We start from the raw sequence: 57,671 nt of genomic DNA, 5'->3' as shown, positions 1-57,671 counted from the left end.
CAATGAGTGTTGCCATAGTACTTGCGTAGAAGAGGACATAATTAGCCAGCTTCCGTCTTCTACCTCCACACTGTGTTTAACCTTATGATTTTCCTTTAAACGAAACACGAAGGGTCTCTTCACGCCAAAACTCAACATAGCCACAACGGGCGCTGGGCCTAGCTGTTTCTCATCATCTGAATGCCACCCCATATACTCTTCACCATGTTGATACCAGTTCAGCAGTACAGAATTAAAAGATTGGTTAGCCAGTTTCTCGGCCTCTTTTTTTGCAAGCAATAGCCAATCAGGCCAACCCTCACCATGATGGTCCTTACCTGTATAGCGATAACATATGCCCTCGTCGGCAATAAACGCGACTTGCCTTGGCACCAATACGTCACGTCCAAACATCTTTAGACTTTCTCTTTCCCATAGCAAATTCAACTTAAGTAATGGCACACTAAGTTGTAGGCTTGAGCTAGAAAATGAGTATCGGTATGATGGCCGAACTTCCATTACATTATTCACCTTGGACTTCAATGCAAACCTCTTCTATTAATAAGCCAGCAAAACGTAGTGTGTTTTTAGATGTTTACCGCGGTTCAGCCGTTTTATTAATGATCATTTTTCATTTTTGCTGGGACTTACGTCATTTTGGTTTCACCGAGTTTTCAGTTTATGATCCTTTTTGGATTCATTTTCGCAGCCTGATACTCACATTATTTCTTACCGCGATTGGTTGGTCTACTTACATCTCACTAACCAATACCAAGCGTCCATCATTTTGGAAACGAGATCTCAAACTGCTTATTTCTGCTGGAACCATTTCGCTGGCAACCTATCTTGCCATGCCAAACCAATGGATCTACTTCGGTATTCTGCATTTTATCTTTGTGGCTTCATTACTAATCAGACCTATTGCTAGGTGGCCACTGGGTTGTGCCCTACTAGGGGCAGCCATTATGTTTATGTATCATTCTACAGACTGGCTCTTTTTCCCAAATGCCTTCTCTACAATAACGGACTATATCGCCCTACCAAAAAGAACTCTCGATATTGTGTTTCCCTTCCCATGGATAGGTGTAGTTTTAATTGGACCTCTACTAGGCTATTTAAATTTACATAAGTGCCCCACTCCAGACCATTTCCTGACGACTTTTTTGACGTTTATGGGACGCTATGCTTTGCCTATCTATCTAATTCATCAGGTGTTTTTATTTGCCTTAGTCGCTTCGGTAAAAATGGTGCTGACGTTTTAAAATTGATCACTTTTCGTGCGTTCGATTAGGTGAGTTTTTCTCATGAAAAAATAGATGAAAATAGTGTTTATAATCTTGCCAATCGCCAACTTTACGCTTCTTCTGGCAAGCAAAGTAAGTGACCACTTAGGCATTCTTTGTTTATTATTTTAGCGCATTTTTCAAGCCTTGATTTTACATTAAATGAGCACTATTGTTCGTTACAGATTATCAATGAAGTACTACATATAGTGTTTTATTCGAAACACACACACTATATAGAGTAAATCACCTCTTTTTGTAATGCACTAATGGGAAGTTAAGGCATGAGCACTCTCACAGTTACTAAGCGTAACGGGACGACCGAAAAAATCAATCTAGAAAAGATTCATAAAGTCATAACGTGGGCCGCCGAAGGATTAGACAACGTCTCTGTTTCCCAAGTGGAATTAAAAGCACAAATTCAGTTTTTTGAAGGCATTCGAACAACAGATATTCACGAAACATTAATCAAGTCTGCTGCAGATTTAATTTCTGAAAACACGCCTGACTATCAGTATCTAGCGGCGCGCTTAGCCATCTTCCATTTACGTAAAAAGGCCTTTGGTGACTTTGAGCCACCACACCTTTATGCACACGTAAAAAATCTAGTGCAGCAAAAACGTTATGATTCGCATTTATTAGAAGATTACACCGAAGAAGATTTCGACCAACTGAACACATTCATTGATCACTCACGTGATATGGACTTTTCTTATGCGGCCGTTAAACAGCTCGAAGGCAAGTATTTAGTACAAAACCGCGTCACAGGTAAAATATACGAGAGCCCTCAGTTCATATACATCCTTGTTGGCGCTTGTCTCTTTGCCGGTTACGCTAAAGATGAGCGTTTGAACTTGATCCGTCGTTTTTACGATGCAGTTTCTAAGTTCAAAATTTCGTTGCCAACACCTATTATGTCTGGTATCCGTACACCAACTCGTCAATTCAGCAGCTGTGTATTGATTGAATGTGGCGACTCTCTAGATTCAATCAATGCAACCTCAAGCGCCATCGTAAAATACGTTAGCCAACGCGCAGGAATCGGCGTAAACGCCGGTGCCATTCGAGCGCTCGGTAGCCCTATTCGTGGCGGCGAAGCTTTCCATACGGGTTGCATCCCATTTTACAAACACTTCCAAACAGCGGTAAAAAGCTGCTCTCAAGGGGGGGTTCGTGGTGGTGCAGCGACTGTTTTCTATCCAATTTGGCACTTAGAAGTTGAAAGCCTATTGGTACTAAAAAACAACCGCGGTGTTGAAGAAAACCGTGTGCGCCACCTAGACTACGGTGTACAGTTTAACCGCCTGATGTACCAACGCTTGATTAAAGGCGGCAACATCACGTTATTCAGTCCATCCGATGTACCTGGTTTATACGATGCGTTCTTCGCAGACCAAGAAGAGTTTGATCGCCTATACACTCTGTATGAGCAAGATCCATCGATTCGCAAGCAAACCATCAAGGCGACAGAATTGTTCACCTTGTTTGCTTCTGAGCGTGCGAGCACCGGCCGTATTTACCTTCAAAACGTAGATCACTGTAATACTCACAGTCCATTTGATCCTGCGGTTGCACCCGTTAAGCAAAGTAACTTGTGTTTGGAAATTGCTCTACCAACCAAGCCATTAAACAGCATTGACGATCCAGAAGGCGAAATTGCTCTTTGTACCTTATCAGCTTTCAACCTAGGAACACTTGAAAGCCTAGATGAATTAGAAGAGCTAGCCGAGCTTATTGTACGAGCTCTAGACAGCTTATTGGATTACCAAAATTACCCCATTCCAGCAGCGCAGCGTGCCACTGAGCTACGCCGTACCTTAGGCGTAGGCGTGATCAACTACGCTTACTATTTAGCGAAGAACGGTGTGAAATACTCTGATGGCTCTGCTAATGATTTGACACACAAAACGTTTGAAGCCATTCAATACTTCTTATTAAAAGCATCAAATAAGCTATCAAAAGAGTTTGGCCCATGCTTGGCTTTTAACGAAACGACCTACTCGAAAGGTATTTTACCAATCGATAGCTACAAAAAAGAAATCGATAATATTTGTTCTTCTGAGCTTGTTTACGACTGGGAAAGCTTGCGTAGTGAAATCGTTGAACATGGTTTACGTAACTCTACGCTCACAGCATTAATGCCCTCTGAAACATCCTCTCAGATTAGCAATGCAACCAATGGCATCGAGCCACCACGTGGCTTTGTCTCCGTGAAGGCCAGCAAAGATGGTATTTTGAAGCAGGTCGTTCCTGAGTTTGAACGTCTAAAAGAGAACTATGAGTTATTGTGGACCATTCCATCAAACGATGGCTATCTTCAATTGGTTGGTATCATGCAGAAGTTTGTCGACCAAGCTATCTCAGCAAATACCAACTATGACCCACAAAAATTCGAGTCACAAAAAGTCCCTATGAAGGTGATTTTGAAAGACTTATTAACAGCTTATAAACTTGGCGTGAAAACACTCTACTATCACAATACCCGTGATGGTGCGGACGATAAACAAGAAGACATGGACGATTGCGCTGGCGGCGCTTGTAAAATTTAGGTAGCCAACAGCCAGACACAGCAAAGCCTCATCCCAATGAGGCTTTGCTACGTTTACCGCGTTAATAAAATATCAAAATCTATTAATCTATTAATCTATTAATAACTAAGACATCTTCGACACAGAAAATGCCTTACGCTTTTGAGGAATACCCTGAGACATGAGTTACTCGACGTTCAACCGTAAACACTTCGATAGTACAAAAGAACCTATGTTCTTTGGTGAAAATGTCAACGTTGCTCGCTATGATCAGCAAAAGCACCCTATTTTTGAAAAGCTAATAGAAAAACAACTGTCTTTCTTTTGGCGCCCTGAGGAAGTCGATCTTTCAACAGATCGCAAAGACTTTCAAAGGCTAGAAGAACACGAACAGCACATTTTTTTAAGTAACTTAAAATATCAAACTTTACTAGACAGTGTACAAGGCCGCTCACCAAACGTTGCATTATTGCCCATCGTTTCTCTGCCTGAACTGGAAACATGGATCGAAACCTGGTCGTTTAGTGAGACGATTCACAGCCGCTCTTACACTCATATTATTCGTAACATCGTCAACGATCCGACCAAAATCTTTGATGACATTGTCACCAATGAAGAAATTACCAAACGCGCTGACAGTGTGTCTAAATACTACGACCGCCTTATTGAAATGGTGAGTATCTACAACACCATGGGGATGGGCACATTCAATATCCCAGGCAAAGGCGATATTGAAATTTCGATGCCTAAGCTAAAAAAGGCGCTTTATCTCACCGTTGCCTCTGTGAACGTTTTAGAAGCGGTGCGTTTTTATGTGAGTTTCGCTTGTAGTTTTGGTTTTGCTGAACGCACGTTGATGGAAGGTAACGCTAAGATCATCAAGCTGATTGCTCGTGATGAAGCCCTTCACCTTACTGGCACACAGCATATGCTAAATCTTATGGCATCAGGTAAAGATGATCCAGAAATGGCCATCATTGCCGCTGAGTGCAAAGAAGAGATGCGAGATATCTTTGTCGAGGCCGCTGAGCAGGAAAAAGAATGGGCTACCTACCTATTCAAGGATGGCTCAATGATCGGTCTTAACGCTCAAATACTAGGTCAATACGTTGAATATATCACCAATGTGCGTATGCAAGCCGTTGGCCTCGATACGTATTTCTCTACGAAGCACAACCCTATACCTTGGATCAATGCTTGGCTAGTAAGCGATAACGTACAAGTTGCACCACAAGAAGCCGAAATCAGCTCTTACCTAGTAGGGCAAACTGACAATAGTTTAGATGACTCAGACTTCGATGACTTCGACCTATAACTCCACAATACAAGCCAAAGACACCGTGGTTCATCGAGTACTTTTAGGGAAAAAGCAGATTCTTGTTACAGAAGAGGAATCACTATTAGTACAACTAGAACGGGCAGGCATTCATATTGAGTATCAGTGTCGCGAGGGCTATTGCTCGTCCTGTTCGATCAAGCTCTTATGGGGTAATGTCAGTTATCCTTTTGAGCCACTGGCTTGGGTACAAAGTGGATATTTATTAGCATGTTGCGCCATCGTGAAAAGCGATATTGAAATCGCTTTTTTCGACTAATCTGTCCAATTAAATGCTTTCAAGTTAGGCGCCTCTTAGTTCAACGTACGGTAGCCTGCGTAAATTCGGGTTGCCGTTGTTATCCAACAAATCCCACCAAAAATATAAGCCAGCAGTACAAAGTGCGCAGGCATCAAACAAATCAACACAAGAAAAGCGATAGTCTCAGCGCCCTCTGCTAAGCCACCAATAAAGTGTAACGACTTACCACCGTAATCCAAGTTTTTGATATTGCGCTTTTCCGCCATAATGGCAAAGGCCAAAAAGCTACTGCCGGTCCCCATAAAGGAAAAAATCACAAAACTTGCCGCCAGCGCATTTTCCATTGGGTTCATAAGAGCGAAGCCAAAAATCACCGCCGAATAAAAAATAAAATCCAATGTGATATCTAAATACCCCCCTAAATCGGTCGCCCCCTGTACTCTTGCTACGGCACCATCCAGCCCATCCATCACCCGATTGATCACAACAAAAACCAATGCCAATGCTGTGTCACCAAAGTACAACGCGGGTATCACCATCATGCCAATAGCAAAACCCAGCAAGGTAATCCAATTGGCTTTCACACCCATTTTATCCACTGCTATCGCGGTCAGATGCAGTGGTTTTTTCAAATACTTAATAAAAAATGTGTCTAACATACAGAAAACAACCTTAATTTGAGAGGGACGAAACTTTCAAAGACTTGATACAATATAAGGAATGTGGCGTCCACATACGCCGACCGTTTTACTCATTTACAGCATAATAAGGTGACTATGATACACGCAAAGCAATATGGTTCCTCAGGACCAAATCTTATTGTCATTCACGGCTTATTTGGTAACGCAGACAACTGGCACTCTATCGCACAAGCGTTAGCCGATTATTTCACCGTCTATTGTATCGACCTACCTAATCATGGCAAATCAGACAGCATGCAGGACGCAACTTACCCTAAAATGGCCAACGCTGTGCTTGATTGGGCCAAGCTAAAGAATATAGACACATTCTATCTGTTGGGGCATTCAATGGGGGGGAAAGTAGCAATGCAGATGGCCGCGATAGCCGCCCCAGCACAAATAGAAAAGCTTATCGTGGTGGATATTGCACCTGTTGATTACCAACCCAGCCATACCCGTATATTAGAAGGCTTAAAAGCCATTACTGGAACTGAAATAACATCAAGAAAAGAAGCCGACACACTATTAAGTCAATACGAGCCAAACCTTGCTGTCAGACAGTTCTTATTAAAAAGCCTCAATAGAAATGAGCAAAGTCACACACTTTCGTTGTCTGTCGATAATATTGCCGACAGTTACACAGCGATTCTTAAAAAGCCCATTATTGAAACCGCAATAGAGACCCCCACTCTGTTCATAAAAGGCGAAAAATCAGATTATATTGTGGCGGATTATCAAGCGGAAATAATGGCAAGCTTTCCAAACGCAAGTTTCAAAATTATATCCGGCGCAGGCCATTGGCTACACGCTGAAAAGCCACTCCCCTTCACTAGTCTAGTGAAACGTTTTTTACAATAACTACTCACACTGTGTTTCAGAGCAAAGACCGTACTTATCTTTTAAATAAGACGACGAAGGTAATACAATACCGTGTGATTTAATAAGATAAGAATTGAAGCTAACTCTCAACCGATCAGGGTAGGCCGCGTCCAGCAGAACGCCCTTTGTATCCCACATAATGAGGCGCTCCGCCAGAGCTTTTAGCTTGGCCTCATTGTCCGAATAAACAGCAAATAATGAGCCCGCACGTACAAAGGCAAAAGAAGGCCCAATCATCACCTTTTGCTTATGGAATAGTAATCTTAGTATGTCCTGAGCGATGCCATTTTTATACAGCTGCGTATCCACTAAAGAAAAAATAAGTTCGGAGTCCTCTAGAACAAAATTGACCGATTTTAAAACAGATAATCGATCTGTCTCTGTCTTTAGAAACCGAAATATAAAGCCATGTTGATCCGCTAAGTTCATCATTTCTTGCTCGTCGACGAAAAGGTGATCACTATAGATCACCGCCAGCGGCTTTCTATCAAACCAGATAGCTTCCAGTATATTCAACCGCTTATCCAAGGGCGCGCCAGAAAAAACACCACTGACAGGAATTGAACATTGTGGCTGAATATTAAGATATTCCTCTTTGCCAATAAAAGCTGCGATAACAGCGCCCTCAGACACAACAGAGCACGCAAGACGAAAACTATCTGCTCCGACAGTGACTATGACATCATCGTCTTTAAGAGAAGAAACATTTTGTACAAATAAGGCACGACGAACTGGCATTAATCGGGCATTAGCAGGTAATAACTTAGAAAGTTGAAACGTCAAAGAACGAACTGAACTCTCTTCAGTATCGTGTATCACATATATCGTCGCCGCCAGTACATTTACTGAAGTCAGCAACAAAAATATAAAAAGAAAAAGCCTTTTCACGTTCCTATTAATCCAAATTAGAAAGTGACATTGGTAAAGACATAAGCAAATGTATCTTTAGTGAAATTATTATGTCTTGAGACAAATGCGTTATCATCTAAGCGAGTTTCCATTCCAACGCCCATTGTTGCTTTCGAATACCCACCTAATGACAACTTATAAGAAAGCCAAGTATTCAAAAATTCATAATCGTTTCCACCCAGTGCCTTTCCATACCAATAATAGCCTTGAGCAGACCATTTATCCGTTAATGGCACACTGCCAAAAAAAGACACCATTACTGGAGTGGTTGCCCTTATAAGATCAGTGTTATCTGTTTGAGTGTCTTGATAAGCATAGGTGAAACGAGTAATTGCGCCAGAGCGAAAACGCCAATCTAACTCCACTTCAACGCCATTAATGTCCACATCTTCTATAACGCCCTCCTCAATGGGTTTATCAGAAGGGCCCAACGCAGTAAAAAGCTTTTTGCTTAAAACCATATCCTTTACTACATCATGATAAAGTTTTACATCCAGAGACAGGCCACGGCCAGGCCAATAGTGATAATACCCCATCTCATAAGAGGTAATTTTTTCTTCTTTTTCGCCATTATCAGCGTAAACTGTTGAAGATTCTTCACCGTTAGATAGAACATAGTGCCACTTAAAATGTTGATCTGACAAATCGGGGGTACGTACGGCTTTTGACGTATTAAATCGAATAGACTCTTGTTCAGACAGCTTATAAGTCACACCCAATTTAGGCGATAGAAATGCGCCACTCATTTGACTATCTTCAAGCATTGCGCCGCCATTAAAAATCCAGCTATCAGTAGCTCTATATTCCATATTAGAAGAAAGACGAAACACTTCATCACTCGCTTTACCTGATAAAAAGTGTTCGGAGTCAGCTTCATCTAAACGGTAACCAATCGCTGAAATTAACCGTAGCTTATTAGACGCTTCCCACGTGCTTTGAACTTCAATATCTTGACGTGTCTCCAGCAAATCAATCTCATAAGAATCATAGACATCCACAGATGGGGTTGGAGTATTAAATAAAGCACCGTAAAAAGATCGTTTTAAATAGACGTCATGATGCTCATTTAAATCAGATTGGTCATAGTAATACTGTATTTTTACTTCATGACTAGATGAAACCTGCTGGCTATAACTTAGCTTAATATGCTCACGATCAATTAAGCGCATTGGGTTATTCGTATCATAGCCCCCTAACAAAGAGCCCACTTCATATTCAGATGGGTCAATCTTATCTTTCAAACTGCTGGCGCCAATATCCAGATCAAAAAAGCTCGTTGCCGTCTCTTTTTGAATGAACACATTGCCCATCGTAGAGCCATGTCCGTCATGACGCTTATCACCATCAAGATCTTCATCAAAGCCATTTACATCACTTGTAGAGGCTGACGCTCGATAGCTCCAATCTTCATTTAAGCCACTATGCTGTCCATACAACCGATAATCACCGCGGGACCCAGAATAAGCTGAAACACTATCGCCTAAGGTTTCTAACGGAGATCGAGTGATAATATTGACCACAGCAAAGAAAGAATTAACACCATAACTGGCAGCGTTTGGCCCTCGATTAATCTCTACACGGGCCACGTCTTCAATACTTAGCGGTAAGGTCGCCCATTCCACCCTCGCGACACCAACACTGTAAACCGAGCGACCATTCACCAGAACCTGAATACGCCGATATTTATCCAGCTGGGTTCCATGATAAGAAGCAACTTTTTGACTAGAGGAATGATATGGAGCAACCGAAAAGCCTGGTACAAACTGCAGAAGATCTTCCACATATTGCATATTAATGCGGCGAATGAACTCACCATCTAACACAGATAAAGAAGAAGAAACATCGACTCTGGGCTGAGCCATTTTAGATGGCGTTACCACCACAGGAATGCTATCAAGGAAGCCATCATATGAATCTAAATCCGAAAAGCCTCCCATTGAGAAAGACAAATCATCTATATCAGCCCAAGCATTAACACCAAAGCATAGATAAAAAACACATAACCAACGCATCATCATGACTATTTCAACCTATAATCATTCGCAAGATAGGTTCCTAATATGCGCACATCTTCAGAAAAGAATTGTAACTCTTCAAGCGCTGCCTGCATGGCAGAAGATTGAAAATGCGCCTCAACATCCACATAAAACTGAGTCGCAGTAAAATTACCGTTCACCATATAGCTTTCTAGTTTCAGCATATTAATGCCTTGAGTCGCAAAACCACCCATTGCCTTATAAAGCGCGGCCGGAATATTTCGAACCCGAAACATAAAAGAAGTAATGTAAATGCGATCGTCTTCATAAACGGGCATTTTTTGCTGGCGAGCAAAGACCAAAAAGCGTGTGGTATTACCCATCGAATCATTAAAATAGGTTTTCAGTACATTTAAACCATAAAGCTCAGCCGCCAACTCAGAGGAGATAACCGCCAAACCAGGCTCTTCAAACTCTGCGATGTGTTTAGCTGCTCCAGCGGTATCGTACATAGCCTGGCTTTTCGCCCCTAACGCCTTGATGTTCGTATCGCATTGCGCTAAAGCTTGAGGGTGACTACCCACCCGTGTAATTTGATCCAACGTCATCGAGTGACGAGCAATCAAACAATGATTAACTGGCTCAAAATGTTCCTTCACCACATAAAGCTGAGTTCGCTTTAATTCTCGATAAATTTCTTCGACTCGTCCAGCAGTGGAGTTTTCAACAGGGATCATGGCGTAATAGGCCTCCCCTTGTTCTACCATTTTCAAGGCATCGACAAAGGTTGCACAGTGAATGCTCGTCCAATCAGGAAAGGTGTGTTTACAAGCAAGATGCGAATACGCACCAGGCTCACCTTGGTAAGCAACGACCTGCATTGCATCAAGAGTAAGGTGTTGTTCTGGCATAATAAAATGGGTTCTGTGATATATTTCTTTTACAGTAACAAATAGCGTTTATTACATACACAAAAATGACAACAATCTTATGGTAAAAAAAACATTCATTTTCCTAGTAAAAGGCTACCAATTTTTAATCAGCCCTCTATTGGGGAATAACTGTCGTTTCTACCCCAGCTGTTCACAATATATGATTCAAGCCATTGAGCGATTTGGGGTTATAAAAGGTATTTATCTTGGGGTGAAAAGATTGTCTAAATGTCATCCGTGGCATGAAGGAGGCATGGATCCGGTTCCTCCATGCCATTGTGAAAAAGACAATCCTAAAAAAGAAAATTAATTTGTTACAGCCATCATTTGCAACTTCAAATCACTGGCAATCAATACAGCTTGAGTCCTATTATTAATCTCCAGTTTCCGAAAAATTGCAGTGATGTGTGCTTTAACTGTGGCTTCAGATATTGATAATTCATAAGCAATCTGCTTATTTAATAAACCTTCATGCAAATAACATAATACCTTGTACTGCTGAGGCGTGAGCTCTGCAACTCTATTTTGCATCGATAAGTCAGGTTTAGGTTGATTAGCCACTTTTAATTTAAGATCGTCTGGAAGCCAAATATCGCCGGCCAAAATAGCATGAATAGCTTGCACGTAAGTCGAAGGTTCACTGGTTTTAGGAATAAACCCCAACGCACCTGCATCAATAACCTTCGCGACCATAATACTGTCTTCACTGCCTGAGATCACCGCGACGGGGACCGTCGGAAAATCCTTACGAATCCGAATCAGTCCATACAACTCGCCACTGCCCGGCATATTTAAATCAAGCAATAGCAAATCAAGCTCATTTGTACTATCTAGGCACTGTAACGTCGAATCCAAATCATGGGATTCGACGATGACAATACCTTGCATTTCTGCTCGCAATGCACCGCTTAGTGCACTGCGAAACAGAGGATGATCATCTGCGATAACAAGTGTAATCACTGTCTATCCTTTTAAAATGTGTAAACACTTACACATTTAAACGGTTTTCGATCAAATCATCAACCACACTTGGATCAGCCAATGTACTTGTATCGCCAAGTTGATCATGTTCATTGGCAGCAATTTTTCTTAGAATACGGCGCATAATCTTGCCAGAGCGCGTTTTCGGTAACCCTTTACTTGCCCACTGAATCAAATCTGGTGTGGCAATTGGGCCAATCTCCTGACGAACAAACTGTTTCAAAGATTTCGTCAGCTCTTCATCTGGTGTTACTCCAGCAATTGCACTAACGTAAACGTAAATGCCTTGTCCTTTGATGTCATGAGGGTAACCAACGATGGCCGCTTCTGCGACAGAAGGGTGAGCCACTAAAGCACTTTCAATTTCCGCCGTACCCAAACGGTGACCGGATACATTTAGCACATCGTCCATGCGACCGGTGATCCAATAATGGCCATCAGCGTCTCTTGATGCACCGTCTCCCGTAAAGTACATGCCATCAAAGGTACTAAAATAGGTTTGTTCAAAACGTTCATGGTCGCCGTATACAGTACGAGCCTGCCCAGGCCAAGAATCAGTGATCACTAAGCCGCCATCAACCTGCACACCTTGTTCATCCTGTAACACGCCTTGTGCATCCACCAGCGCAGGTTGAACACCAAACAAAGGACCAGTACAAGAACCCGGTTTGATATCGCCTTGCACAATACGTGGCGTCATCATCATGCCACCGGTTTCTGTTTGCCACCATGTATCCACAACTGGACAAGATGCGTTTCCGATTTCAGCATAATACCAAGACCATGCTTCTGGATTAATTGGCTCGCCGACACTGCCCAGTATGCGTAAAGAATTACGCTTACTTGAACGCGTCGCTTCATCCCCTTTCGCCATCAACGCTCGGATTGCTGTTGGTGCGGTATAAAGAATGGTCACACCAAACTTATCCACCACTCGACCAATTCGACCTGAATCCGGATAGGTCGGCACACCTTCAAATAAAATGCTTGTCGCGCCATTTGCTAAAGGACCATATACCATGTAACTGTGGCCGGTAATCCAACCGACATCGGCCGCGCACCAGAACACATCATCTGGTTTCAAATCAAACACTAACTCATGAGTCATGGCCGCATACACCAAGTAGCCACCGGTAGTATGAACCACACCTTTTGGCTTACCTGTTGACCCAGAGGTATAAAGAATAAAAAGAGGGTCTTCCGCGTTCATCGGTTCTGCTAGACATTCTGTGCTTTCAGTTTTAACCGCCATCGCCCAATCCAAATCACGACCGTCAAACCAAGGCACATCTTTTTGGGTATAACGGTACACAATGACCGTTTCAACGGAGGGACACGCGTTGTTTTCTAATGCCATATCGACATTGTGCTTAAGCGGAATAGTATTACCCGCTCGACGCCCTTCATCCGCAGTAATAACCAACTTAACACCACAGTTAGTCAGGCGATCGGCAATAGCATGAGCAGAAAAGCCACCAAAAATAACGGAATGAATCGCACCAATTCGAGCACAGGCCAGCATGGCGTAAACGGCTTGAGGTATCATAGGCATATAAATGGCGACTCTATCGCCTTTTTTCACACCCTGACGTTTTAAAAGGTTGGCTAAACGACCAACTTCATCGTGTAGCACTTGATAAGTAATCGCGATTTTATCACTGCTCTCTGTATCACCTTCACAGTAATAGGCGACTTTGTCAGCTGAAGTTGCTAAATGGCGATCAATGCAATTATAAGCCACATTAAGCTCACCATCTTCAAACCATTTAATACTGACATCGCCACGCTGAAAAGACGTGTTTTTCACTTTGGTATAAGGTTTAAACCAATCTAAACGTTTGCCTTCTTTTCCCCAAAACACGTCTGGGTTTTCAATCGATTCTTGATAGCGTTTTTCAAATTCTGCTTGACTCACATTGGCATTTTTTGCCGCCTCATTTGAGGTTGCGCTATATAATGATTTCATAACCCGCTCCATTGTTAAATTTGTTATTCGGATGCTGAACTACTATAACCTGCCAGACAGACCAATCTATTCCACTTTAGTCTTATGAAAAAATACACTTACAACACTCGTCCAGCCTTCACAAAAAATGGTAAGTGTATTTCTTGTTTCTGATTGGGCTCTGACCACACTTCTCGAAGGATCGGTGAGGCGTCCAATAAAAAATCGTCACCCCTGTCTTGAATACGCAGTTGAGACGCTGACCAGCTTCGAATAAATTCCAGCGTTTGTGTCACAGACCAATAACAATTTAACTCAAACGCTGGCACATCCATCAGCTCAAACGGAAATTCAATATCATTATATTGATTCCACAATAATCGGCTTTGGGGCGGCCAATAAGGAGCAAGGAGTGGTAATACAGACTCCGCAATCGCTTTATCTTCCGCCTCGCCCACTTGTAGCCAATTGTAGCCCCAGCATACAAATACACCGCCCGGTTTTAATACTCGACGAAGCTCTTCCCAAAATGCCTTCAAATCAAACCAATGTAACGCATGAGCCACACAAACCACATCAAAATAATTATCAGGGTAATGTGTTTTTTCAGCAGGACACACTTGATAATTAACCTTGCGATGTGGTGTAGCAGCCGTTACCTGAGACTCGCTAATATCCGACGCTTCTACTTGTTCAAAATAGGCAGCAAGATCAACGGAAGCTTGGCCTGTACCACAGGCACAATCCCACACGACACCAGGGGAATTTACTTGCTGAGATAACCAATAATAAAGCTCTGCCGGATACATCGGTCGAGTTCTAGAATAGTTTGTAGAAGATTGCCCATCAAAAGTACGCATAGAAGCCTCTGAACTAAATGACATTAATACCTGAACAACGCCATTAAGGCTTCAAGCAATTCCAATGCTGCCAACTCACTAAAACGAATTAATGAGATAACACTCCATATAGATGAAGCACTCGACGTGCTTCATCTATTCCCTTCACTCTAAATGCCTTCATTCCTAGCGCATTAGCCGTGTCGATATTCACTTGATTATCATCAATAAATAAAATGCTCTGTGGCGCAACTTGTAAGCTATGAATCACATGCTGGTAAATAGCATCATCAGGCTTAACAAAACCCACCATATGGGAAGCATAATAACTGTGAAATTTGCCCGCAAGCCCCATTTCGTCCATTAGTCTTGGCCAATGGGCAGCATTTGTATTAGACAATATTGCACGATGATATTCCGGTTTAACGGCATCAACCAAGGCCAGAGCCCCAGAAAACAAACCTTTTGGCCACGCTTTAAAAGACGCTTTAAATACCTCTTTGTCCACGCTGCTGCCAACCTCGTCTAAAAGTTCTTCAGCGAAACGGTCAAACGTAATTTTTCCTGAATCAAATGCAGCAACCGTTGGTGATTGCAGCCACTTCAACCACACTTCCGATTCTTCACCTTGCGTATTCAACATAGCATGCATTTCGGAAATATCGCCTAAATCGACCAAGACATTCCCTAAATCAAACAATACAACACGAATATTATGATCTTGCTCCATGACTTACTCACTTTATGCCGTCGGCCATTTATTGCTCATGTAATAAGCACTGTTGTGCAAAATTCATTGTTAACCGCTGTATTTACTTACTTACATCGTAAGCGATTTTTTGCTCATACAGAAAGGTCAACAATAAGCAATAAACCGCCCATATGTGTACAAAAAAAGAAAGGAAATTTATAGCACGAAATAAAACCTATATATATCAATAAGATATATTTTTGGCACGATAATCGCTATAAGCTATAGCACTAACCCCACTAACGGAGAAAAATAATATGAAATTGGGATTTGTTACTAAAACTATTCTTTCCAGCGCAACAGCTGCGGCTATAGCGATCTCTGCAACTGGTGCGTCAGCTGCCGATGATCGCAGCTATATCTTAGCGACCGCATCAACAGGAGGTACTTATTACCCTGTCGGTGTTGCCATTGCCACTTTGAGTAAAGTAAAACTAGAGCCAAAGTTCGGTCTATCTGTGTCTGCTATTAGCTCAGCAGGCTCTGGTGAAAACATCAAACTTCTACGTGAAGATCAAGCACAATTCGCTATTTTACAAGGTCTTTACGGTGCTTGGGCATGGGACGGTGAAGGTCCATTTAAAAGTTCAGGTAAACAAACAGAATTGCGCTCTGTTTCTATGCTTTGGCAGAACGTAGAGCATTTTGTTCTTAAATCTGATTTAGCAAAAACAGGAACGGTTGCTGATTTAAAAGCCCTTGAAGGCAGCAATAATAAGTTCTCCATCGGTAAGAAAAACTCAGGAACAGAAGGTTCTGGTCGTCAGCAGCTCAAGGGCTTAAATATTGACCCTGATAAATTCAGCCTTGCTTACATGGGTTACGGCGCCAGCGCAGATGCTATGCAAAATGGCAACATTGAAGGCATGAATACTCCAGCCGGTGTTCCAGTCAGTGCAGTTACTCGTCTTTATGCTTCTATGGGTGACAAAGTTAAAGTATTGGATTTCACCGATGAGCAAATCAAAGAAGCCAACGGTAATTACGATTTGTGGACGCGATATGTCATTCCAGCTAATACATATCCAGGCCAAACAAAAGACATTAACACCGTCGCACAACCTAACTTCTTAGCAACACGTGCTAATTTGTCAGAAGAAGATGTGTATCAATTGACTAAATCACTGTATGAAAACTTACCTTATTTAAGTGCAATTCATAAGGCAACGTCAGTAATGTCCATTGAAAAAGCCATCGCAGGACTTCCTGTGCCACTGCATCCAGGTGCAGCACGCTACTACCGTGAGCGCGGTATTGCTATCCCTGCTCGCCTAATCGCGCAGTAGTACTTTTCTACTCGTTATAGCGCCGTACTTTCGTACGGCGCATCTTTGCTCAACTCGTTTTCTGTACATACAAAGGTAGCTTGTCCATGACTGCTTCATCACCTTCCACCGCACCTCAAGAGATTAATCTTGAAGAGTTCGAAACAAAACATCGCTCTGGACCTTGGATAAATCGTTTTGTATTTACTCTTTCAATTTTCTTAGCGGTTGCTCATATTTACATCAACACCATAGCAACCCTACCAGAACTGTGGGTTTCGGCGTTTCATTTCGCCGGTTTTGGTATCTTATGTGCGCTCCTTATTCCTGCCAACCCTAAATGGCGGGAAAGCAAAATTGCCATGCTATGCGATAGCGCCATTGTGCTCGCTTTAGTCAGTATGGTGTTTTACATTATTTTTTTTGAAGACGCGCTCTATGCCAGAGGCGTAACCTTTAGTAATGCCGATTGGATTGTGTCTAGCGTAACCGTCCTACTGTCTCTTGAACTAATTCGCCGTACCAGCGGTTGGTTTATCCCTTTACTTATTCTCATCGCATTAACTTACGTAGTGCTATGGGGAAGATGGCTTGGTGGCATGTTTGCTTTCCCCGGCCTCAGCCTTGAAACCTTGCTGTATCGTAGCTTTTTTAGTACCGACGGCATGTTTGGTTCTATCTCCCGAATCTCATGGAGCTTTGTCTTCATGTTTATTTTATTCGGTGCCTTTTTAGTTAAATCGGGGGCTGGTGACTTTATTATCGACCTGTCTCGCTCTCTTGCTAGCAAGATGATTGGCGGGCCCGGTTTTGTTGCTGTATTAGGCTCTGGCTTGATGGGCTCAGTTTCTGGCTCTTCTGTTGCTAATACCGTGTCTACTGGTGTTATTACTATTCCCTTGATGCGAAAAGCTGGGTTCCCAGCTCGATTTGCCGCTGGCGTAGAGGCCGCTGCCTCCACCGGTGGGCAATTAATGCCGCCTGTGATGGGTGCCGGTGCTTTTATTATGGCCTCCTACACACAAGTATCGTATGTCACTATTATCAGCGTTGCGGCCATCCCTGCACTGCTGTATTTTCTCTCCGTCGGCTTTTTTGTTCGCGTAGAAGCTAAACGCAGTAAAGTCATTGCCACAGAAAGTGATGATGCCGTGAATATTTCACAAGTGCTTAAAAGTGGTTGGCATCACATTGTCCCATTGGCGGTTCTTGTTACTCTATTGATTCAAGGCTTTACGCCAACCTACGCAGCAGGGATCAGTATTCTTGCCGTTATTGCCGCGTCATTTTTATCAAGCAAGCACAGAATGGGCCCCGCGGCCGTTCTTGACGCCATGGCGCAAGGCGCTAAAAATATGTCTACCACGGCGGTTTTGCTGGTCGGTATTGGTTTAGTCGTTAACGTAATTAGTACAACCGGCGTTGGTAACACCTTTTCGCTATTGATCACCAATTGGGCAGGCGGCAGTCTTTTCTTCACCATTATCCTTGTTGCAGTTGCGTCTTTGATTCTAGGAATGGGCTTACCTGTCACCGCGTCTTATATTGTACTTGGGACATTGTCTGCCCCTGCACTTTTCAACTTGATCGCGGAAAGCCAGCTGTTGGATATGATGGCTTCTGGCAGCTTACCCGACGCCGCTAATGCCATTTTTATGCTGGTTGACCCTTCTGCCATTGCAGCTTTAGCGCAAGGAATGCCAATGGAACAAGCTGAGGCTTTGTTAGCGCAAGTTCCAGCGGACTTCAAAGGCATGTTAATGGATCAGGCATTAGGCGCACAAAGCGTGGCTATGATCCTAGTAACGGCTCACATGATCATCTTTTGGCTCTCTCAAGACAGTAACGTGACACCACCTGTTTGTTTGACTGCGTTTGCGGCAGCGGCTATTGCCAAAACACCACCTATGCTAACGGGGATGACCGCTTGGAAGCTGGCAAAAGGGCTTTATATTATTCCACTTCTCATGGCCTACACGCCGTTAATTGGTGGCGATACGGAAACCTTATTACATCTAACTTTCTTTGGTATCTTTGGGATGTACGCGCTGGTCGCTGCGATGGAAGGTTACTTAGAAGATAAACTGTCTATCGTGTCACGACTCGTCGCCTTGATTGCAGCCGCTATGATGCTGTGGCCAAACCTAGATATTTGGATTCAATGCATAGGCCTCGCTGCTTTCTTAGTACTCTTCGTCATCGGCAACAAGTCTTATAAAAAGAACATGTAAGTAAGAGTAAGCACTCTTACATTCTGGGCTTAAAAAAGGGGACCTCTTCACAAGAAGAGATCCCCTTTTTATTGTCAGCACTTAAACACTAATGACTACCGTTACTCAACGTTTGTTCTACCTCAGACGACTCTATTTCAGACGACTCTACTTGAGCGTCCTTTACGGTCTCATCATCTGATCTCTGCTCACTCGCCATCATACTCACCCAGTATTTAACATTAGTGTCGTATTCTGCTCGCTTACTCGCCGGAATAGACTGAGTCGTCGGGATATCGGTGGTCATAGGGTTAACAGGACGACCTCTTACGTGCAACTCATAGTGCAAATGCGCTCCGGTTGTTCGTCCAGTGTTACCTGATAACGCAACCACTTGGCCACGCTTAACTTGCTGTCCCTTCTTCACTAATATCTTACTCAAATGAAGAAACCGTGAACTATAAGGCCCAGTATAATCAACCACGACGTATTTGCCTGCGTATTTATGTGTCGCTACGCGAGTCACCACGCCATCCCCCGTTGCCAGCACTTCAGTCCCTGAAGGCGTCGCCAAATCAACGCCGTTATGAGGCGCCGGATGCCCCGTAATCGGATGCAGACGATTCGCATTAAATGACGAGCTGATTCGATATTGCTTACGAGTCGGCCAGCGTAATAAAGAAGGTGTTAAACTGTTGCCATCCAGATCATAAAACCGACCATCCGAATGCAAAAAAGCACTGTACGTTTTCCCTTTCACTGTAATTTCCAACGCTTCTAGTTGGTTTTCGCCTACTTTTACACCATCGATACTGCCGCTTTTAATGACGACGTTAAAGACGTCGTTGGCGCGAAGATCTTTGCGAAAATTTACTCGCCCTTTGAGTACGTCATGAATAATTAAAATATTCGTATCCGATAAGCCTACCTTTTTTGCAGACAGGTAGAAATTTCCGGTGATCTTGCTGTGTATAGCGTTATGTTTATAAGTGATAGGCTTAATATTTTCTTCGTAACCAAAACCGCCATTACCGTGTCGAACATACGACACACTTTTGCTGATATCAATAATACGAGTAAGCTCAATAAGCTGTCCTTCTTCATCCAACTTAAAGGAAAACTTATCCTTGGGCATTAAGGGTTCAAGCACCAAGTACTCTTGGTCTGCTTCAAGTACCGAGTATAAAGACTCTCTTGGTAACCCTAAACTTGCAAAAATACCCGCTAAAGTATCTCCAGATTTGATGACGTATTCTATTGAAGGGATAGGCGCTATGATTTTTTCGATATTTTGCAGAGGATCTGTCGTAATAAGCGAGTCGTAATTATTATCTTCATCCGTATTCAAATTGGGTTTATTTTTATTTACGGCTGTTTCGCTTTTACTACTATTGGCCTTATTTTTAACATTAGGTAATACGTAGTCTTCAGGGTTTTCTGTTGATGTCACAAGGGTATTATAAACAAACAGTAAAACGATAAAAACGGCAAAAATGATGGATATCCAAGCCCGCGGACCCGACAAAGCCCAACGCGAGAGGCGTGTAATAAACTGCATAAATAAAAAACTCATTAAACAAAAAGTGGATCACAGAGAACCTGACTATGCGCTAATACTTTGCTCGCATACATTCTCGATATATGACAAAAACAGAACCACACTTTGTAGCATGTGCTTTTTCCTTGCCACTGTTGGAGTGCAAAAAATCACAGTCCATACCCTTTTCACCTAGTGTTTTACAAAACCAATACGAAAAAGGCATTTGAAGCTTAAATTTTCGGGCTAGGATACGGTATTTTTTTGCCTAAAGAAATACTCCCCCCCTTGTAACCTTCCTAAAAACGACTTTTAAATGAACAAACACCCCCTCGAAAAATCCATGTCGTTTCTAGGCTTTAAACGAGGACAAAATAATTGGACGCTTACGACCACTCTACGTACTATAAAGATCGTCTTTTAAATACGTTGAATTCAACATTATGCAACAGTCGCCTCTTTCTTTTATCAGCCATCGACGCCATGAATATGAGCGCTGCGACAGCTTGCCTAAAGACATACTGCAGCCTTCTGGATCAGCCGAACTTGTCGAAGAAATCCCACTGGCCATTAGCATTAATGAGATTGCGTACGCCGTCATGATGGTCACACCTGTTCATTTAGATGCGTTTGTTATTGGCTTTGCTCGAAGTGAAGGAATCATTGAACAACTCAGTGAAATCAGGGATATCGACATACAGCTCACCAAAACATCACCTGACCTTGAGAGCGTTGCCATTAATGTGGATATTAGCCCACGCCGATTCGCTCAATTTAAACAAAAAAAACAAACACACCTTGGTGCGACGGGTTGTGGGTTATGCGGTGTAGAATCCCTAGCACAAGCCATTCCAATACTTTCTATACTGCCTCCAAGTCAGCCGATAGAAGAAGCAACTTTAGTGTCATTAAGACAGCACCTAGGAAAATACCAAATACTAGGAAACAAAACCGGCGCAGTTCATGCCGCACAACTTATTTCGCCACAAGGTAAACCTATTTTTTGCATGGAAGACATAGGTCGACATAATGCGCTTGATAAGGTGATTGGCTATGCCCTGCAACAGGGTATAAATTTGCACAACCATAGCGTTTTAATGACAAGTCGATGCAGCACAGAACTGGTTCAGAAAGCCGTACGTGTAGGCCTTTCCAGACTGGTGCATTTAGCCTCACCCAGTACACTCGCCGTCAAACTCGCTAAACATTACGGGCTGACACTGATACATTTACCAAAGCAAGATGCGCCTAGAGTATTTGCATCTTCAACCCAATTGGAGGGAGCGGACGACGAGTGAAAACCTGACTTTTACACAACATATAAACAATACGCTTGTGCGAAAATAGTGCTAAAGCCATCAACTGGGAAGCCACATCACGTAAAGTAAGTAGACGCCGCATTCATAGTAGAGCACAGCGTACACCGTTTATTAACTCTGACTAAGCAAGCTTAATGACGCCAAAAAAACAAAAATACACTCTCTTCTTTCGGTATAAATGGACTTATTATAGCTAGAGCCTGGCTTTTTCTAACCGATAAATATCATAAGCCAACAGCCCTATTTCCTCTGTCTTCCAAACTTTTCACCACTGCAAAAACAACGCCTAAAAAATATTGAAAAGAGTAAATAGTGTGGACGAAGTAAGCGCACTGTGCTTTTATTAAACAAAATAATAATTATAATATTTACTATAGGAATCAATATGGAAAGCTTTTTAATCGATGATTTTTTTCACCTTACCGCGCTAGCCATTACTGTTTGCAGCTTTTTGATCATCAGCGGGAAGCGCATTATTGAGCAATGCTCTCAAACCAAATAAAGCAAGCTATGACTCAAAAAGGCGCTCAAATGACCAATAATCTTGATTCAGCATACAAAGCTATCTTAGCGTGTGAATAAAAACCTATTGTTTGAGGTGAGTGCCGAATATATGAAAAAGTATGGCGACACGTTTGAAGGGTGAAAATGAATTAGAGTGGTTACTAGAAACATTAGACACTCTATCTCAACGTTAAACACAAACATTGGCCGACGACAAAAAGGTCAGCCAATGCTCTCATGATTAGTTCGTGAATTTGTTAGCAAACTGTCCAACGGCATCAACCACTCGCTGAGCGCCGTCTTGAATCTCTATAATCACATCCCCCGCTTCATTCGACAAAGCCAGACCTTGCTCTGCCTGCTCTTTACCTTTATTAATCAAAGCCACTGCTTTTTCAGCCAGTATTTGGTTCTTTCCAACAACCCCTACAATTTCTTCTGTCGCCGCACTGGTTCGCGATGCTAACTGTCTGACTTCATCAGCAACAACGGCAAAACCTCGACCTTGTTCTCCCGCTCGCGCCGCCTCAATGGCCGCATTCAATGCAAGTAGGTTAGTTTGATCCGCAATGCCTCGAATACTTTGAATAATAGATCCCACCAACTGAGACTGCTTATCCAACTCTGAGATACCCTCAGCCGCTTCTGCCATTTGATCTGATAATTGGCGCATCACAGCGACGGTATCGCTGACTACCTGACTGCCTTTTTTCGCACTATTATCTGTCTGTTTAGAGGTGCTAAAAGCAATATCAGCCGCCTCAGACACCGCCAATTCACGATTAACCTGATCCGTGATAATGGTCGCAAACTTAACGACTTTATACAGACGACCATGTACGTCAGAAATTGGGTTATAAGATGCCTCTAACCAAACAATATTGCCTCGACTATCAACGCGCTTAAAACGTTCAGCAACAAACTGCCCTTCGCTTAAACGTTTCCAAAATGCAGCGTAGTCCGCTGAACTGGACTCTTCTTCAGTACAAAATATTCTATGGTGTTTGCCTTTAATTTGCTCAAGCTTATACCCCATACCACCGAGAAAAAGATCATTTGCTTTCAAAATATGACCGCTCATATCAAATTCAATAACAGCGGTTGACCGCTGTAGCGCAGAAATAATATTTTGATCTTCACGAGAGCTGGTAATCGTCCGTGTTAAATCATTACAGTGTAAGGAAAACTGTTTGAGCTTACCGTTTTCACCATCTAATACTGGCTGTAAGATAATTCTTAACCACGCTTCCTCACCGTTTTCTTTTTCAATTTCTAACGCGCCAACCCAATGATTAGCGCTTTTAATCGCGTTTAAAAGAGCCTTATAATGTTCTGTTTTCCGAGCGTTAACAGGCGCCAATTCCGATATTTTTCTGCCTATAATAGCTTCTTTCGAAAAAACCAACGCATCTGTGAACTTTTTATTGACCGATGTTATCACGCCCTCAGGGCTCAAAATGATGACTAACATTTCTTGGTCTAAACTTTCTTTTACTTGATTAAGAGAGTACAGCTCTTCCTTTAATATCTTAAATTCATTCTTCAAACTCTTGTTAAACATCCCACTCTCCTCAAGCGCCTAATCTACAGGCTGTCTATAACATAAAATCAACACACAACAATTCAAACACTCGTAATAATATGCTTTCGCATAATACCTTTCTGCTTGATCCATTTATCATTCAAATCATAGCAATATAGCTTAGCCAAAATTATCGATAATTCACGTCAAATCATTAATTTCAGCAATAATAGTAGCCAATTCATCATGTAACTGAGTATGGAGTTCAGCAACATTAATAGATGAGAAGCACGTTTCCAGCGTTTCTTTATCCTCGCTCGTTTTTAGAACCTGCTCAAAACCGGATAGCTGATTAGAAAGGTGCAACAAGCCCATCGTCAAAGACGCACCTTTTAAAGTATGAAGCGCCTCTCGTGTCTTAATTTGATCTCTGTCTATAACATTTTTATCAATGCTCTCTAGCAAACTCTGGGACTCTGCCTCAAAACCATCAACCACACTTTTAAAGAGATCAACACTGCCACCAAACCGTCCCAATATAGATTGAATATCTTCACGTTCATACGAATGACTGTCTTCAACGCCTATAGCTGTCTTAGCGGCCTGATCAAGAGTAACGTCTAACTCAGACTTTTTACCTACATATTTCAAGATACAAGCGATCATCAAATCGATATCTAAAGGCTTGCCAAGGTGATCATTCATGCCTGCATTAAGACACGCCTGACGATCCTCCTCTGACACATTGGCCGTCATAGCCACAATGGGAAGTGAAGTAAACTGTACATTTTTTCGAATTTGCCTTGTGGCTTCCAAACCATCTATGTCCGGCATTTGCATGTCCATCAACACCAAGTCAAATGCACTTTCACTGTTATTCAACACAATGGCAACCCCTTCCAAACCACCTTCAGCAACGGTAACAATAGCGCCTTCGGCGGCTAATAATTCTGTCGCAACTTGACGATTAAAGGCGTTATCTTCCACTAGTAATAATTTTATTCCCGTCAAACTTTGTCCAATTCGATCATTAGACTTCTCATCACCTTCATTTACGAGAGTATCACCATTAGATAAAGACTCATAAACCGTTTCAGATAACTGACTTAATGTCGTCGGTTTTAATAAATAGCCCGTGGCTAACTCAAGAGAGCCTTCCAGTTTTTCATTAGGAGCGTTGGCCAATAAAATAATTTTAGGAGGCTGTGTTGGCGTGTAAAAACTCGAGATCATATTCTCCATGCTGTCACGTCCGACAAAATCTGATGTTTTAATATCCAACAAGACAACATCAAATAGATCACCGTCTTCTGCTGTTTTATTAATCCGTGTAATAACCTCTTTAATCGTCTCAGCCTTTTCATAACCCCAGCCCAGATTCATTGCCATGCGCGTCAATATAGTTTGCGAAGCTGGGTTATTGTCTACAATAAGAATACGGATGGGTTTTCGCGCTTGTACATTCAACATTTTTTCGACTGGGGCTTCAGCAACGGGCAAATCAATCGTGAAATAGAAACGACTGCCTATCCCCAAAGTACTTTCAACATTTAACTCCCCGCCCATTAGAGCGACAAAACGGCGGCAAATAACCAACCCTAATCCTGAACCACCAAAACGTCGAGTCGTCGAAGACTCTGCTTGAGAAAACACGTCAAAAACAGACTCTATTTGGTCTTCTGAAATACCAATGCCAGTGTCTGTAATAGCAACCGTTAAACGGGATACGCCGGGCTCCAGCGCTGTTTGTTTAATCTCTAAAATCACGCTGCCTTCTAGCGTGAATTTAATCGCATTGCTCACCAAATTAATAAGAACCTGTAATAGACGCAGTTTATCGCCTACAAGATAGGGGGGAATGTCTTTCTCAATATCAAAAATGAGCTCAACGTTGTTTCCTAGTGGACTTCCAGATAGCACAGTAGAAAGCTCATAGAGTAGACTTTCTATTTCGAAAGGTACTTTTTCCAACGTTAACTTACCGGCATCAACTTTGGAGAAATCCAAAATATCATTAATTAAACCAAGCAAAGATTTGGCTGAAATATGGGCTTTTGAAACATAATCCTCTTGCTGATGCGTTAAGGACGTTCGTTTAACCAACTCCAACATGCCTAAAATAGCGTTCATAGGGGTACGGATTTCGTGGCTCATGTTTGCAAGAAAGCTTGATTTGGCCGCACTGGCGGCATCGGCTTCGTCTTTTGCCTTACGCAACCAAGTTTCCAAATTTCTCTCAGTCGTAATGTCTCGGTTCATGCCCGCGACATAAACGGCTTTTCCATTGTGGTCTCTCTCAACCGATGCACCCGCCTGAACATAACGAATACTGCCATCAGGCAATAAGAGTCGCAGTACAAGATTGTATTCCCCAATCCCTTCTACGAGATTTTGCAATGCCAATGCGGAAACATCTCTGTCCTCAGGGTGTACCCTGTTGTACCAGTGTTCATAGGTAACGCCTTCAGTATTTAACGACTGTGGATACTGGTATATATCGAACATAATACTGTTCCAATCCAGAAGGTTGCTTTCTAGATCCCAAGTCCAAACGCCCAGTTGTGCTAGATCTGTCGCCATCATCAACTGGTCTCGAGTATAAACCAGCGCATGTTGATTGGCTTTTTGATCAGTAATGTCCACCGCCATGCCTAAAAAGCCAATCACGTCATCGTCACTGTTCTTCATAGGAGTAACAACTAAAGACACCGGTCTGGTCTCCCCCTGTTTATCAATATAAGTCCATTCTTTGCTATCGTAGTTCTCTCGAACCGCTTTAAAGATCAAAACTTCCATTAGGTCTGAGACATAGGTGCCCATCGTTTCAAAAATTTCATCACGCTCTTGTTCAACTTCTGCTTTAACATGGAAACTAAGAGGCGTCATTTGACCAACAACCTCCTCGGCAGAATACCCCAGCATTCTTTGTGCGCCACTGTTAAAAAGATTGATCTTACCGTTCATGTCGGTAGCAATAATCGCAATTTCAGAAGAAGCGTCTAGTACATCGTTCAAAAGTAAATTGATTTCGTGAAGCTCTAGAGTCCGCTCTTTTACTTGACTTTCTAAACTGGAATTTAAGTCACGGATTTTTGCTTCGGCTTTTTTCCTTTCAGAAATATCACGCACACTGTTCGAAACACCAACCACTAAGCGATTAGAGTCAAAGATAGGAGACACAGTCAGTGCAACCGGAACATCAGACCCTGATTTAGTTTTCCTACGTGTCTCAGTAATAATGGATTTTTTGTTATCGATTACAGAAGACAGAATCGTCTTATCTTCATCTTGAAGATCTGCTGGGACCAGGAGTTCAAAAGAAGACTGACCAATCGCTTCCTCCAGCGTGTAACCAAATATGCTTTCAGCCCCCTTATTCCAACTGACAATAACCCCATCTAGACTTTTACTGATAATGCCATCCGCCGAGCTTTCCACTACCGCAGTAATTCTAGATTGATGAGCGATCACCTCACGATGCCTAGAAATATTAACTTTAACAACAGCAACGAGAACAGCCCCAAGAATACTAATGAAGAAGCCAATGATTAAAAAACTGAACGGATTAGGAAGATGTAAGTCCGTTATATAGGCAGGAGAAACACTAAGATGACTTTCCCAACTCCGCCCATAAATATGCTTAGATTGGCTTATTTCGTATTGACGGTTTTTTAATTCTCCGCTGTCATAAAACCGAACTTTATCGTCCAAATCGGTGACATCAAACAATTCATAATGGATTTTTTCCAAGTCTATATCTAAATGGTTTAACACCTCTTCCATTAATAAAGGCGCATAACTCCAGCCAAAGCCTGCTTCAATGCGTTCATCCAATGTTTCTGGTACTTCCCCTCCTCGATAAATAGGCATCAAGATCAATACGGACTGCTGCGCTTTACCCGATGCTTGCACCAAGGTGATGGGGCCAGTTAAGCGAACTTCCCCTGTGTATAAAGATGACGTAGCGGCTTCTCGGCGGTTTTTTTCTGATGCGATGTCCAAACCAACGGCCTGCCGGTTTCGCTCTACAGGTTCAATATACTGAATGACATAATGTTCATTAAAATTAGGAAACAGCGTTTTAATAGCAAAATCTGGCCAGCCGTCTTGGCTAGCCGACAAAGTAAAAGCGGCGGCATCGGCCTGTGGAACGCGTCGAATAAAACCAAAGCCACGTGCACCTGGAAATTCCACATCCACATCACGAGTTAAACTGTATAAAGAAAAAATATCTCGAGTAATGTCATTTTCACCTGTTGTTAACACAACCCCTCGAGCACCCCGTAATCCATACTGGTAAAGCTTAATCCGAGTCAACACTTCCTCCATCACTTTATTGGAAGACTGGTAAACGGCGTTAGCTATCCTCTTCTCATTGGCGACTTGCGTCTGGTAAGCCACAACACAGGTAACCAAAATGCCAAAAAACAGGGTCAATATCACCCAACGGCTATCAATATACTTAGATGACATTTTTTTCACGTTTGCCTCCTGGCAAATATTATTTCCAATTCTAAATTCGAGGTTGAGTTAGAATCTTGTTCTCAGACCAATTTCATATAAGTTTAGACGAATTAACCACTTAAAATTAGGTAAGGCATGATAAAAATAAATATAAATTACAAAATATTACCTACTAAACTCATTTTATTGATATCTAAAATAAACCAATAACAACCCAGACATAAAGTGCTTTTGTGACGATGTTATGTATTAATATTCTCCACCAATGCGATCATTTTCTTATTTCACTGATTCACATCAAGTCTACTGACCACAAATTGAGCATATAGCATTTTGATGGGTTATAACTGTACTCCCATTTTGACAAAACGACAGGACCACCTTTTATGAAAATTGCCGTTTTTTCCTGTAAGCCCTACGATAAAAGAACCCTCGCCTCTTACGCTGATAATACCGCCTTATCCATGACGTACTTCGAAAGTCGATTAAGCATGGAAACAATCAGCTTAGTAAAAAATTTTGATGCCGTTTCTTGTTTCGTCAACGACGATGTCAATGCAGAGGTAATTCATCTTCTAAAACAACAAGGTGTCCATACCATCGCCCTTCGTTGCGCAGGGTTTAACAATGTTGACTTAGACGCGGCAAAATCGGCAGGCATAAAAGTCTTTCATGTGCCAGATTACAGCCCAACATCCGTTGCAGAACATGCCGTCGCGCTGATCATGACGCTAAACCGAAAAACACACCGTGCTTACCACAGAGTAAAAGAAGGCAACTTTGCCTTGGAAGGGCTACTTGGCTTTAACTTGGAAGGCAAAACAGTAGGATGCATTGGGACTGGACGCATTGGCGCGGCATTTTGCCGAATAATGAAAGGCTTCGGCTGTCATGTTTTATGTTACGACTTATATCCATCACAAGCACTGATCGACCAAGGCTGCCAATACATACCACTGGATGAGCTCTATCAAAAGAGCGACATCATCAGCTTGCATTGCCCTTTAAACACCTCGACTCATCACCTAATCAATAAAGACAGCCTGAACAAAATGAAAGACGGCGTGATGATCATCAACACCAGTCGTGGCGCACTTGTCCATGCGCAAGAAGCCATAGACTCACTTTACAATGGGAAAATTGGCTATTTAGGGTTGGATGTCTACGAGCAAGAAAACAAGATTTTCTTTGAAGACATGTCCTCGCATATTATCCAAGACAGCGTCTTTCAGCTCATGCTCACCTTCCCCAATGTCGTCGTAACCGGTCACCAAGGCTATTTCACCATCGAAGCACTGAACCATATCGCGGCAACAACAGTCGATAACTTATTGCACCATCAACATGAAGACAGCGGCTCAAGACAATTGGCTTAAGCTAAGCAGTAACAAAAACGTCATAGAATAATCAACATTCAATAAACCATTCGTCACTCTGATCACGTATAATTTGTGAACTTTGGAAAGTACAAAAGGAGTGACGAAAGATGAACCTCGACAAACTATCTCAAGATCGGCTTATCGACATTGTCCGACGAGCAGGGCAAGAGATCGTCATGCCAAGCTTTCGACAGCTTAATGCAAGCGATGTAGAAACCAAAAGTAGCTTAACCGACCTTGTCACCATTGCCGACAAAGCCAGCGAAGCCTTTATCACAACTGAAATTCAGCACGCTTTTCCCGACTGGGAAATTGTTGGCGAAGAAGCGGTCGCAGAAAACCCATCGACCACCGACAAAATCGCCACCGCAGACACTTGTGTGATCATCGACCCCATCGATGGTACTTGGAACTACGCTCATGGCTTATCAGATTTCGGCATCATACTCGCCGTTGTCGTGAAAGGCGTGACACGGTTTGGCCTGCTTTATGATCCCGTAAACGACGATTGGATCTACGCGAATCTAGGCGAAGGTGCCTTTTTCCAGCGCACCGCCATGAATGAAAAAGGCAAGAATCAAACACCTAACCAAGCACCACTTGCCTTGCACATCACCGCAGAACCAGAGCTAGACAAACTTGCTGGCATCATGTCGGTCAACTCATATACCGGCCAGAAAAAACAAGACTTCGCACTGAAAGCCTCGCGCTTTGTCCGCATCAACAACTTACCATCTTGCCCTGCTTACCGACAAATCGCCCAAGGTCACTTCCACTTCAGCCTCACCTACAAAATGCTCCCATGGGATCATGCCGCAGGCGTCCTAGTGCACACCGAAGCAGGCGGAGTTTGTCGAACCTTAGAAGGTAAAGAGTATTCCCCTGCCATGCTAGAAGGCGAAATGCTCGCGGCTCAATCAGAAGAGCAATGGCAGGAATTGGCAGAGTATTTTAGGAAATAAACAACAAGCCTTCTAACCCCACCAGCGGGAACTAGGTCGGGATTCTCCCCTAGCGCCCCTAAAATACATTGATTAAAATTATTCATTTTGCAACCACTAAAGCTTGCTCACCAAGGATTATCTTTGAAGTAGATTTCTAGATGATCAATTAAAGCGCGTACGGTCGGTGGTAGATGTTTTCTAGAAGAGTACAACGCGTAGATGCTAAGGTCTTTGGGTTTCCAATCGGGTAATACGTGACACAAACGACCCTCTTTTATGTAACGATTAACAAGATACGTCGGTTGGAGGGAAATTCCTCCGTCGTTTAAAGCCGCGTGCAATAACGCCGTTGCTTCGTTGGCCGTTAAACGGCAATTGACCGAAATGGATTCAAATTGATCACCTTGAGACAGGTGCCATATGTGTCGTTCGAAATTTTTATAACCTAAACACTGGTGATTCACTAGGTCTTTTGGATGCTGAATGCCCCCTATTGTTTCGCGAACTTTTTCGAGGTAAGCCGTAGAAGCAACCAGTGCAGACTCACACACGGCAATAGGTTTGCCTATTAAAGAAGGGTCTGGATTCGAGGCAATTCGTATCGCAAGGTCAATGCTTTTTTCAGTAAGGTCTGCCGCGCTGTCTTCTAGGTCAATATCGATGCGTACTTTCGGGTACAAACGCATAAAATTCTGAATCGCCGGCATCAGTTGTGAAAAGCCAAATGACACACTGGTTGTCACTTTAATGCCGCCTGCCAATTCATTGTCTGTATTAGCCAGTGCGGTGATATTGTCCGCGTCTTCCAGCCAACGCTCAATGTCTTTTAGGCAATTTTCACCCGCGCTTGTAAGGGATATTTTCCGTGTCGTACGATGCAGCAAACGTGTTTTCAGCCAATCTTCCATTGCTTCAATATAGCGTGTCACCATAGGGCGCGACATATTCAAACGATCTGCTGTACGAGAAAAGCTGCGTGATTGCGCAACATCAATAAATACTTTGGCAGCGGTCACTCTGTCCATACCCTTGCTATCTCTTCTCATTTGCACGATATAAGAAACAATCATAATCGTTTTTGTGTGTTTTTCCGAGCACGTCAATCTTTTAATATTCATTTCACGCACTACATTCAATACTCACTGGAGAAAGAAATGAAAAAAATTATTCTATTAGCAGCATCCGCACTTATCGCTCACTCAGCTTTGGCCGCAGACAAAGCACCATTAACACTGGACGTCTACAATGCGAATAGTGGCAGTTTTGGCGTTACATCAACTTTGGTTTACGGTGAAACAGAAGCCATGGTGATAGACACTGGATTTACGAAAGCCGATGCATTACGTATTGCGGCTAAAGTTTTGGATTCAAACAAAGAGTTGAAAACCATTTTTATTAGCCAAGCTGATCCTGACTACTATTTCGGTGCAGAAACGCTACACGCACTTTTTCCTAACGCTGACATCATAACCACACCCGCAGTCAAAACCGTCATTGAGAAAAAGCTGGCGGGGAAATTGGCATTTTGGGGGCCAAAAATGGGTGTCAATGCTCCTGTAAACCCTATCGTTCCTACGGCTTATACCAAGTCAACGTTGACTGTTGACGGGCACACTATAGAAATTCGTGGTACAGAGGGTGTTTTGGCGCATCGTCCTTACTTATGGATCCCTGAAAACAAAGCAATTTTAGGCAACGTTGCAGTGTTCGGAAACATCCATTTATGGATGGCAGATGCGCAATCTGATGAATCTCAGGCGGCATGGAAAGCACAATTAAAAGAAATGCTAGCGCTTAAACCAACGGTGGTTATTCCTGGTCATATGACAAAAGACACCGAAATGAATGCGGATGCTATTCACTTCTCACTTAACTACATCACGGATTTCCAACAAGCAAAACAAGAAACGACTAACAGTAATGACATGATTCGGTTCATGTCGAAAAAATACCCAGCAGCCCAAGGTATGTTAAACCTAAACATTGCGGCTAAAGTTCATCAAGGTGAAATGACATGGTAAACGTTCATTATTTCTTCGACCCTATGTGTGGTTGGTGTTACGGCGCGTCATCGTTAATCGAAGTATTAGCAAACATGCCTGAGTTTGACATCACTTATCACCCCGGGGGGATGATTCCAAAGCGAGCAATTGATCCGTCTTTTAGACAGCATATTTTGCAAGCAGACGAACAAATCGCCAACATGACAAAAGCTCACTTTGGTGACGCTTATAAAGCAAGAGTGACGAGTGCTGATGAGTTTATCGTGGACTCTTACATAACCACTCGGGCATTTCTTGTCGGTCAAGAAATGGGGATTGCCGCACATAAAATGCTGGAAGCGATTCAAAAGAGTCATTACCAAGAAGGTCAACATCTCGATCAATTAGACGCATTAGAGAAACTTGCCGTGTCGATGGGATTGGATGCTTCTACATGGAACGAGAAAATAGCCGGTTCAGAAACCAAAATGATGGGGCAAATACAAGAAAGCCATGAGCTGATGAGTCAAATGAAAGTGAGTGGCTATCCGACGTTAATCATCGAAAAAGATGGCGTCTTACTGCGTGTTTCTCATAGCACTTATTACGGTAAAACCAATAAATGGAAGGCGTATTTAACAACGTTGATTTGATCGTAAAGCTCTTTGAAAAAACACTTTAAAAAAAGCCTTTTACTTTTCCAAGTAAAAGGCTTTTTTATGTATTGATGAAAACAAAAATTCTATATTTGCCAAGCAAACGTTAAGGTGCCGTAGCGAGTCAATTTATCCAATTCACGGTCATTCGTATCGCCGTTAAGGGTAAACGGTGCATTAATCGCGAACGCTAAAACACCACTACCCCACGAATAACTCAAACCTGACGTAAACATATTTTGATTGTGATCATAATCGACAGATCGGCTATTACGAAAAGTATTACCATCCGTGAATATTTGATTGAAGATGTAGTTATATTTAACACCAGTATAAACAAACCAGCCCCTGTTCACGGCAAAAGGGTTCGACGATCTCGATGCTGACAATAAAACCGTCGGAAAAGAGTCATCCAGATTACGACCATAACGTAACATGACACCAGAGCTCACACCACTTCTGAGCGTTCCAACACTTGCATCCACACCGGATAAAAGATCCATTTTACCACTATCAGAAACCCAAGAACGCCAGCTACGACCTCGCGAAAACTCAAACACAACCTCATTCTCTAACTGGGTATCCCATCCCATTGGTTTTTGAGCACCAATGATTTTATGGATTGTTTTTTGCGCTTGCTCGCCCATAGCAAGCGGCCCAACCACACCTAAGGTTGTTGATACTCGATCAGCATAATCAGCTTTGACCGTAATATAAGTATTGGTAAAGCTTAATAAACCAGAATAAGGCAGCGAACCCTCTTCAGGGTTCACTTCTGCAATGTCGTATGACGTTGTTAATGTTTGGCCAGCGCTATAAACATTCACCACATTTTCAATGCCTTGTTGAGGCATACTCCACATGAGCGGAGCCACCCAAAAATCGGGTTGTTTAACGGTCGTTACGTTTTCGTGAATATCGTAAAATGAGACATAAATGCCATTGGTGTAACCGTTATCTTCGTTCACAAAGAAGTCGTTATCTAGCGTTGCGGACACCCAATTAATGTCTGCGTAGACAGGCATTCCAAACAATAAAGAAAGGCCTAAAAAATAGCGCTGTATCGCGAGTACTCTTCTTTTTACAACAATGTCTTTTTTTCGCTTATCGCTTATCTTTTGTAGCCTCGCCATTTTTTACCTATGTTCATTTGTCGTTAATTTGAATAAAAAAATTGTCGCTCATTATAAAGTGAATTTACTCATATTTACCCAAATAAGAGATATAACAATATGAAAATAAAAGGATGGTTTTAGCATAAGTTTCAAGGATATAGTGGTTTGTGAAAAAAGCATGACATACCAATTGAAATACGTCATCTATAAGTATTTAAACGGTATAGTAAAACGTAAATGCCGTAAGAAAAGACAACAGACAGAAACAAAAAAAACCACCATCCGAAAAAATTTGAGACAGTGGCTTTTTTCGTTTTTATTACCTGTTTAGAAAATTAAAAATCCCAAAGAAATAATCACACCAGAACCGATTAACGCCATCAGGCAATAACCCATAACATCTTTCGCGCCAAGCCCTGCAATCGCAAGCGCTGGCAATGCCCAGAAAGGTTGAATCATGTTGGTCCACGCGTCACCCCATGCAATGGCCATGGCCGTTTTCGCAGCATCCACACCCAATGCAGCGCCTGCTGGCATCATAATTGGTGCTTGAACCGCCCACTGACCACCACCAGAAGGTACGAAGAAGTTCACGATCCCAGCACTTAAGAACGTAAATAATGGGAAGGTTGTTTCATTCGAAATAGACACGAAACCCTGAGAGATAACACCCGCTAGAGAAGCGCCAGAATCCCCTGTGGCCGTCATCATCCCCATGATGCCTGCATAGAACGGAAATTGCAGAAGAATGCCAGAACAGTTACGGGCACCTTGAGAAATCGAGTTCAATAAGCTTTTTGGCGTACCATGCAGCAAGACCGCAGAAAACAAAAAGGTAAAGTTAACGATATTCAAGTTTAACGCGAAACCATTCGTCACAAAGTAAAAGATAATGTATGAGAACCCCATTACACCTAACACCAAAGACAAAGTACGGCTGTTTTCAAGACGCTCTGCTGGTGTCATATTGGCTTTTTCAGGTGCCTCTGCGACTTTTTCTTCTAACAATTCCGCATCAATCGTAATAGTGTCTTGTGGTGATGGGTGCATCAAGCGATTCAACAGAGGAATAGTGACCAACATAACCGCTAAAATCGTTAAGTTCATGGCCGAGAATATTGTTTCAGAAGTAGGAATTGCCGCCGTTACTGCACCATTCGTGACGGCCTCAATATTTTTACCACCGGCAATAGAAAGCGGAATTGAACCCGATAAACCACCGTGCCAAAACAAGAAACCGCTGTAAGCAGAAGCGATCAGCAAACGGTAATCCACGCCTTTAACACGAGCGGCAATTTCACGAGCGAAAATCGCACCAACAACCAACCCAAAGCCCCAGTTTACCCAACACGCCATCGCACTGATGACAGTAACGAGGATAATCGCTTGGCCAGGTGTTTTGGCAACACCAGCCAACATAGACAATTTACGTTTAAAGGCAGGTGCACTGGCCATCGCATGGCCCGTTACCACCACCATCGCCATCTGCATAGAAAAACTCAGCAAGTTCCAAAAACCACCTGCCCATGCATTTACGACCTGCATTGGCCCTTGCCCCGTACTGGGCATGACAAACAAAAACACCACAAAGGTTAAGACAATGGCAAATATGAAAGGGTCTGGGAGATAACGCTGTAAAAGTGTTACGAAAAATTGGCTTATTGTTTGTAAACCCGTTTTTTTGTGCTCAAGAGTATTCATCAATTTATCCTATTATTATATTTATGTTTTTTATTAATGCTTTTCCATTGTATGAAAAAGCTAAAAGGGCATCTCTAGAGATCCCCTTTTTGCGACGACATTTATTGCTTACCCATAACGCTAACGAGAGACCAACATGGCAACACCCATTCCGCCGCCAATGCATAACGTAGCCAGTCCTTTTTTAAGATCCTGTCGCTGCATTTCATGAAGCAATGAGACCAAAATGCGACAACCAGATGCACCAATCGGATGACCAAGCGCTACCGCTCCGCCATTCACATTCACTTTTTCGCTGTCTAGCCCGAGCTCTTTATTCACACACAAAGCTTGCACCGCAAAGGCTTCATTGGCTTCGATCAAATCCAAATCCGCGACGCTCCAATTCACTTTATTAAGCACTTTTTGCGTGGCAGCAATGGGGCCTGTCCCCATAACGTCAGGGTTCACACCCGCCGAACTTGCTGCTTCAATAACCGCTATAATAGGCAAACCCAAACGCTTCGCTTCCACATCAGACGTCACGACCACCATGGCAGCGCCATCGTTTAACGTCGAGGCATTACCCGCAGTAACCGTGCCTTCTTTCGCAAAAGCAGGACGCAATTTTCCTAAAGACTCAATACTGGTCGCTGGACGAATCTGTTCGTCAGCATCAACCATCACGGGTTCGCCTTTACGTTGTGGCACGGCAATAGGAAAAATTTCTTCAACAAAACGACCCGCTGCTTGTGCTTGCGTGGCTTTTTGTTGAGAGTAGGCCGCAAAGGTATCTTGCTCTTGTCGGCTAATATCCCAACGAGAAGCGATATTTTCCGCCGTTTGACCCATGTGATAATCGTTAAACGCATCCCACAAACCGTCGGTCACCATGGAATCCAATAATTCCCAGTTACCCATTTTTTTGCCAGATCGACTGTTCGGCAACACATGTGCCGCTTGGCTCATGCTTTCTTGTCCGCCCGCAACAACCATGTTGGCATCACCGTTCAATATGGCTTGAGCGGCCAATTGCACGGCCTTTAAACCAGAACCACAGACTTTATTAATCGTCATAGCGGAGACTTGTTTTGGTAAACCTGCATGTATGGCGGTTTGACGAGCTGGGTTCTGACCACAGCCTGCTGCCAGCACCTGACCTAAAATGACTTCGTCTATGTTGTCTTTCAGAAGTGGTTGTTTGGCCAACATACCAGACAACAATTGAGTACCAAGTTGCACAGCACTTAAAGAAGATAAAGCGCCATTAAAGGCACCAATGGGCGTTCTTGCCGCAGCAACGATGACAGCTTTCATTTGATCCGCTCCTCAATATTAAATTCTATTTATTGTTCTATGTTTTATTAGGCAAAGACCATTTCAGGCACATGATCGGGAACAATGAGCTTACCTTGGGTTTTCTCAATAATTTCCTCAACCGTCACACCCGGCGCCCTCTCTTTTAGAACAAAAGCACCGTCTTCTATTTCTAACCACGCCAGATCCGTTAAAACTTTCTTAATGCAGCCTTTGCCTGTTAACGGCAAACTGCACTCAGATAACAACTTAGATTCACCTGTTTTAGAAGCGTGCGTCATGGTGACAATGATATTGTCCGCGCCTGCCACTAAATCCATCGCGCCGCCCATGCCTTTGATCAATTTATTTGGAATCATCCACGACGCAATATTGCCATTCACATCGACTTCGAACGCACCCAATACGGTTAAATCCACATGGCCACCACGAATCATGGCGAAAGATTCAGCCGATGAAAAAATGGATGCCCCTTTAACCGTCGTAACGGTTTGTTTGCCTGCGTTAATCATGTCAGCGTCTATGGTTTCTTCCGTTGGAAATTCCCCCATTCCAAGCAGGCCATTTTCAGACTGCAACATGACGTCCATATTATGCGGAACGAAATTGGCAACTAAAGTAGGAATACCGATGCCTAAGTTGACGTAAAAACCGTCTTGTAATTCTTGGGCAACACGTTGTGCCATTTGCTCTCTTGTCAGTGACATACAAAAACCTCTATTTTTATTCTGTTGGTTTAACGGTTCTTTTTTCTATGCGTTTTTCAAAGGTGCCAAGCACAACTCGATCCACATAAATGCCTGGCGTGTGAATGTGCGCTGGGTCTAATTCACCGACCTCAACAATTTCTTCCACTTCTACCACGGTGATCTTGCCAGCGGTCGCCGCAAGAGGATTAAAATTTTGCGCCGTATGACGATAAACCACATTGCCATAACGGTCGGCTTTCCAGCCTTTTACAATGGCGAAATCGCCAACAATGGCTTTTTCCATCAGATATTCACGACCATCAAACACTTTTGTTTCTTTGCCTTCCGCGACAGGCGTACCCACACCCGTTGCGGTATAAAAAGCAGGAATGCCAGCACCACCAGCACGCATTTTTTCAGCCAAGGTGCCTTGAGGTGTCAGTTCCACTTCAAGCTCACCATTTAATAACTGTTTTTCGAATAAGGCATTTTCGCCAACATAAGACGACACCATTTTCCGAATTTGTCTGTCTTCAAGCAAAATACCCAAACCAAATCCATCGACACCGCAGTTGTTAGACACAACAGTTAAACCCTTCGTGCCTTTGCGTTTGATTTCTGCAATCAGATTTTCAGGAATGCCGCACAAACCAAAGCCACCAGCAAGAACCGTCATACCGTCTTCTAGCCCAATCATGGCGTCTTCATAAGAAGCGACCACTTTGTCAAAACCTGCCATTGTCATTTCCTCATTATTATTTTTGATTGCTGTCCAGTTTGACTCATGGCTATAAATTAATTAAATTTGTTTTTTCTATTTATTAATAATTTTTTTAAATGAATAACTTTTGTGAAGAACACTAAATGAACATCAAACAAGTGAAAGCCTTTTTAGCCGTCGCCCAGTCCATGAGTTTTGCCAGCGCGGCGACTCAATTGCATTTATCTCAACCCGCTTTGAGCTTATCGATAAAAAGCCTTGAGGAAAATTTAGGGGGAAAACTTTTCACTCGAACCACGCGCCACATTGCATTGACACCAGAAGGCGAAGCACTCGTTCCTATCGCAAGGCGATTATTGGCGCAATGGGAAAATGCCGAAGACGAAATGAAACAACGTTTTGCCTTGCAATTGGGCAAAATTGCCATCGCGTCCATGCCTTCTTTTGCGGCGTCATTATTGCCAAAAGCCATTCGTAATTACCACGAATCTTACCCAAATATTCAGGTGGCGATTGACGATGTACTATCGGATATCGTGGTTGAAATGGTGCGCAACAATCAGGTGGAGCTGGGAATATCCTTTGAGCCTGCCAATCTTTTAGACTTGTCTTTTTACCCGCTTTACGATGACAGGTTCATCGCGATTTTACCCAAAGATCACCCTTTGGAAGAACAAGACACCATTCCTTGGCGAGCGCTTTTAAAATATGACTTTATTACCTTACAACGCCCTTCCAGTGTTCGCGCCCTAATAGAAAGCTCGCTGAATGATGCTGGCATCGAACTGACCGTGGCGTTTGACGCACACCAATTGGCGACCGTCGGACGTATGGTCAGCGAAGGCATGGGCGTGGCAGTTGTGCCGTCTATCTGTCGCCAACAAGCCATCGAACAAGGGGCGCTTATTCGTCCCGTGATTCAACCTGAAATCCATTGTCGCGTTGGTGTCATCTGTCAGCCACGATCCAATCTTTCCATCGCGGCCGCCGCCATGTTGGATGTGCTCATTAATACTTATTCCTAGCAAAAGAAAAGGCGAAGGAAATAAGGAACTGCATCAATTAATTTAAATGACGTCGTTTTCAGAATACTTATAGGTCGTTCAAAGACCCATCCTTTTTACTGCTGGTGACAAAATAACCGATTGGATTCAACAATAAAAACAACCGCTAAAAAGGATATCGTTATGAGTAATCATGCAAACCGAGGCGTCATTTATCAAGGTAATGGCACGGTTAAAGTCGAGGCAATCCCTTTCCCTGAACTGGCCATTGGCAAACGACGCTGTGACCATGGCGTTATCCTAAAAGTGGTCACTACGAATATCTGTGGCAGTGATCAACACATGGTACGAGGCAGAACGACCGCTGAAAAAGGCTTAGTACTGGGTCATGAAATCACAGGTGAAGTCATTGAATGTGGCCGTGATGTAGAATTCATCAAGGTTGGAGACCTAGTATCTGTGCCATTCAATATTGCCTGTGGCCGTTGCCGCAGCTGTAAAGAAGGCAAAACAGGCATCTGTTTGAACGTAAACCCAGCTCGCCCAGGTGCCGCGTATGGTTACGTAGATATGGGCGGCTGGGTTGGCGGACAGGCCGACTATGTCATGGTGCCCTACGCAGATTTCAATCTGTTGAAATTCCCAGATGCGGATCAAGCACTGGAGAAAATCCAAAGCCTAACCTTGCTTTCTGACATTCTTCCTACGGGTTTCCACGGTTGCATAACCGCTGGTGTTGGACCGGGCTCTACCGTTTATATTGCTGGCGCTGGGCCTGTTGGTTTGGCTGCGGCCGCGTCTGCGCATTTATTAGGGGCGGCCTGTGTGATTGTTGGCGATATGGTCGAAGACAGACTGAATCAAGCGCGCTCTTTTGGTTGTGAGACCATCGATCTTAAACAAGAAGGCGACATCCAAGACAAAATCGAAGCCATTCTGGGTGATCGTGAAGTGGATGCGTTTGTTGACTGCGTTGGTTTTGAAGCCCATGCATGTGGCTGCGACCATCATCAAGAATCACCAGCGATTGTCTTAAACTCTGCCATGCAGATGACTCGCGCGGGTGGACAAATTGGCATCCCAGGCCTATACGTTACTGAAGACCCTGGTGCAGTAGACAGCGCGGCACAACAAGGCAGCTTGAGCATGCGTTTTGGTCTTGGTTGGGCGAAATCTCATTCCCTTCATACGGGTCAATGTCCAGTTATGAAGTATCACCGCCAGCTGATGCAAGCCATTTTGTTTGATAAAATTGATATTGCTAAAGCGGTGAACGTGCAGATGATATCTCTGGATCAAGCACCACAAGGTTACGCCGATTTTGATGGTGGCGCCGCGAAGAAATTCGTGATTGACCCACACAAAATGGTGAGTTAAAAAGCGACCAATACACTAATACCGAAAAAGCCTTTTCCTACTGTTGTGATGCAAAAGCAATTCGTAGGACAAAGGCTTTTTTCTTTCTACTGTTTATTTACCATTATTTTTTGTCGGGAAATATTGCCGTTTAAAAGCGGACAATACCTTAGGCAAACATTCAGGCAAATCTTCTGCGATCAGCCCCACGCCAACTTCATTGCCCACTTCACCGTGCAGCCAAACTGCGGCGGCAGCGGCATAAAAAGGCTCAAACCCTTGCGCTAACAGCCCAACAATAAACCCTGCTAATACATCGCCTGATCCACCTGTTGCAAGCTCCGCAGGGGCGTTGGCGTTAATCATCGCTCGTTCGTCTGGCGACGCAATTACCGTATCTGCGCCTTTCAATACCACGACAGCGCCACTTTGTTTGGCGGCAAGTCGAGCCCGAGACAATTTGTCCTGAGCGTGACTTTTATTGAGGGAAGGAAACAAACGCGCGAACTCTCCTTCATGAGGCGTCATCACACAAGGTCCAACAATGGCGTCAAACAGCGTTTGTGGATCGTTTGCAAAGGCACTGAGTGCATCGGCATCCAACACCGTCGCGCGACCTGTAGAAAGTGCCGTCAAAACGATTTTACGTGTGCGAATACTTTCAAACCCCGCCAAACCGGCTCCCGGTCCCACGGCAATGGCATTATGTCGAGAATCTAATAACAACTCTTCAAAATCTTCCGACTCTTGACTAAGTTCTAATTTCGCCACCATCACGCCAGTCAATGCCGTAGCATACACAGCCCAAGCCTTAATAGGCGCCGCCAAAGTAACCAAACCAGCGCCTATACGCATGGCGCTTCGAGCCGTTAAACGACTGGCTCCAGTGAGTGTTTCACCGCCATAGACCACAGCATGTCCGCGATGAAACTTATGCCCATCCAATCGTGGCCAAGGATAATCTCGATACCAAAGCTCTGGGCTATTTTCCCATTTTTGAAGATTTAACTCGTCCAGCACAGTCACAGGAATACCGATATCCGCAACAACAAGTTCACCGCACAGCGCTCGGCCAGGAAACAGTATATGTCCGGGCTTTTTACGAAAAAACGTCACGGTTAATTCCGCTGAAGCCACCTGCCCCAATGTTGCGCCCGTTGTACCATCAACACCACTAGGGACATCTATCGCACAAACCGGTAGTTTGCGCGCTATCATGGCGTCTACCATGTCACGGGCTTTACCTTCTAAAGGGCGAGATAAACCTGCACCAAACATGGCGTCTATGACTAACTCTGTTTGATCGAGTAAGTCTGTTGAAAAGGTGTCGACTTCGCCTTGCCAAGCCTGATAAAAATGCGCCGCTTCCGTTGAAAAAGTATCAACAGAACCTAAAAAAGCGAGACGAACTGGCCATCCAATCAAGCGCAAATGCTGCGCCACCACAAAGCCATCTCCACCATTATTGCCCGGGCCACAAAGTACCAATACGGATCGTTTTGACCAGTGATTCACCACGGCGTCTGCCACCGTTTTGCCAGCGGCGGCCATCAAATCCATGGCCGGTATACCAGCCATGACAGCCGCTTGATCTGCTCTGCTCATTTCGTTTGCCGTCAAAAGGAATGAGGGGGATTGCTTATGTCTGTGCTCCATTAACTTTCTACCTTTCTCTTTTTAGCTTTATTTTTCTATTTTATAAGAAATGCTGCTCTTAAAACCAACCGTTATTCGTTCATCAGGATGGCAGTCTATAGCGTATTTTAACCCTAGCTAAAACTAGGCTTTACTATATTGTCTAAGCCGTCACAGGTATGATGACGCGTTCTGATACTTTTCAAACTTTCGACTTATTACCGGACATTTTTATGAACGACGAGATCAACTACACAAACAATCCCCTACACGGTCTGGGTTTACAAGAACTGCTCACCCAGATAGTTGATCATTACGGTTTTGAGATTCTCTACGCTTATCTGAACATCAACTGTTTAAAGACTAACCCGAGCATTGAATCCAGTGTGAAATTTCTCAAGAAAACAGATTGGGCGCGGGAGAAAGTTGAAATTTTCTATCTGTATAAATATAAAAATTTGCCTCGGGTTTCCTCTGAGCAATTTGAACTGCCACCCAGAAAGCGGATTATCCCTGAAGGCCAGACACCTCGCGAACCCGCTGAACTGAGTTTCGAAGATGCTGAACGTGTACGAGAAAAACAGGCGCTGAAAGCGGCTGAGCACGGCAAGACAAAAAATTATCGTAACAGCATGTCTGACAATCAGCGTGGAAGATATTCAAAAAAATAGGACGCCCTGTCTAAAATACCATTATTTAAGGGGTCGGATTAAGTACACAATTCCAGAAACTAACCCATCTATAAAAATCAGGTTGTTAGCAACGCCCCATGCCAACCTCCTGATCCTCACTCGGCTTTTGTCACGTCTTTTATAAGAGAGACGACCAAGTTCGATTATGTCATTGCCACTTTGGTTGTTTACTGCCCATAATTGCCATGGCTACATAAAAATAATTGAGCCACACCATATTTATTGTTGTTTTTTATAAGCCATTTTTTATTTAGCCTATCCATAAACAACAATAAAGAGAGAGCAGTATGTCTTCAACAAAGCGTTATTTTGAACAGCCTAGTCGATTTAGTGATGCCGAGTGGAAAACTCGAGTAGACCTAGCCGCCATGTATCGGATTTTTGCCTACCTCAAATGGGACGAAGCCATTTACAACCACATTTCGCTTCGTGTACCTGGAGAAAATGATCACTACTTAATCAACCCTTTTGGCTTACATTACAGTGAAGTCACCGCTTCTAACCTGGTAAAAGTAGATTTAAAAGGCAATATCATTGGTCATTCAGATTGGCCGATTAATCCAGCCGGTTTTACCTTTCACAGCGCCATTCACGACAAAGTAGAAGACGCGCATTGTGTGATGCATGTTCATACGACGCCGACATTGGCCGTCTGTTGTTTAGAAGAAGGGATTTCTTACAGCAATTTCTACTCCGCACAAATTTACGACAAAGTGTCTTACCATGATTTCGAAGGCATCACCCTTCATATGGAGGAAGGCCAACGAATTTTAGACAGCGCCAATGGCAACCCTATTTTAATGCTTCGCAACCACGGCCCTGTCATTATGGGGGCGACATTGGCTCAAGCCTTCTCTCTAATGTGGTTAGTCAATCGCGCGTGCGAAGTACAATTGGCGTCTATGTCCATGGGCAAGGTACGAGAAATTCCTGAAGATATTTGTCGAAAATGCACCGCAGACTCTCTGCCATTAGACCCTAAATACGGTGCGGGTGAAGACGTTTTTGCCGCCATGAAACGCATTATCGAAAAACAAGATCCTTCCTATAAGCAATAACTTCCATTAAAAAAGCCACTATCTACTTAAATAGTGGCTTTTACATTGCAATATAAAAGAAGGGAAAATGTTTACTGACTTAAGTCACTGACATTTTTTCTAAAGTGAGCAAGCGCCGCTTTTGCATCGACCTTACGATCAGAAACAGAATTAATCCATTCTTGATCTATGCCTTTCTCTAATTCATCCATGTCTTTTACGAGTGCATCCTCTTTAGAAAGATACACCACGTTAACACCACTCGCTTTGGCTTCTAATATGCCTTCATCATCCGCTTTGCCCCATGCCGCGCCAGCCAGCCTTGAGAGTTTTTCACCAGAGACACTCATGATCGCTTCTTGGTCTTTTTTACTAAGACCTTCGAACGTATCTGGATTCATTACAATACTAAAAGCGGTTGTATATAACCCCTTAGGAAAGAGCACAAGATCGGTTGTTACTTCACTTAAGCGAAGTGTTTTTTGCTGCTCAGCCGGTAAAAATGTACCGTCAACAACGCCTTGTTGCATTAATTCATACGATTTAGGCGCGGGTGCAGAAATAGGCGTCACGCCTAAACGCTCTGCCAAAACATTAACTAAGCCGCCACCCACACGCATTTTTTTGCCTTTTAAATCTTCCAATGAATTAACCGGAAAAGTCGTATTCAGCTGACCAGGACCGTGGACAAATAAAGCCAGTAAGTGAAGGCCTCTAAATTCTTGATCGGCTTTAAAATAGGCGTCATAAGTACGCCACAATGCGACGGAGCCAACTTCCGCGTCGGTGATTTCACCCGGAATTTCAGCCACACTGGCTAACTTAAATCGACCCGGTATATAAGCGTTAACACTGAACCCCGCATCAAAAACGCCATCTTCCACGGCGTCAAAGATTGTTTTAGGCGAACCCGTATAATTTTCAATCACCACTTCAACACGCCCTTCCGTGGCGGTTTCAACCCATTCTTTCCACGTAGGCCAAACAACCGCATTCTGCGCGCTTGTTGGTGGCAACCACGTCGCCACATGCAAGGTCGTTGTTGCCGCTGACGTCATGCCTGATACAAAAACAGAAGCGCCACACACCGCCCACAGTAGGTTTTTTTTAAAACTCATCATTTTTATTATTCCTATAGTTAATGATTTGCATTGATAAACATTCATATCTCTTTAAAAAATGGTTCTTTATAAAATCAGCTCTCTTTTATTACCGATTATTAAAAAATCAAAAAACATCTTCATTCCCTAACATCCCCTAAATAGGCAATAAAACACCTCAGTCGTATAAAAAATTAGGTAAGAACATAGACACTGGTACGATGAAAACGATGATCAAAAGGCGAATAATATCCACGCACCAGAATGGCGTAACCCCTTTAAAAATCGTGCCTGCTTTGACATCTTTTAAAACCGCGCTTAATACAAAGACATTCATCCCCACCGGCGGTGTAATTAAACTTATCTCCGTCACCACAACGACAACAATGCCAAACCAAACAAGATCAAAACCTAAGCTGGATACCAGAGGATAAAAAACGGGGACGGTCAGTAACAGCATGGAAAGACTTTCAAACACCATTCCAAGAACGATGTAAATCATCAAGATAACCATAATCACCAACATAGGACTCAGCTCTAATGAGGTGACAAAGCTTAATAAGGCATCCGGTAGGCCCGCTCGAGTAATAAAGTCTGAAAAGATAAACGCCCCAATGACGACACAAAACAGCATGGCCGACGTTCTTGTGGTGTCCACTAACGTTTCAAATATTTCTCCAAAGCTCAAACTGCGTCGCGCCAAGCCAATGATTAATGCCCCACTAGCGCCTATTCCAGCCGCTTCAGTCGGCGTAAATACGCCCAAGTAGATACCGCCCATCACAATAGTAAAGAGCACTAAAACACCCCAAATGTTTTTTAGCGCAATGATCCGTTCTTTAACACTCATGCGCTCTCCGGCTGGACCGGCATCAGGGTTTCGCCAAACAACGTAACGAACAGCGCACATATACAGAAAAATGCCCAACACGCCGGGAATAAACCCAGCCGCAAACAATTCACGAATACTGGACTGTGTTAGCAAGCCATAAATAACAAGAATAACGCTGGGAGGAATTAATATGCCGAGGGTGCCACCCGCGGCAATAGAGGCCGTTGCCAGACTGTCAGCGTAACCAAACTTACGCATGGGTGGCATGGCCACTTTTGCCATGGTGGCAGACGTTGCTAAACTGGAGCCACAAATAGCGGAAAAACCACCGCAAGCCAACACCGTCGACATGGCCAACCCGCCCTTTCTATGACCTAAAAAAGCATAAGAGGCGTTATACAACTCCTGTGACAAACCTGAACGGGTAACGAAATTCCCCATTAAAATAAACAAAGGAATCACCGACAAATTGTAGTCTTGTACGGTTTCTATGACCCGACTGGACGCCAGAGTTAACGAGGCAGTCCAACGAAAAGAGAGCACATTGTCAAAACTTAATCCCTGCAAAATAGCAAAGCCGAAAAAACCCACAACCCCCATCGCAAAAGCAATAGGCATACGAATCACCAGAATCAAAATCAAAAGAACGGCAAAGCCTATTAATACAACTGACATGCTACTCTCCAAACTGCTGTGTTTCGTTATTGCCTTTCAGCACGCGATACGCACCATAAGTGAGCATGCACGCCGCTGTTACCCAGCTCATAATGGCGATGTACTCTGTCAAATATCCGGTTGGTATCTGTAGATATTCCGTTACTTCTTCACGACGCAGCGAGCGCTCTGCTAATTCATAAATGCGAAGTGCTAAGAAGTAAAACGAAGAAGAAACAATAAAGACCGAAAAGATCCCAAGAACCTTAACGATGCGATTGCCTAAAATATGATCCAATAAATCCACGACGACGTGACTGCCACGCCATGTAATTAATGGCATTTGAGCAAAAACAATGATGGCTAGCCCCATTTGAGTAAGCTCAAAGGCACCATTCACCGAATTATTAAAAAGATAGCGACCCGCCACATCCAAAGAGGTCAGTACCATTAATAAAAACAAAACCGTTGCAGAAATCACTTCTAAACCCAACCCAATCCAGCGGTATATATTGGGTTCTGGATAATGCTTATCCATCCAGTTTTTCATCGACATAACAGCTCCTAAACGCTCTTATTATTGTTATTAGGCTACGTGTGAAAAATCAAAAATAGGGTGGATAAACCACCCTTTTAGACTCAATCCAATTGTTTTTTAACCAAGGTTAAAATGTCGTAACTGGCAACCAGTTCATCATGTTGATTCGTGACTTGAACGTCCCACACCACCACACCTTGAGGTTCGCCTTTTGGGCTTAATTTGCCTTGATCAATTTTACGTTTGCACGTTAAGCGAGCACGAATGGTGTCTCCTATTGGCACAGGCGTAATGAATCGCAAGGTATCCAAGCCGTAATTGGCCAACACAGGGCCTTCACCCGGCGAAACAAATAGCCCTGCCGCCGCAGACAATACAAAGTAACCGTGGGCGATACGCTGCTCAAACTGAGAATCACGCGCGGCAATGTCGTCAAAATGCATGTAAAAATGATCGCCAGACAAACAACCAAAGTTTACTATGTCGGTTTCCGTAACAGTGCGTCGATGAGTCAGCAAAGACTCACCAATTCGAAGATCTTCGAAGTATCGACGGAAAGGATGAACATCACTTTCATACGTTTCACCACCACGAACATATTCTCCGGTGACCGCTGATAGCATGGTGGGGGAACCCTGAATAGCAGCACGTTGCATATAGTGTTTTACGCCACGTATCCCACCCAACTCTTCACCGCCACCAGCGCGACCTGGGCCGCCATGTTTTAGCATTGGTAACGGAGAGCCGTGACCGGTGGATTCTTTAGAGGAGGCTTCATTCAAAATATGCACTCGGCCATGCCATGCCGCTAAAGCGGGTACTACTTTTCTCGCAATCTCAGGGTCTTGAGTCACTAACGTTGTTACCAAAGAACCCTTACCGCGAGCAGCAAGCGCAATCGCGTGGTCGATATTTTTATAAGGCATTAAGGTACTGATTGGACCGAACGCTTCTATGTCGTGCGCGCCACCTTCGGCATCTGGATCATTGCTAAGCAACAAGGTAGGTTGCACAAAAGCGCCTTTTTCTGAGCCTTTTCCTAAAAGCTCAAAACCTTCTTGATGCCCATAAACAACCTGACTGCTTTTTAATAACTGCTCAAGCTGTGCCAAAACGTCTTCTTTTTGCTCAAAAGAAGCCAATGCCCCCATGCGTACTGTGTCTAAATGCGGATCGCCAATAGACACTTTTGCAAGACGTGCGGTTAGGCGTTCAGAAACCGCCTGCACTTGATTTTCGGGGATCAATACACGACGTATAGCGGTACATTTTTGCCCCGCTTTCACCGTCATTTCCCGTGCGACTTCTTTGATGAAAAGATCAAACTCAGGGCTATCTACAGATACGTCCGGCGCTAAGATGGCGCAGTTCAACGAATCAGCTTCGGCATTAAAAGGAATGGAATTATTGATGATATTAGGCGTGACTTTTAATTTGGCTGCGGTGCTTGCAGAGCCTGTGAAGGTCACCACATCTTGACCATCCAAGCGATCTAATAAGTCGCCAGTACGACCAATGATTAACTGCAAACTGCCTTCTGGTAACAGTCCAGATTCCTGCATCAAGCGCACACAAGCTTGCGTCAAATAGGAAGTAGATGTTGCCGGCTTAACAATACACGGCATGCCCGCCAAAAAGTTCGCCGCGAATTTTTCTAACATGCCCCAAATTGGGAAGTTAAAAGCATTGATATGTACAGCAACACCTTGGCGAGGCACCAAAATATGCGAACCGAAAAACTGACCATCACGACCTAAAGGAAAAGCATCATCTTCGTGGATCAGGTTACCAGATGGCAACTCACGTCGACCGACGCTTGCGTAGGCAAACAGCGTACCGGCACCACCTTCAATGTCTACCCAGCTATCATTTCGAGTCGCACCCGTTAATAAGGAAATAGCGTATAACGATTCTTTATGTTCCAGTAAATATTTGCCTAAGTCGCGCAAACAAGACGCGCGACTCTGAAAATCCATCGCCATCAAAACAGCGCGGCCTTTGGTGCGAGCAAATTCCAGTGAACGGCCAAAATCAATCGTTTCAGCGTGTGTGTGATAAATCGTTTCCCCGTTGACAGGGCTAGCTAATGCTTGTCCAGCTTGATTACCTAACCACTCCCCAGCAATAAAACTTTGTAGTACTGGGCTTTGTGAAACTGAGCTTTGTAAAATAGAGCTTTGGCTCATAATGTTCTCCATCGATGGTCTATTTGCCACCGTCATCTTTGTTGTTTTTATGATGTCTCGTTCTTTCATAGTCAGGCGAGTGATCAAGCCGAATTAGACTTGGTCAAAATCCAGCACAACTTTTTTGGACACAGGGTAAGACTGGCAAGAAAGCACATAACCCGCTTCCACTTCGTAGTCCTCAAGACCAATACTAATGTCCATGTCCACCTCGCCTTCAATCACCTTGCATTTACAGGTAGAACACACGCCTGCTCGACACGAAAACGGCAGGTCTGCACCATGCTCGTTACCCGCATTTAGCACGTTTTCGGTATTCTGTTTAAGCTCAAAGCTCATTGCATGACCATCACGAATCACTGTAATTTCCGACATATCCGCATTGGCAGCTGCTTGTGCTCGCTGCTCGCGTTTGCGCTCATTACCTTCGGCAGCAAACAGTTCAAAATGGATATTTTCTTCTGGTGTACCGGACTCTTTTAAAAGGTCTTTCACCATTTCTGTCATGGATTGAGGTCCACAAATAAACGCACCATCAAGGTTTTTCACATCGACCCAACGGGCAAACAAAGCACGGCATTTATCTTCATCAATGTGGCCGTTGTACAAATCGATATCTTGTTGTTCGCGACTCAAGACAAAAATCAGATTCAAACGATCCATATAAGTGTTTTTTAGATCGGCAAGTTGATCTCGGAACATGGTGGAAGAAGTGGAACGATTACCATATAAAAGCGTGACTTTACTGTGTGGCTCAGTGGCCAAGGTCGTTTTTGCAATAGACAAAATGGGGGTAATCCCACTGCCTGCGGCAACCAATAAATAGTCACCATGACGGACAGGATCAAGCTCTGAATAGAAATGCCCTAGCGGTGGCATAACCTCAAGAACATCACCGATGTTAATGGAATCATTAGCAAAGGTGGAAAAAAGGCCATCAGGCACACGCTTTATGGCCACTCGCATTTCATTGTCTTGAACGCCACTGCAAATAGAATAAGAACGACGTACTTCTTGCCCATCAATTTGGGTACGCAGTGTCAAAAATTGACCTTGTTTAAATTGATAGCTCTGCGCTAAATCCTCAGGGATATCAAAAGCGAGCGAAATAGAATCACGCGTTTCACGACGTAAATCTGAAACGGTAAGTGAGTGAAATTGATTCATCTGTGTCTCCACGGCCACGTTATTTTTATCTATGGCTCAAATGCATTTAAAATAATCAAACGGTTCTAAACAGGACTTACACCGATACAAGGATTTGCACGCTGTCGAGCCGAATTCACTTAATTGTTCAGTGTCTTCACTACCACAATTTGGGCATTCAACTTGTGTTATTCCCGACAACAAAGAGCGCTTACTTGAGCTCCCAACAGGCGGTGCAATCCCGTAGGCTTTAAGGCGATTTCGACCCTGTTTAGTAATCCAATCGGTTGTCCAAGCTGGGGCCAAACGCTGCGATACTTTAGGACGTGAAAAACCGGCATCTTGCAGTGCATCGCGTATCGCGGTTTCGATATATTCCGTCGCAGGACAACCTGAATACGTTGGTGTCACCACCACATAAAGGTGCCCATCCAACCAGCTGACGTCACGTACGATGCCAAGATCCATCACACTTACCACAGGCACTTCAGGGTCCATGACGTCTTCCAGCACGCTATAGGCTTGCTGGATATCGGTCTCGCTCCCTGAACGACCTTGCTGGTCAGTGGTAATTAACTCACCAGCTTGCATCAGGATACGCTCGTTGTAGGAACTGCATTTCTGCCAATAACATCCCCAAATGCTCTGTATGCATGCCTGTTCGAGCACTCAAATAGAAAGTGCTTGGCGCGTCAGGAACCGTTAACGTCGCTTTAGCGAATACCTCGTTTACTGTCGCTAGCCACTTTTCTGGCAATTCAGTCAGCGCTGGAATATTGCCTGATTCAGACAGCGCCAATTCAGCGCCATTTTTTTCAACCAGTTCAAAGGTAAAACGCCAAACGACATCGACCGCTTTTTCCATACGCTGATGGCTTTCTTCGGTACCGTCACCTAAGCGTTCAACCCATTGAGAGGAACGACGCAAATGGTAAGTCACTTCTTTTAGTGACTTCGCTGCAATCGCCGCAATCCGTTCATCGTTTGCGCCTTTTAGCATGGTCAGCAGGTGAAACTGCCAAGCGTCATAAAAAAACTGCTTCGTCATGGTGACGGCAAAGTCACCGTTAGGCTGCTCTACCAATAACAAATTACGAAACGCACGCTCATCACGTCGAAACGCTAATGTATCGGCATCGGTACCGTCGTTAATTCGCTCAGCGGCGTATTCATACCAATTGCGAGCCTGACCAACTAAGTCAAGGCCAACGTTCATCATGCCCATTTCTTCTTCAAGCGCTGGAGCACGACCTGTCAACTCGCATAAGCGCTGAGCTTGAATCAAGGCGCTATCGCCAAGGCGCAATAAAAATTCGGTTAATTCATCGTATTTAGTCATAACCACCTCACATATGCCCTACTTCATCAGGCAGCTCATAAAAGCTGGCATGACGATAGACTTTGTCTTCCGATGGATCGAATAAAGGCTCTTTCTCATCACTCGCAGTTGCTGTGATTAATGCCGATGGCATAACCCAAATACTCACACCTTCATTTCGACGGGTGTAAAGATCACGGGCGTTTTCAATGGCCATTTCGGCATCCACTGCGTGAACGCTGCCAACATGCTTGTGATTTAGGCCGTGTTTACTACGGATAAATACTTCAAAAAGTGTCCATTCAGACATGAGAGATACCTCAAATTAGTTAGGCAGCAGCCTGTTGTTTTTGTTTTTTGTTTGCATGAGCTACCGCCGCTTCACGGACCCAAGCGCCGTCTTGAATGGCATTTCGGCGCGTTTCCAATCGCTCACGATTACAAGGGCCATTGCCTTTGAGAACCTCGTAGAATTCTTCCCACTGAATCTCACCAAAATCGTAGTGACCACGCTCTTCATTCCATTTCAAATCAGGGTCTGGAACGGTGCAGCCCAATAGCTCTAGTTGCGGAATGGTTTGGTCGATAAAGCGTTGACGCAGTTCGTCGTTGGTATGGCGTTTGATTTTCCAAGCCAGTGATTGCGCAGAGTTAGGCGATTCCGCATCACTTGGGCCAAACATCATTAAAGATGGCCACCACAAGCGATTAATCGCATCTTGCACCATGTCTTTTTGTGCTTGGATGCCATGGCGCATCATGTGCAAAAGGATTTCGTAGCCTTGACGTTGATGAAAGCTTTCTTCTTTGCATACTCGGATCATGGCACGGGAATAAGGGCCGTACGAAGTACGCTGAAGGGGGACCTGATTGACAATCGCAGCGCCATCGACCAACCAACCCACAGCGCCCATATCGGCCCAATTAAGTGTTGGGTAGTTAAAAATACTCGAATACTTAGCACGGCCGGAATGAAGTTTTTCAATTTCTTCATCACGATCCGCTCCAAGCGTTTCCATCGCGCTATACAAATACAAACCATGTCCCGCTTCATCCTGAATTTTAGCCATCAGTTGTAACTTGCGTTTCAAGGTAGGCGCGCGGGTCACCCAATTGCCTTCTGGCAACATACCCACAATTTCAGAATGCGCATGCTGGGAAATTTGACGGATCAACGTTTTACGGTAGCTATCTGGCATCCAGTTTTTAGCCTCGATCTTAATCTCGGCATCAATTTTTTCCTGAAACGCTTTTTCTTCTGGCCCCATTTCAGCTAAGGGTTTTACGGTTTTCGCCCCTGTTTCAACTTGTTGTGCGTACATGAGAACATCTCCAATATCGTAGAAATAAGTCATTTTATTAATAATAGAATAGACTAATGATACATAAATTCAAGTCAATTTTTATATTTGTGTATCACTTAATTCTTTGGTTTTTTGACAACAAAAACCCTAGCCTCTTAAAATAAGAGGCTACTCTTTATCAAATGGAGACATTAATTAAACAGAAATTCTCTCATCGTAAACATGCTTAGCCTTACCCTCTGAACGAGCTATACTGCCTATTTCTCTAAGCTTAACGTTAATACTGATCCCTACAGACGACTTCACATGGTGACGCAATTCATTAATGGCACTATTGATTTTTTGCTCATCAAAACCCGCACAGTCAGGACGCAGCTCAACATGCACATCCATACCATCCATATTACCTTTACGATACAGATGTATTTCATAGCTTTCTGAAAAGTGATTTACTTTAATCACTTCTTCTTCAATTTGCGTGGGAAAGACGTTCACACCACGAATAATCATCATGTCGTCGCTACGGCCAGTAATTTTATCAATGCGGCGCATACGGCGAGCGGTTCCCGGCAACAGGCGAGTTAAATCCCGCGTACGGTAACGAATCATTGGCAAAGCTTCTTTGCTTAAGCTGGTAAATACCAATTCCCCCATCTCACCATCTGGCAACACCTCACCCGTATTCGGATCGACAATTTCAGGATAAAAATGGTCTTCCCATACGGTTGGGCCATCTTGGCTTTCTGCGCACTCCATCGCCACGCCCGGCCCCATAATTTCAGATAAGCCATAAATATCCATCGCCCGAATACCGGCACGCTCTTCTACTGAGCGACGTAATTCTTGAGTCCATGGCTCCGCCCCAAAAATTCCCAAGCGCAGTTTGAGCCCAAGCGGATCGATACCTTGCTTTTCCATTTCGTCTAGTAAATTCAACATATAAGAGGGCGTCACCATAATAATGTCAGGCTGGAAATCCTGAATCAGACGCACTTGTTTTTCTGTCTGCCCACCAGACATAGGAATAACCGTACAACCAAGACGCTCGGCGCCATAATGCGCACCCAAGCCGCCAGTAAACAGGCCGTAACCATAGGCATTGTGCAACATATCGCCTTTACGCCCGCCCGCAGCACGAATCGAACGAGCCACTATATTGGCCCAATTATCGATGTCATTTTGCGTGTAACCCACCACCGTCGGCTTACCGGTTGTACCGCTTGATGCATGAAGGCGAACCACTTGATTCATCGGCGTTGCAAACATACCGTAGGGATAATTATCTCGTAGGTCTGACTTTGTCGTGAAAGGTAATTTTGCAATGTCATCCAACGATTTAATGTCGTCAGGATGCAAACCCAGCTGGTCAAAACGCTGTTTATACATAGGAACATTGTTATAAGCGTGACGAACAGTCCACTGCAAACGCTCTAACTGATGCGCCCGCAACTCATCAATACTGGCTGTTTCCATTGGATCAAGTTGATCTGGATTAAACCGACTACGAATATCCATTGTTGCGCTCTCTCTGTTATTATTTTTAGAATTCATGACTGCATTAGTTCTCGCAATGCAGCCTTTATTATTTTGATTGATAAGTTAATTAAGTCGCTCAATTACCATCGCAATCCCCTGCCCAACGCCAATACACATGGTGCACAAGGCATAACGCTTATTTTTACTTTCCAACTCATTTAGCGCCGTCGTAATAAGCCGCGCACCACTCATTCCCAATGGATGACCTAACGCAATAGCGCCACCATTAGGGTTAACGCGGGCATCGTCATCCGCCAAGCCAAGCTCTCGCAACACCGCCAACCCTTGCGATGCAAAGGCTTCATTTAACTCAATAACATCCATGTCATCTAAGGTCAGACCCACTTGCTCAAGTACCTTCTTAGACGCTGGAGCGGGACCAATGCCCATAATACGAGGCTCAACTCCTGCCGCCGCCATACCCAACACTCGACCACGTGCTTTTAAACCATAAGTTGATGCGGCTTCTTCGCTTGCCAATAACAAGGCACAAGCGCCGTCGTTAACACCAGACGCATTACCTGCTGTCACCGACCCTTTGCCATCGCGACGAAAAGGCGTAGCAAGATTCGACAAGGCTTCCAAACTGCTGTCTGCACGAGGATGCTCATCCTGACTGACAACGATTGGATCACCTTTACGTTGCGGAATCACAACGGGGATAATCTCTTTTTCTAAACGCCCATTTTCTTGAGCGACCGCGGTTTTTTGCTGACTGCGCAAAGCGAATAAATCTTGATCTGCGCGGGAAATATTAAACTCTTCCGCCACGTTTTCAGCGGTTTCAGGCATAGAATGCGTACCGTATTGATCTGCCATCAACTTGTTAACAAAGCGCCAACCGATCGTCGTGTCGTACATGTCCGCTTGACGAGAGAAAGCTTGATCCGCTTTCCCCAGCACAAAGGGCGCCCGTGACATAGACTCAACTCCACCGGCAATCATCAAACCCGCTTCACCCGCACGAATGGTTCTGGCTGCCAAGCCAACCGCATCCATACCAGAACCACACAAACGATTGATCGTCGAGCCGGGAACACTGTGTGGAAGCCCTGAAAGCAAAGAAGACATTCGAGCCACATTACGATTGTCTTCACCTGCTTGGTTCGCACAGCCATACAAGACATCATCTACTTTTGACCAATCAACCGTCGGGTTTCGATCCATTAGAGATTTAATTGGAATAGCACCCAAATCGTCTGCCCTGACTTTAGAAAGCGCACCACCGTAACGCCCAATCGGCGTACGGATAGCATCAATAATAAGAGCATCAGTCATTTACGTTCTCCTGTGAAAGAATCTCGCCTTTAATTCGATAAGATTTACCGTGAAATATGGCGATCAATTGATCTTGTTGGTTATAAATCTCGACATCGTAGTTTCCTGTGCGTCCACCACGACTTTTTTCACAGCAACTTGCGGTAAGCACATCACCTTGATAAGCAGGTGCGACGTAATCAATAGAACAACCCAGCGCAACGGTCGGCTGGTTGTAGGTATTACAAGCAAACGCAAAAGCAGAATCTGCCAAAGTAAACATATAACCGCCGTGACACGTTTTATGCCCTTGCAACATAAAGTCCTGCACTGTCATGCGAACCTTAGACTGACCCGGTGCAGAAAATAGTAACTCGATACCTAAATGCTGAGTGGCGACATCTCGCTCGTACAAAGCTTGCGCGCAACGCTCAGCAAGCTGCACTTTCACTTGTTCTTCATTAAGCTTGGCCATGGAAATTTCCCTCTAACACAGCGATTCGACGCATTAATAAAGAAGGACGATAGCGGTCCTCACCATAGGACTGCTGCAAGTTACGCAACACCGCTTCTATCTCGGTAACGCCTATAGAATCTGCCCACGCCAATGGACCTTTGGGGTAATTCAGGCCAAAATACATGGCCGTATCAACGCCTTCTGCGGATGCGACGCCTTGTAAAACCGCATCGGCTGCTTCGTTCGCCAACATGGCGACCGTTCGCATCACCACCAATGCGGGTGAGTCCGTGACTTCACTTACCTTAATGCCGGCCAAATCAAAACACTGAACAACATCATTAAACGCCTCTTCGGATGTCGATGCGGAACGACTCAAGGCAATATGCGTTGCGCTCCGATAATCCAACGCCAAATCCACCAAAACAAGATCGCTCAACTGTTCATCTTTGGCTCGTTGACACGCCATACGTCCATCGGTCAATGCAAGTAAAGCACCGCCAACTTTCAGACAACCTTTGGCCATCCCAGAAACGCGTGTTATCTGAACACCCGCCTGAGACAAACGTTCAAGCAATCCTGCAAGATGACCCATTTCCTCAGAAGCTTCGCACTTAATACGACTAGCATGATTCGACGATGAAACAGAGACGACTTGCGCCTCTGGCTTTTCAGCCCCTTCTTGGTATGAATAAAAACCTTGGCCGGTTTTCCGCCCTAAATAGCCAGCATCCACCAAGTCTTTTTGAATCAAAGACGGTTGAAAACGGAAATCGCCATAATAAGCATCGAACACGGAACAGGTGACGGCATAGTTCACATCGTGACCTATCATGTCCGTCAACTCGAAAGCGCCCATTCGAAAGCCACCAGCGCCCCTTAACAAAGCATCCAGAGTCGCACAGTCGGCCACTTGCTCTTGTCGTAAGCGGAAGCTTTCCGCGTAAAAAGGACGCGCCACTCGATTGACAATAAAACCCGGCGTAGACGCCGCATAAACTGGCTTCTTACCCCAATTTAATGCTGTTTCATAAAGGCAGGTTGCCACATTAGAAT

General features: G+C 43.9%; 49 protein-coding genes (2 of these 49 cut by a window edge). 17 read left to right on the top strand and 32 right to left on the bottom strand.

Annotated elements, in window-relative coordinates:
* On the bottom strand, window positions 1-498 hold the 5' portion of the coding sequence (locus M3I01_RS04950; protein WP_255894484.1) for an alpha-ketoglutarate-dependent dioxygenase AlkB family protein. It extends 60 nt beyond the left edge of the window; 498 of the gene's 558 nt are visible here — the first part of the coding sequence; its start codon is at window positions 496-498; the stop codon falls past the left edge of the window.
* Here M3I01_RS04950 and M3I01_RS04945 point away from each other — a divergent pair.
* From M3I01_RS04945 to yfaE, 4 genes are all read left to right on the top strand, one after another.
* The gene (locus M3I01_RS04945; protein WP_255894483.1) at window positions 480-1,241 is read left to right on the top strand and encodes a heparan-alpha-glucosaminide N-acetyltransferase; all 762 of its coding nucleotides are present in this window, start codon (window positions 480-482) and stop codon (window positions 1,239-1,241) included. The two genes, M3I01_RS04950 and M3I01_RS04945, sit on opposite strands and share 19 nt — an antisense overlap.
* Window positions 1,242-1,546: 305 nt before the next feature.
* On the top strand, window positions 1,547-3,811 hold the full coding sequence (gene nrdA / locus M3I01_RS04940; RefSeq protein WP_275564948.1) for a class 1a ribonucleoside-diphosphate reductase subunit alpha: 2,265 nt from the start codon (window positions 1,547-1,549) through the stop codon (window positions 3,809-3,811).
* A 160-nt stretch (window positions 3,812-3,971) separates the two neighbouring features.
* The gene (nrdB, locus tag M3I01_RS04935; RefSeq protein WP_255894480.1) at window positions 3,972-5,105 is read left to right on the top strand and encodes a class Ia ribonucleoside-diphosphate reductase subunit beta; all 1,134 of its coding nucleotides are present in this window, start codon (window positions 3,972-3,974) and stop codon (window positions 5,103-5,105) included.
* Window positions 5,089-5,385 (top strand): class I ribonucleotide reductase maintenance protein YfaE, encoded by a 297-nt coding sequence (gene yfaE, locus M3I01_RS04930; RefSeq protein WP_255894479.1) that lies wholly within the window; start codon window positions 5,089-5,091, stop codon window positions 5,383-5,385. Before nrdB ends, yfaE begins: the two co-directional genes overlap by 17 nt.
* A gap of 35 nt (window positions 5,386-5,420) precedes the next feature.
* Here the strand turns inward: yfaE and M3I01_RS04925 are convergent, their stop codons facing one another.
* Entirely contained in the window at window positions 5,421-6,026 is a 606-nt protein-coding gene (locus M3I01_RS04925) for a CDP-alcohol phosphatidyltransferase family protein (protein ID WP_255894477.1), read from the bottom strand.
* 117 nt (window positions 6,027-6,143) lie between these two features.
* Between M3I01_RS04925 and M3I01_RS04920 the strand changes: the two genes are divergently transcribed.
* Window positions 6,144-6,905, top strand: a complete 762-nt coding sequence (locus tag M3I01_RS04920; RefSeq protein WP_275564947.1) for an alpha/beta fold hydrolase — start codon at window positions 6,144-6,146, stop codon at window positions 6,903-6,905.
* Here the strand turns inward: M3I01_RS04920 and M3I01_RS04915 are convergent, their stop codons facing one another.
* From M3I01_RS04915 to M3I01_RS04905, 3 genes are all read right to left on the bottom strand, one after another.
* Window positions 6,906-7,745: a hypothetical protein gene (locus M3I01_RS04915; protein ID WP_255894474.1), complete on the bottom strand. Its 840-nt coding sequence runs from the start codon at window positions 7,743-7,745 to the stop codon at window positions 6,906-6,908. It abuts the gene before it with no gap.
* Window positions 7,746-7,831: 86 nt separating this feature from the next.
* Window positions 7,832-9,853, bottom strand: a complete 2,022-nt coding sequence (locus M3I01_RS04910; protein WP_255894473.1) for a TonB-dependent receptor plug domain-containing protein — start codon at window positions 9,851-9,853, stop codon at window positions 7,832-7,834.
* 2 nt (window positions 9,854-9,855) lie between these two features.
* Window positions 9,856-10,722, bottom strand: coding sequence for a prephenate dehydratase (locus M3I01_RS04905; RefSeq protein WP_255894471.1), 867 nt, complete (start codon window positions 10,720-10,722; stop codon window positions 9,856-9,858).
* A 79-nt stretch (window positions 10,723-10,801) separates the two neighbouring features.
* Here M3I01_RS04905 and yidD point away from each other — a divergent pair, with 79 nt between their 5' ends.
* Window positions 10,802-11,053, top strand: coding sequence for a membrane protein insertion efficiency factor YidD (gene yidD / locus M3I01_RS04900; RefSeq protein ID WP_255894470.1), 252 nt, complete (start codon window positions 10,802-10,804; stop codon window positions 11,051-11,053).
* Here the strand turns inward: yidD and M3I01_RS04895 are convergent.
* The 4 genes from M3I01_RS04895 to M3I01_RS04880 all read right to left on the bottom strand — a co-directional run bounded on the left by M3I01_RS04895 (window position 11,050) and on the right by M3I01_RS04880 (window position 15,238).
* Entirely contained in the window at window positions 11,050-11,703 is a 654-nt protein-coding gene (locus tag M3I01_RS04895) for a LuxR C-terminal-related transcriptional regulator (RefSeq protein ID WP_255894469.1), read from the bottom strand. The two genes, yidD and M3I01_RS04895, sit on opposite strands and share 4 nt — an antisense overlap.
* 28 nt (window positions 11,704-11,731) lie before the next feature.
* On the bottom strand, window positions 11,732-13,690 hold the full coding sequence (gene acs / locus M3I01_RS04890; protein WP_255894468.1) for an acetate--CoA ligase: 1,959 nt from the start codon (window positions 13,688-13,690) through the stop codon (window positions 11,732-11,734).
* Window positions 13,691-13,788: 98 nt separating this feature from the next.
* Entirely contained in the window at window positions 13,789-14,529 is a 741-nt protein-coding gene (locus M3I01_RS04885; RefSeq protein ID WP_255894467.1) for a class I SAM-dependent methyltransferase, read from the bottom strand.
* An 88-nt stretch (window positions 14,530-14,617) separates the two neighbouring features.
* On the bottom strand, window positions 14,618-15,238 hold the full coding sequence (locus M3I01_RS04880) for an HAD family hydrolase (RefSeq protein WP_255894466.1): 621 nt from the start codon (window positions 15,236-15,238) through the stop codon (window positions 14,618-14,620).
* Between the two features lie 278 nt (window positions 15,239-15,516).
* Between M3I01_RS04880 and M3I01_RS04875 the strand changes: the two genes are divergently transcribed.
* Together M3I01_RS04875 and M3I01_RS04870 are read left to right on the top strand one after the other, a co-directional pair.
* Window positions 15,517-16,545 (top strand): TAXI family TRAP transporter solute-binding subunit, encoded by a 1,029-nt coding sequence (locus M3I01_RS04875; protein ID WP_255894465.1) that lies wholly within the window; start codon window positions 15,517-15,519, stop codon window positions 16,543-16,545.
* An 86-nt stretch (window positions 16,546-16,631) separates the two neighbouring features.
* On the top strand, window positions 16,632-18,755 hold the full coding sequence (locus M3I01_RS04870) for a TRAP transporter permease (RefSeq protein ID WP_255894463.1): 2,124 nt from the start codon (window positions 16,632-16,634) through the stop codon (window positions 18,753-18,755).
* An 88-nt stretch (window positions 18,756-18,843) separates the two neighbouring features.
* Here the strand turns inward: M3I01_RS04870 and M3I01_RS04865 are convergent, their stop codons facing one another.
* Entirely contained in the window at window positions 18,844-20,292 is a 1,449-nt protein-coding gene (locus M3I01_RS04865) for a peptidoglycan DD-metalloendopeptidase family protein (protein ID WP_255894462.1), read from the bottom strand.
* Window positions 20,293-20,714: 422 nt separating this feature from the next.
* Here M3I01_RS04865 and fdhD point away from each other — a divergent pair, with 422 nt between their 5' ends.
* Window positions 20,715-21,569, top strand: a complete 855-nt coding sequence (gene fdhD, locus M3I01_RS04860) for a formate dehydrogenase accessory sulfurtransferase FdhD (protein WP_255894461.1) — start codon at window positions 20,715-20,717, stop codon at window positions 21,567-21,569.
* A 766-nt stretch (window positions 21,570-22,335) separates the two neighbouring features.
* Here the strand turns inward: fdhD and M3I01_RS04855 are convergent.
* Window positions 22,336-23,655 (bottom strand): methyl-accepting chemotaxis protein, encoded by a 1,320-nt coding sequence (locus M3I01_RS04855; protein WP_275564946.1) that lies wholly within the window; start codon window positions 23,653-23,655, stop codon window positions 22,336-22,338.
* A gap of 162 nt (window positions 23,656-23,817) precedes the next feature.
* The gene (locus tag M3I01_RS04850) at window positions 23,818-28,089 is read right to left on the bottom strand and encodes a PAS domain-containing hybrid sensor histidine kinase/response regulator (RefSeq protein ID WP_255894806.1); all 4,272 of its coding nucleotides are present in this window, start codon (window positions 28,087-28,089) and stop codon (window positions 23,818-23,820) included.
* Between the two features lie 377 nt (window positions 28,090-28,466).
* Between M3I01_RS04850 and M3I01_RS04845 the strand changes: the two genes are divergently transcribed.
* A complete protein-coding gene (locus M3I01_RS04845) occupies window positions 28,467-29,456 on the top strand; it encodes a 2-hydroxyacid dehydrogenase (RefSeq protein WP_255894460.1) in 990 nt (329 codons plus the stop codon).
* Window positions 29,457-29,566: 110 nt separating this feature from the next.
* Window positions 29,567-30,421: an inositol monophosphatase family protein gene (locus M3I01_RS04840; protein WP_255894459.1), complete on the top strand. Its 855-nt coding sequence runs from the start codon at window positions 29,567-29,569 to the stop codon at window positions 30,419-30,421.
* Window positions 30,422-30,528: 107 nt separating this feature from the next.
* Here M3I01_RS04840 and M3I01_RS04835 read toward each other — a convergent pair whose 3' ends face one another.
* A complete protein-coding gene (locus M3I01_RS04835) occupies window positions 30,529-31,428 on the bottom strand; it encodes a LysR family transcriptional regulator (protein WP_255894458.1) in 900 nt (299 codons plus the stop codon).
* Between the two features lie 129 nt (window positions 31,429-31,557).
* Here M3I01_RS04835 and M3I01_RS04830 point away from each other — a divergent pair, with 129 nt between their 5' ends.
* Both M3I01_RS04830 and M3I01_RS04825 read left to right on the top strand, forming a co-directional pair.
* Window positions 31,558-32,424 carry an MBL fold metallo-hydrolase gene (locus tag M3I01_RS04830; RefSeq protein ID WP_255894456.1) on the top strand — a complete coding sequence of 289 codons (867 nt, stop codon included), beginning with the start codon at window positions 31,558-31,560 and terminating at the stop codon, window positions 32,422-32,424.
* The gene (locus tag M3I01_RS04825) at window positions 32,418-33,038 is read left to right on the top strand and encodes a DsbA family protein (protein WP_275564945.1); all 621 of its coding nucleotides are present in this window, start codon (window positions 32,418-32,420) and stop codon (window positions 33,036-33,038) included. Before M3I01_RS04830 ends, M3I01_RS04825 begins: the two co-directional genes overlap by 7 nt.
* A gap of 89 nt (window positions 33,039-33,127) precedes the next feature.
* Here the strand turns inward: M3I01_RS04825 and M3I01_RS04820 are convergent, their stop codons facing one another.
* From M3I01_RS04820 to M3I01_RS04800, 5 genes are all read right to left on the bottom strand, one after another.
* Complete coding sequence (locus M3I01_RS04820) at window positions 33,128-34,174, bottom strand: lipid A deacylase LpxR family protein (RefSeq protein WP_255894453.1); 1,047 nt, start codon at window positions 34,172-34,174, stop codon at window positions 33,128-33,130.
* A 309-nt stretch (window positions 34,175-34,483) separates the two neighbouring features.
* A complete protein-coding gene (locus tag M3I01_RS04815) occupies window positions 34,484-35,857 on the bottom strand; it encodes a short-chain fatty acid transporter (RefSeq protein WP_255894451.1) in 1,374 nt (457 codons plus the stop codon).
* 120 nt (window positions 35,858-35,977) lie between these two features.
* Entirely contained in the window at window positions 35,978-37,153 is a 1,176-nt protein-coding gene (locus M3I01_RS04810; protein WP_255894450.1) for an acetyl-CoA C-acetyltransferase, read from the bottom strand.
* Between the two features lie 47 nt (window positions 37,154-37,200).
* Window positions 37,201-37,860: a CoA transferase subunit B gene (locus M3I01_RS04805; RefSeq protein WP_255894449.1), complete on the bottom strand. Its 660-nt coding sequence runs from the start codon at window positions 37,858-37,860 to the stop codon at window positions 37,201-37,203.
* Between the two features lie 16 nt (window positions 37,861-37,876).
* Window positions 37,877-38,581: a CoA transferase subunit A gene (locus tag M3I01_RS04800; RefSeq protein ID WP_112139995.1), complete on the bottom strand. Its 705-nt coding sequence runs from the start codon at window positions 38,579-38,581 to the stop codon at window positions 37,877-37,879.
* A gap of 125 nt (window positions 38,582-38,706) precedes the next feature.
* Here M3I01_RS04800 and M3I01_RS04795 point away from each other — a divergent pair, with 125 nt between their 5' ends.
* Entirely contained in the window at window positions 38,707-39,588 is an 882-nt protein-coding gene (locus M3I01_RS04795; RefSeq protein ID WP_255894448.1) for a LysR family transcriptional regulator, read from the top strand.
* A 162-nt stretch (window positions 39,589-39,750) separates the two neighbouring features.
* Window positions 39,751-40,944 carry a formaldehyde dehydrogenase, glutathione-independent gene (gene fdhA / locus M3I01_RS04790; protein WP_255894447.1) on the top strand — a complete coding sequence of 398 codons (1,194 nt, stop codon included), beginning with the start codon at window positions 39,751-39,753 and terminating at the stop codon, window positions 40,942-40,944.
* A gap of 93 nt (window positions 40,945-41,037) precedes the next feature.
* Here fdhA and M3I01_RS04785 read toward each other — a convergent pair whose 3' ends face one another.
* Window positions 41,038-42,579, bottom strand: coding sequence for an NAD(P)H-hydrate dehydratase (locus M3I01_RS04785; RefSeq protein ID WP_275564944.1), 1,542 nt, complete (start codon window positions 42,577-42,579; stop codon window positions 41,038-41,040).
* 212 nt (window positions 42,580-42,791) lie between these two features.
* Here M3I01_RS04785 and M3I01_RS04780 point away from each other — a divergent pair, with 212 nt between their 5' ends.
* The gene (locus M3I01_RS04780) at window positions 42,792-43,229 is read left to right on the top strand and encodes a VF530 family protein (protein ID WP_255894444.1); all 438 of its coding nucleotides are present in this window, start codon (window positions 42,792-42,794) and stop codon (window positions 43,227-43,229) included.
* Between the two features lie 308 nt (window positions 43,230-43,537).
* The gene (locus M3I01_RS04775) at window positions 43,538-44,308 is read left to right on the top strand and encodes a class II aldolase/adducin family protein (RefSeq protein WP_255894443.1); all 771 of its coding nucleotides are present in this window, start codon (window positions 43,538-43,540) and stop codon (window positions 44,306-44,308) included.
* A 71-nt stretch (window positions 44,309-44,379) separates the two neighbouring features.
* Here M3I01_RS04775 and M3I01_RS04770 read toward each other — a convergent pair whose 3' ends face one another.
* The 13 genes from M3I01_RS04770 to paaH all read right to left on the bottom strand — a co-directional run.
* Window positions 44,380-45,408, bottom strand: a complete 1,029-nt coding sequence (locus tag M3I01_RS04770; protein WP_275564943.1) for a TRAP transporter substrate-binding protein — start codon at window positions 45,406-45,408, stop codon at window positions 44,380-44,382.
* 157 nt (window positions 45,409-45,565) lie between these two features.
* Window positions 45,566-46,894 carry a TRAP transporter large permease gene (locus M3I01_RS04765; RefSeq protein ID WP_112140012.1) on the bottom strand — a complete coding sequence of 443 codons (1,329 nt, stop codon included), beginning with the start codon at window positions 46,892-46,894 and terminating at the stop codon, window positions 45,566-45,568.
* A gap of 1 nt (window position 46,895) precedes the next feature.
* Window positions 46,896-47,429, bottom strand: coding sequence for a TRAP transporter small permease (locus tag M3I01_RS04760; protein WP_255894440.1), 534 nt, complete (start codon window positions 47,427-47,429; stop codon window positions 46,896-46,898).
* An 83-nt stretch (window positions 47,430-47,512) separates the two neighbouring features.
* Window positions 47,513-49,597 carry a phenylacetic acid degradation bifunctional protein PaaZ gene (gene paaZ / locus M3I01_RS04755; RefSeq protein ID WP_255894439.1) on the bottom strand — a complete coding sequence of 695 codons (2,085 nt, stop codon included), beginning with the start codon at window positions 49,595-49,597 and terminating at the stop codon, window positions 47,513-47,515.
* Between the two features lie 93 nt (window positions 49,598-49,690).
* Window positions 49,691-50,764: a 1,2-phenylacetyl-CoA epoxidase subunit PaaE gene (gene paaE / locus M3I01_RS04750; protein WP_255894438.1), complete on the bottom strand. Its 1,074-nt coding sequence runs from the start codon at window positions 50,762-50,764 to the stop codon at window positions 49,691-49,693.
* 36 nt (window positions 50,765-50,800) lie between these two features.
* A complete protein-coding gene (paaD, locus tag M3I01_RS04745) occupies window positions 50,801-51,334 on the bottom strand; it encodes a 1,2-phenylacetyl-CoA epoxidase subunit PaaD (RefSeq protein ID WP_255894437.1) in 534 nt (177 codons plus the stop codon).
* Complete coding sequence (gene paaC, locus M3I01_RS04740; protein ID WP_255894436.1) at window positions 51,321-52,082, bottom strand: 1,2-phenylacetyl-CoA epoxidase subunit PaaC; 762 nt, start codon at window positions 52,080-52,082, stop codon at window positions 51,321-51,323. Before paaC ends, paaD begins: the two co-directional genes overlap by 14 nt.
* Window positions 52,083-52,089: 7 nt before the next feature.
* A complete protein-coding gene (gene paaB / locus M3I01_RS04735) occupies window positions 52,090-52,371 on the bottom strand; it encodes a 1,2-phenylacetyl-CoA epoxidase subunit PaaB (protein WP_112140021.1) in 282 nt (93 codons plus the stop codon).
* Window positions 52,372-52,390: 19 nt separating this feature from the next.
* Entirely contained in the window at window positions 52,391-53,383 is a 993-nt protein-coding gene (paaA, locus tag M3I01_RS04730; protein WP_255894435.1) for a 1,2-phenylacetyl-CoA epoxidase subunit PaaA, read from the bottom strand.
* Between the two features lie 177 nt (window positions 53,384-53,560).
* Window positions 53,561-54,880 (bottom strand): phenylacetate--CoA ligase PaaK, encoded by a 1,320-nt coding sequence (gene paaK, locus M3I01_RS04725; protein ID WP_255894433.1) that lies wholly within the window; start codon window positions 54,878-54,880, stop codon window positions 53,561-53,563.
* An 84-nt stretch (window positions 54,881-54,964) separates the two neighbouring features.
* The gene (gene pcaF, locus M3I01_RS04720; RefSeq protein ID WP_275564942.1) at window positions 54,965-56,179 is read right to left on the bottom strand and encodes a 3-oxoadipyl-CoA thiolase; all 1,215 of its coding nucleotides are present in this window, start codon (window positions 56,177-56,179) and stop codon (window positions 54,965-54,967) included.
* Window positions 56,172-56,633: a hydroxyphenylacetyl-CoA thioesterase PaaI gene (paaI, locus tag M3I01_RS04715; protein WP_255894432.1), complete on the bottom strand. Its 462-nt coding sequence runs from the start codon at window positions 56,631-56,633 to the stop codon at window positions 56,172-56,174. The genes pcaF and paaI overlap by 8 nt, the downstream gene beginning before the upstream one ends.
* Window positions 56,620-57,671 carry the 3' portion of a 3-hydroxyacyl-CoA dehydrogenase PaaH gene (gene paaH, locus M3I01_RS04710; RefSeq protein WP_255894431.1) on the bottom strand. The gene runs 490 nt beyond the window's last position, so only the last 1,052 of its 1,542 coding nucleotides appear in the window; its start codon lies beyond the right edge, outside the window; it ends in the stop codon at window positions 56,620-56,622. Before paaH ends, paaI begins: the two co-directional genes overlap by 14 nt.

Source organism: Marinomonas maritima (genome assembly GCF_024435075.2).
Lineage (GTDB): Bacteria > Pseudomonadota > Gammaproteobacteria > Pseudomonadales > Marinomonadaceae > Marinomonas > Marinomonas maritima.
The sequence above is the reverse complement of the archived record's forward strand: the minus strand, read 5'-3'. Positions and strand labels throughout refer to the sequence as shown.

Excerpts from the sequence above, each read along its gene's own strand:
- M3I01_RS04945 (WP_255894483.1), top strand. The coding sequence starts at position 480 with ATGATGGCCGAACTTCCATTACATTATTCACCTTGGACTTCAATGCAA.
- nrdA (WP_275564948.1), top strand. The coding sequence starts at position 1,547 with ATGAGCACTCTCACAGTTACTAAGCGTAACGGGACGACCGAAAAAATC.
- nrdB (WP_255894480.1), top strand. The coding sequence starts at position 3,972 with ATGAGTTACTCGACGTTCAACCGTAAACACTTCGATAGTACAAAAGAA.
- yfaE (WP_255894479.1), top strand. The coding sequence starts at position 5,089 with ATGACTTCGACCTATAACTCCACAATACAAGCCAAAGACACCGTGGTT.
- M3I01_RS04925 (WP_255894477.1), bottom strand. The coding sequence starts at position 6,026 with ATGTTAGACACATTTTTTATTAAGTATTTGAAAAAACCACTGCATCTG.
- M3I01_RS04920 (WP_275564947.1), top strand. The coding sequence starts at position 6,144 with ATGATACACGCAAAGCAATATGGTTCCTCAGGACCAAATCTTATTGTC.
- M3I01_RS04910 (WP_255894473.1), bottom strand. The coding sequence starts at position 9,853 with ATGATGATGCGTTGGTTATGTGTTTTTTATCTATGCTTTGGTGTTAAT.
- M3I01_RS04905 (WP_255894471.1), bottom strand. The coding sequence starts at position 10,722 with ATGCCAGAACAACACCTTACTCTTGATGCAATGCAGGTCGTTGCTTAC.
- yidD (WP_255894470.1), top strand. The coding sequence starts at position 10,802 with ATGGTAAAAAAAACATTCATTTTCCTAGTAAAAGGCTACCAATTTTTA.
- acs (WP_255894468.1), bottom strand. The coding sequence starts at position 13,690 with ATGAAATCATTATATAGCGCAACCTCAAATGAGGCGGCAAAAAATGCC.
- M3I01_RS04885 (WP_255894467.1), bottom strand. The coding sequence starts at position 14,529 with ATGCGTACTTTTGATGGGCAATCTTCTACAAACTATTCTAGAACTCGA.
- M3I01_RS04880 (WP_255894466.1), bottom strand. The coding sequence starts at position 15,238 with ATGGAGCAAGATCATAATATTCGTGTTGTATTGTTTGATTTAGGGAAT.
- M3I01_RS04875 (WP_255894465.1), top strand. The coding sequence starts at position 15,517 with ATGAAATTGGGATTTGTTACTAAAACTATTCTTTCCAGCGCAACAGCT.
- M3I01_RS04870 (WP_255894463.1), top strand. The coding sequence starts at position 16,632 with ATGACTGCTTCATCACCTTCCACCGCACCTCAAGAGATTAATCTTGAA.
- M3I01_RS04865 (WP_255894462.1), bottom strand. The coding sequence starts at position 20,292 with ATGCAGTTTATTACACGCCTCTCGCGTTGGGCTTTGTCGGGTCCGCGG.
- fdhD (WP_255894461.1), top strand. The coding sequence starts at position 20,715 with ATGCAACAGTCGCCTCTTTCTTTTATCAGCCATCGACGCCATGAATAT.
- M3I01_RS04855 (WP_275564946.1), bottom strand. The coding sequence starts at position 23,655 with ATGTTTAACAAGAGTTTGAAGAATGAATTTAAGATATTAAAGGAAGAG.
- M3I01_RS04850 (WP_255894806.1), bottom strand. The coding sequence starts at position 28,089 with ATGTCATCTAAGTATATTGATAGCCGTTGGGTGATATTGACCCTGTTT.
- M3I01_RS04845 (WP_255894460.1), top strand. The coding sequence starts at position 28,467 with ATGAAAATTGCCGTTTTTTCCTGTAAGCCCTACGATAAAAGAACCCTC.
- M3I01_RS04840 (WP_255894459.1), top strand. The coding sequence starts at position 29,567 with ATGAACCTCGACAAACTATCTCAAGATCGGCTTATCGACATTGTCCGA.
- M3I01_RS04835 (WP_255894458.1), bottom strand. The coding sequence starts at position 31,428 with ATGGACAGAGTGACCGCTGCCAAAGTATTTATTGATGTTGCGCAATCA.
- M3I01_RS04830 (WP_255894456.1), top strand. The coding sequence starts at position 31,558 with ATGAAAAAAATTATTCTATTAGCAGCATCCGCACTTATCGCTCACTCA.
- M3I01_RS04825 (WP_275564945.1), top strand. The coding sequence starts at position 32,418 with ATGGTAAACGTTCATTATTTCTTCGACCCTATGTGTGGTTGGTGTTAC.
- M3I01_RS04820 (WP_255894453.1), bottom strand. The coding sequence starts at position 34,174 with ATGGCGAGGCTACAAAAGATAAGCGATAAGCGAAAAAAAGACATTGTT.
- M3I01_RS04815 (WP_255894451.1), bottom strand. The coding sequence starts at position 35,857 with ATGAATACTCTTGAGCACAAAAAAACGGGTTTACAAACAATAAGCCAA.
- M3I01_RS04810 (WP_255894450.1), bottom strand. The coding sequence starts at position 37,153 with ATGAAAGCTGTCATCGTTGCTGCGGCAAGAACGCCCATTGGTGCCTTT.
- M3I01_RS04805 (WP_255894449.1), bottom strand. The coding sequence starts at position 37,860 with ATGTCACTGACAAGAGAGCAAATGGCACAACGTGTTGCCCAAGAATTA.
- M3I01_RS04800 (WP_112139995.1), bottom strand. The coding sequence starts at position 38,581 with ATGGCAGGTTTTGACAAAGTGGTCGCTTCTTATGAAGACGCCATGATT.
- M3I01_RS04795 (WP_255894448.1), top strand. The coding sequence starts at position 38,707 with ATGAACATCAAACAAGTGAAAGCCTTTTTAGCCGTCGCCCAGTCCATG.
- fdhA (WP_255894447.1), top strand. The coding sequence starts at position 39,751 with ATGAGTAATCATGCAAACCGAGGCGTCATTTATCAAGGTAATGGCACG.
- M3I01_RS04785 (WP_275564944.1), bottom strand. The coding sequence starts at position 42,579 with ATGGAGCACAGACATAAGCAATCCCCCTCATTCCTTTTGACGGCAAAC.
- M3I01_RS04780 (WP_255894444.1), top strand. The coding sequence starts at position 42,792 with ATGAACGACGAGATCAACTACACAAACAATCCCCTACACGGTCTGGGT.
- M3I01_RS04775 (WP_255894443.1), top strand. The coding sequence starts at position 43,538 with ATGTCTTCAACAAAGCGTTATTTTGAACAGCCTAGTCGATTTAGTGAT.
- M3I01_RS04770 (WP_275564943.1), bottom strand. The coding sequence starts at position 45,408 with ATGATGAGTTTTAAAAAAAACCTACTGTGGGCGGTGTGTGGCGCTTCT.
- M3I01_RS04765 (WP_112140012.1), bottom strand. The coding sequence starts at position 46,894 with ATGTCAGTTGTATTAATAGGCTTTGCCGTTCTTTTGATTTTGATTCTG.
- M3I01_RS04760 (WP_255894440.1), bottom strand. The coding sequence starts at position 47,429 with ATGTCGATGAAAAACTGGATGGATAAGCATTATCCAGAACCCAATATA.
- paaZ (WP_255894439.1), bottom strand. The coding sequence starts at position 49,597 with ATGAGCCAAAGCTCTATTTTACAAAGCTCAGTTTCACAAAGCCCAGTA.
- paaE (WP_255894438.1), bottom strand. The coding sequence starts at position 50,764 with ATGAATCAATTTCACTCACTTACCGTTTCAGATTTACGTCGTGAAACG.
- paaD (WP_255894437.1), bottom strand. The coding sequence starts at position 51,334 with ATGCAAGCTGGTGAGTTAATTACCACTGACCAGCAAGGTCGTTCAGGG.
- paaC (WP_255894436.1), bottom strand. The coding sequence starts at position 52,082 with ATGACTAAATACGATGAATTAACCGAATTTTTATTGCGCCTTGGCGAT.
- paaB (WP_112140021.1), bottom strand. The coding sequence starts at position 52,371 with ATGTCTGAATGGACACTTTTTGAAGTATTTATCCGTAGTAAACACGGC.
- paaA (WP_255894435.1), bottom strand. The coding sequence starts at position 53,383 with ATGTACGCACAACAAGTTGAAACAGGGGCGAAAACCGTAAAACCCTTA.
- paaK (WP_255894433.1), bottom strand. The coding sequence starts at position 54,880 with ATGGATATTCGTAGTCGGTTTAATCCAGATCAACTTGATCCAATGGAA.
- pcaF (WP_275564942.1), bottom strand. The coding sequence starts at position 56,179 with ATGACTGATGCTCTTATTATTGATGCTATCCGTACGCCGATTGGGCGT.
- paaI (WP_255894432.1), bottom strand. The coding sequence starts at position 56,633 with ATGGCCAAGCTTAATGAAGAACAAGTGAAAGTGCAGCTTGCTGAGCGT.